The 57,671-nt window shown below is 70.7% G+C and carries 48 protein-coding genes and 2 tRNA genes (1 of these 50 cut by a window edge); 8 read left to right on the plus strand and 42 right to left on the minus strand.

Annotated elements, in window-relative coordinates; all coding sequences use genetic code 11:
- On the minus strand, nucleotides 1–422 hold the 5' end (the start) of the coding sequence (lepA, locus tag ABXJ52_RS12270) for a translation elongation factor 4 (protein ID WP_367041801.1). The gene continues 1,450 nt to the left of window position 1, outside the view; only the first 422 of its 1,872 coding nucleotides appear in the window; the start codon lies at nucleotides 420–422; its stop codon lies beyond the left edge, outside the window.
- Nucleotides 423–736: 314 nt separating this feature from the next.
- Here lepA and rpsT point away from each other — a divergent pair, with 314 nt between their 5' ends.
- Nucleotides 737–1,003: a 30S ribosomal protein S20 gene (rpsT, locus tag ABXJ52_RS12275; RefSeq protein WP_367041802.1), complete on the plus strand. Its 267-nt coding sequence runs from the start codon at nucleotides 737–739 to the stop codon at nucleotides 1,001–1,003.
- 371 nt (nucleotides 1,004–1,374) lie between these two features.
- Here rpsT and holA read toward each other — a convergent pair whose 3' ends face one another.
- Nucleotides 1,375–2,358, minus strand: coding sequence for a DNA polymerase III subunit delta (holA, locus tag ABXJ52_RS12280; RefSeq protein ID WP_367041803.1), 984 nt, complete (start codon nucleotides 2,356–2,358; stop codon nucleotides 1,375–1,377).
- A 78-nt stretch (nucleotides 2,359–2,436) separates the two neighbouring features.
- Between holA and ABXJ52_RS12285 the strand changes: the two genes are divergently transcribed.
- Entirely contained in the window at nucleotides 2,437–2,691 is a 255-nt protein-coding gene (locus ABXJ52_RS12285; protein ID WP_367041805.1) for a hypothetical protein, read from the plus strand.
- Between the two features lie 33 nt (nucleotides 2,692–2,724).
- Here the strand turns inward: ABXJ52_RS12285 and ABXJ52_RS12290 are convergent, their stop codons facing one another.
- The 6 genes from ABXJ52_RS12290 to leuS form a co-directional block, all read right to left on the minus strand.
- Nucleotides 2,725–3,543, minus strand: a complete 819-nt coding sequence (locus ABXJ52_RS12290; RefSeq protein WP_367041807.1) for a YceI family protein — start codon at nucleotides 3,541–3,543, stop codon at nucleotides 2,725–2,727.
- A 329-nt stretch (nucleotides 3,544–3,872) separates the two neighbouring features.
- Nucleotides 3,873–6,587, minus strand: coding sequence for a ComEC/Rec2 family competence protein (locus tag ABXJ52_RS12295; protein ID WP_367041809.1), 2,715 nt, complete (start codon nucleotides 6,585–6,587; stop codon nucleotides 3,873–3,875).
- The gene (locus ABXJ52_RS12300) at nucleotides 6,584–7,321 is read right to left on the minus strand and encodes a ComEA family DNA-binding protein (protein ID WP_367049008.1); all 738 of its coding nucleotides are present in this window, start codon (nucleotides 7,319–7,321) and stop codon (nucleotides 6,584–6,586) included. The genes ABXJ52_RS12295 and ABXJ52_RS12300 overlap by 4 nt, the downstream gene beginning before the upstream one ends.
- A 1,473-nt stretch (nucleotides 7,322–8,794) precedes the next feature.
- Entirely contained in the window at nucleotides 8,795–9,640 is an 846-nt protein-coding gene (locus tag ABXJ52_RS12305) for a DegV family protein (RefSeq protein WP_367041810.1), read from the minus strand.
- Nucleotides 9,641–9,739: 99 nt separating this feature from the next.
- Entirely contained in the window at nucleotides 9,740–10,531 is a 792-nt protein-coding gene (locus ABXJ52_RS12310; protein WP_367041811.1) for a hypothetical protein, read from the minus strand.
- Nucleotides 10,532–10,674: 143 nt separating this feature from the next.
- Nucleotides 10,675–13,578 carry a leucine--tRNA ligase gene (leuS, locus tag ABXJ52_RS12315; protein ID WP_367041813.1) on the minus strand — a complete coding sequence of 968 codons (2,904 nt, stop codon included), beginning with the start codon at nucleotides 13,576–13,578 and terminating at the stop codon, nucleotides 10,675–10,677.
- A 414-nt stretch (nucleotides 13,579–13,992) separates the two neighbouring features.
- On the opposite strand from leuS, the gene ABXJ52_RS12320 reads away from it, so the two are divergent.
- Both ABXJ52_RS12320 and ABXJ52_RS12325 read left to right on the plus strand, forming a co-directional pair.
- The gene (locus tag ABXJ52_RS12320) at nucleotides 13,993–15,186 is read left to right on the plus strand and encodes a hypothetical protein (RefSeq protein WP_367041815.1); all 1,194 of its coding nucleotides are present in this window, start codon (nucleotides 13,993–13,995) and stop codon (nucleotides 15,184–15,186) included.
- Entirely contained in the window at nucleotides 15,183–16,778 is a 1,596-nt protein-coding gene (locus ABXJ52_RS12325; protein WP_367041816.1) for an NADH-ubiquinone oxidoreductase-F iron-sulfur binding region domain-containing protein, read from the plus strand. The genes ABXJ52_RS12320 and ABXJ52_RS12325 overlap by 4 nt, the downstream gene beginning before the upstream one ends.
- A 90-nt stretch (nucleotides 16,779–16,868) precedes the next feature.
- Here ABXJ52_RS12325 and ABXJ52_RS12330 read toward each other — a convergent pair.
- Nucleotides 16,869–16,941, minus strand: a tRNA-Ala gene (locus tag ABXJ52_RS12330).
- A 110-nt stretch (nucleotides 16,942–17,051) separates the two neighbouring features.
- On the opposite strand from ABXJ52_RS12330, the gene ABXJ52_RS12335 reads away from it, so the two are divergent.
- Nucleotides 17,052–18,347 (plus strand): glycosyltransferase 87 family protein, encoded by a 1,296-nt coding sequence (locus tag ABXJ52_RS12335; RefSeq protein WP_367041818.1) that lies wholly within the window; start codon nucleotides 17,052–17,054, stop codon nucleotides 18,345–18,347.
- On the opposite strand, the gene ABXJ52_RS12340 is transcribed toward ABXJ52_RS12335, so the two are convergent.
- From ABXJ52_RS12340 to ABXJ52_RS12350, 3 genes are all read right to left on the minus strand, one after another.
- On the minus strand, nucleotides 18,326–18,559 hold the full coding sequence (locus ABXJ52_RS12340) for a hypothetical protein (protein WP_016643127.1): 234 nt from the start codon (nucleotides 18,557–18,559) through the stop codon (nucleotides 18,326–18,328). The genes ABXJ52_RS12335 and ABXJ52_RS12340 overlap by 22 nt on opposite strands.
- Before the next feature lie 3 nt (nucleotides 18,560–18,562).
- Nucleotides 18,563–18,754, minus strand: a complete 192-nt coding sequence (locus tag ABXJ52_RS12345; protein ID WP_367041820.1) for a hypothetical protein — start codon at nucleotides 18,752–18,754, stop codon at nucleotides 18,563–18,565.
- An 86-nt stretch (nucleotides 18,755–18,840) separates the two neighbouring features.
- On the minus strand, nucleotides 18,841–20,346 hold the full coding sequence (locus ABXJ52_RS12350; protein WP_367041821.1) for an MFS transporter: 1,506 nt from the start codon (nucleotides 20,344–20,346) through the stop codon (nucleotides 18,841–18,843).
- Nucleotides 20,347–20,440: 94 nt separating this feature from the next.
- Here ABXJ52_RS12350 and ABXJ52_RS12355 point away from each other — a divergent pair, with 94 nt between their 5' ends.
- Nucleotides 20,441–21,379 (plus strand): helix-turn-helix transcriptional regulator, encoded by a 939-nt coding sequence (locus ABXJ52_RS12355; RefSeq protein ID WP_367041823.1) that lies wholly within the window; start codon nucleotides 20,441–20,443, stop codon nucleotides 21,377–21,379.
- Here ABXJ52_RS12355 and ABXJ52_RS12360 read toward each other — a convergent pair.
- The 7 genes from ABXJ52_RS12360 to ABXJ52_RS12390 all read right to left on the minus strand — a co-directional run bounded on the left by ABXJ52_RS12360 (nucleotide 21,371) and on the right by ABXJ52_RS12390 (nucleotide 25,808).
- Nucleotides 21,371–21,443 (minus strand) — tRNA-Ala (locus tag ABXJ52_RS12360). The genes ABXJ52_RS12355 and ABXJ52_RS12360 overlap by 9 nt on opposite strands.
- 141 nt (nucleotides 21,444–21,584) lie before the next feature.
- Nucleotides 21,585–22,226, minus strand: coding sequence for a histidine phosphatase family protein (locus ABXJ52_RS12365; protein WP_367041824.1), 642 nt, complete (start codon nucleotides 22,224–22,226; stop codon nucleotides 21,585–21,587).
- Complete coding sequence (gene rsfS / locus ABXJ52_RS12370; RefSeq protein ID WP_190080469.1) at nucleotides 22,223–22,669, minus strand: ribosome silencing factor; 447 nt, start codon at nucleotides 22,667–22,669, stop codon at nucleotides 22,223–22,225. Before rsfS ends, ABXJ52_RS12365 begins: the two co-directional genes overlap by 4 nt.
- A 135-nt stretch (nucleotides 22,670–22,804) precedes the next feature.
- A complete protein-coding gene (locus ABXJ52_RS12375; RefSeq protein ID WP_367041827.1) occupies nucleotides 22,805–24,511 on the minus strand; it encodes an LCP family protein in 1,707 nt (568 codons plus the stop codon).
- 16 nt (nucleotides 24,512–24,527) lie between these two features.
- Nucleotides 24,528–25,166, minus strand: a complete 639-nt coding sequence (gene nadD / locus ABXJ52_RS12380; RefSeq protein WP_367041829.1) for a nicotinate-nucleotide adenylyltransferase — start codon at nucleotides 25,164–25,166, stop codon at nucleotides 24,528–24,530.
- Nucleotides 25,167–25,274: 108 nt separating this feature from the next.
- A complete protein-coding gene (locus tag ABXJ52_RS12385) occupies nucleotides 25,275–25,436 on the minus strand; it encodes a hypothetical protein (RefSeq protein WP_367041831.1) in 162 nt (53 codons plus the stop codon).
- Between the two features lie 84 nt (nucleotides 25,437–25,520).
- Entirely contained in the window at nucleotides 25,521–25,808 is a 288-nt protein-coding gene (locus tag ABXJ52_RS12390) for a hypothetical protein (protein WP_367049491.1), read from the minus strand.
- 99 nt (nucleotides 25,809–25,907) lie between these two features.
- On the opposite strand from ABXJ52_RS12390, the gene ABXJ52_RS12395 reads away from it, so the two are divergent.
- Nucleotides 25,908–26,999: a M48 family metallopeptidase gene (locus ABXJ52_RS12395; RefSeq protein ID WP_367041833.1), complete on the plus strand. Its 1,092-nt coding sequence runs from the start codon at nucleotides 25,908–25,910 to the stop codon at nucleotides 26,997–26,999.
- Nucleotides 27,000–27,047: 48 nt separating this feature from the next.
- Here ABXJ52_RS12395 and ABXJ52_RS12400 read toward each other — a convergent pair whose 3' ends face one another.
- The 5 genes from ABXJ52_RS12400 to proB form a co-directional block, all read right to left on the minus strand.
- The gene (locus tag ABXJ52_RS12400; RefSeq protein ID WP_367041838.1) at nucleotides 27,048–28,115 is read right to left on the minus strand and encodes a hypothetical protein; all 1,068 of its coding nucleotides are present in this window, start codon (nucleotides 28,113–28,115) and stop codon (nucleotides 27,048–27,050) included.
- 72 nt (nucleotides 28,116–28,187) lie between these two features.
- Nucleotides 28,188–28,760, minus strand: a complete 573-nt coding sequence (locus ABXJ52_RS12405; protein ID WP_367041840.1) for a hypothetical protein — start codon at nucleotides 28,758–28,760, stop codon at nucleotides 28,188–28,190.
- A gap of 67 nt (nucleotides 28,761–28,827) precedes the next feature.
- Nucleotides 28,828–30,129 carry a glutamate-5-semialdehyde dehydrogenase gene (locus ABXJ52_RS12410; protein WP_367041842.1) on the minus strand — a complete coding sequence of 434 codons (1,302 nt, stop codon included), beginning with the start codon at nucleotides 30,127–30,129 and terminating at the stop codon, nucleotides 28,828–28,830.
- A gap of 91 nt (nucleotides 30,130–30,220) precedes the next feature.
- Nucleotides 30,221–30,703 carry a hypothetical protein gene (locus tag ABXJ52_RS12415; RefSeq protein ID WP_367041844.1) on the minus strand — a complete coding sequence of 161 codons (483 nt, stop codon included), beginning with the start codon at nucleotides 30,701–30,703 and terminating at the stop codon, nucleotides 30,221–30,223.
- Between the two features lie 181 nt (nucleotides 30,704–30,884).
- On the minus strand, nucleotides 30,885–32,042 hold the full coding sequence (proB, locus tag ABXJ52_RS12420) for a glutamate 5-kinase (protein ID WP_367041846.1): 1,158 nt from the start codon (nucleotides 32,040–32,042) through the stop codon (nucleotides 30,885–30,887).
- A 253-nt stretch (nucleotides 32,043–32,295) separates the two neighbouring features.
- Between proB and ABXJ52_RS12425 the strand changes: the two genes are divergently transcribed.
- Nucleotides 32,296–34,392 carry a hypothetical protein gene (locus ABXJ52_RS12425; RefSeq protein ID WP_367041848.1) on the plus strand — a complete coding sequence of 699 codons (2,097 nt, stop codon included), beginning with the start codon at nucleotides 32,296–32,298 and terminating at the stop codon, nucleotides 34,390–34,392.
- 125 nt (nucleotides 34,393–34,517) lie between these two features.
- On the opposite strand, the gene obgE is transcribed toward ABXJ52_RS12425, so the two are convergent.
- The 18 genes from obgE to ABXJ52_RS12515 all read right to left on the minus strand — a co-directional run bounded on the left by obgE (nucleotide 34,518) and on the right by ABXJ52_RS12515 (nucleotide 57,634).
- Nucleotides 34,518–35,957, minus strand: a complete 1,440-nt coding sequence (gene obgE / locus ABXJ52_RS12430; RefSeq protein ID WP_367041849.1) for a GTPase ObgE — start codon at nucleotides 35,955–35,957, stop codon at nucleotides 34,518–34,520.
- Nucleotides 35,958–36,091: 134 nt separating this feature from the next.
- Nucleotides 36,092–36,346 (minus strand): 50S ribosomal protein L27, encoded by a 255-nt coding sequence (rpmA, locus tag ABXJ52_RS12435; RefSeq protein ID WP_160505003.1) that lies wholly within the window; start codon nucleotides 36,344–36,346, stop codon nucleotides 36,092–36,094.
- Nucleotides 36,347–36,360: 14 nt separating this feature from the next.
- Nucleotides 36,361–36,681: a 50S ribosomal protein L21 gene (gene rplU / locus ABXJ52_RS12440; protein WP_160505004.1), complete on the minus strand. Its 321-nt coding sequence runs from the start codon at nucleotides 36,679–36,681 to the stop codon at nucleotides 36,361–36,363.
- 169 nt (nucleotides 36,682–36,850) lie between these two features.
- On the minus strand, nucleotides 36,851–38,158 hold the full coding sequence (locus ABXJ52_RS12445; RefSeq protein ID WP_367041850.1) for a phospholipase D-like domain-containing protein: 1,308 nt from the start codon (nucleotides 38,156–38,158) through the stop codon (nucleotides 36,851–36,853).
- A 223-nt stretch (nucleotides 38,159–38,381) separates the two neighbouring features.
- Nucleotides 38,382–42,230, minus strand: a complete 3,849-nt coding sequence (locus ABXJ52_RS12450) for an Rne/Rng family ribonuclease (RefSeq protein WP_367041851.1) — start codon at nucleotides 42,228–42,230, stop codon at nucleotides 38,382–38,384.
- Between the two features lie 245 nt (nucleotides 42,231–42,475).
- Nucleotides 42,476–43,279, minus strand: coding sequence for a TIGR03936 family radical SAM-associated protein (locus tag ABXJ52_RS12455; protein ID WP_367041853.1), 804 nt, complete (start codon nucleotides 43,277–43,279; stop codon nucleotides 42,476–42,478).
- A gap of 46 nt (nucleotides 43,280–43,325) precedes the next feature.
- Nucleotides 43,326–44,381 (minus strand): hypothetical protein, encoded by a 1,056-nt coding sequence (locus ABXJ52_RS12460; RefSeq protein ID WP_367041855.1) that lies wholly within the window; start codon nucleotides 44,379–44,381, stop codon nucleotides 43,326–43,328.
- Nucleotides 44,382–44,418: 37 nt separating this feature from the next.
- Nucleotides 44,419–44,943, minus strand: a complete 525-nt coding sequence (locus ABXJ52_RS12465) for a GNAT family N-acetyltransferase (RefSeq protein WP_367041856.1) — start codon at nucleotides 44,941–44,943, stop codon at nucleotides 44,419–44,421.
- Nucleotides 44,944–44,985: 42 nt separating this feature from the next.
- On the minus strand, nucleotides 44,986–46,908 hold the full coding sequence (locus tag ABXJ52_RS12470; RefSeq protein ID WP_367041858.1) for a TIGR03960 family B12-binding radical SAM protein: 1,923 nt from the start codon (nucleotides 46,906–46,908) through the stop codon (nucleotides 44,986–44,988).
- A gap of 52 nt (nucleotides 46,909–46,960) precedes the next feature.
- Nucleotides 46,961–48,571 (minus strand): CYTH and CHAD domain-containing protein, encoded by a 1,611-nt coding sequence (locus ABXJ52_RS12475; RefSeq protein ID WP_367041859.1) that lies wholly within the window; start codon nucleotides 48,569–48,571, stop codon nucleotides 46,961–46,963.
- A gap of 60 nt (nucleotides 48,572–48,631) precedes the next feature.
- On the minus strand, nucleotides 48,632–49,834 hold the full coding sequence (rodA, locus tag ABXJ52_RS12480) for a rod shape-determining protein RodA (RefSeq protein WP_367041861.1): 1,203 nt from the start codon (nucleotides 49,832–49,834) through the stop codon (nucleotides 48,632–48,634).
- Nucleotides 49,834–52,008, minus strand: a complete 2,175-nt coding sequence (mrdA, locus tag ABXJ52_RS12485; protein ID WP_367041863.1) for a penicillin-binding protein 2 — start codon at nucleotides 52,006–52,008, stop codon at nucleotides 49,834–49,836. The genes rodA and mrdA overlap by 1 nt, the downstream gene beginning before the upstream one ends.
- Entirely contained in the window at nucleotides 52,005–52,679 is a 675-nt protein-coding gene (gene mreD, locus ABXJ52_RS12490) for a rod shape-determining protein MreD (protein ID WP_367041865.1), read from the minus strand. Before mreD ends, mrdA begins: the two co-directional genes overlap by 4 nt.
- A 13-nt stretch (nucleotides 52,680–52,692) precedes the next feature.
- Nucleotides 52,693–53,646: a rod shape-determining protein MreC gene (mreC, locus tag ABXJ52_RS12495; protein WP_367041866.1), complete on the minus strand. Its 954-nt coding sequence runs from the start codon at nucleotides 53,644–53,646 to the stop codon at nucleotides 52,693–52,695.
- Nucleotides 53,647–53,866: 220 nt separating this feature from the next.
- Nucleotides 53,867–54,886, minus strand: coding sequence for a rod shape-determining protein (locus tag ABXJ52_RS12500; RefSeq protein WP_160505014.1), 1,020 nt, complete (start codon nucleotides 54,884–54,886; stop codon nucleotides 53,867–53,869).
- A gap of 344 nt (nucleotides 54,887–55,230) precedes the next feature.
- Nucleotides 55,231–55,644, minus strand: a complete 414-nt coding sequence (ndk, locus tag ABXJ52_RS12505) for a nucleoside-diphosphate kinase (protein WP_249589932.1) — start codon at nucleotides 55,642–55,644, stop codon at nucleotides 55,231–55,233.
- 104 nt (nucleotides 55,645–55,748) lie between these two features.
- Nucleotides 55,749–56,093 carry a DUF4233 domain-containing protein gene (locus ABXJ52_RS12510; RefSeq protein WP_367041868.1) on the minus strand — a complete coding sequence of 115 codons (345 nt, stop codon included), beginning with the start codon at nucleotides 56,091–56,093 and terminating at the stop codon, nucleotides 55,749–55,751.
- Nucleotides 56,094–56,098: 5 nt separating this feature from the next.
- Entirely contained in the window at nucleotides 56,099–57,634 is a 1,536-nt protein-coding gene (locus ABXJ52_RS12515; RefSeq protein ID WP_367041870.1) for a folylpolyglutamate synthase/dihydrofolate synthase family protein, read from the minus strand.
- Nucleotides 57,635–57,671: the final 37 nt, after the last annotated feature.

The raw sequence follows: 57,671 nt of genomic DNA on the forward strand, positions 1-57,671 counted from the left end.
TTCTCCATCGCCAGGTAGAGGTTGGCGAGAGTCTGCGCCTCGATGCCCTGCGCCGCGTCCACGAGAAGGACCGTGCCCTCACAGGCCGCGAGCGAGCGGGACACCTCGTACGTGAAGTCCACGTGGCCCGGGGTGTCGATCATGTTGAGAACGTGGGTGCTGCCCTTGTCGGGCCCCTCCGTGGGGGCCCAGGGCAGACGCACCGCCTGGGACTTGATCGTGATGCCGCGCTCACGCTCGATGTCCATGCGGTCGAGGTACTGAGCACGCATCTGCCGCTGCTCGACCACGCCGGTCAGCTGGAGCATCCGGTCGGCGAGCGTGGACTTGCCGTGGTCGATGTGCGCGATGATGCAGAAATTACGGATCAGAGCCGGGTCGGTACGGCTCGGCTCGGGCACATTTTTAGGGGTCGCGGGCACGCAGGGTCCTGTCTCTTGAGGCGCCTGTCGCCTCGGGTCGGATCTATACGTAGGTTCCATGGTCCCATGGGTGAAGCACTGGGCCCGGCGTGGGCCGGTCCGGGTGAGGGGCGGGCCCGGATTGCGCCGGGTCCGGGTGGGGCGCGGGCCTGGATTGGGCCGGTCCGGGTTGAGCGCGGGCCCGGATTGGGCCGGCCGGAGGGCGGCTGGTAATCTGGGCAGCTGTGTCTCCTTGCCCTCTCGGTTCTGAGGCACGTGTCAAAGAAACTCATCTGCAGTACCTCTGCAGGACCTGAACCTGAAAAGGCTCTTTCGTGGCGAACATCAAGTCCCAGCTCAAGCGGATCAAGACCAACGAGAAGGCGCGTCAGCGCAACAAGGCAGTCAAGTCTTCCCTGAAGACCGCGATCCGCCGGGCCCGCGAGGCCGTTGCCGCTGGTGACACCCAGAAGGCCGTCGAGGCGACGCGCGAGGCTTCGCGCCAGCTCGACAAGGCCGTCTCCAAGGGCGTCATCCACAAGAACCAGGCCGCCAACAAGAAGTCGGCGCTTGCTTCGAAGGTCGCGACCCTCCAGGGCTGAAACCCTTGCCCCGGCTCGCCGGGGCGCTGATCAATCCTCCCGCGAGGGTAATTCGAGCCCTCTACCTCGAATCGCGGACAGACCCCGCAGTACGCCACGCTGCGACAATGCCCCCGGCCCACTCCGGGGGCATTGCTGTGTCCGGGGGCGTTAAGCCCCCGTAGGGGCGCGGGGAACGGCGCGAGCAACCACAACGGACCGGCGGCCGACGAACCTGCGGAGGCACCCCCAGGGGCGCGGGGAACTGCGCGACAAGCCACAACGGACCTGCGGCCGACGAACCGACGGAGCCACCCCAGGGGCGCGGGGAACTGCGCGAACTAGCACAACGCCCCCGCAGACACAGCACCCCGGGGGGCAACCGCACAACCTCAGCGGCGCGCCCGCGCAGCACGGGCAACAGAAACGACAGCCTTCTCCAACGCGTACTCGGGATCATCGCCCCCACCCTTGACCCCCGCATCAGCCTCCGCACAGGCCCTCAACGCCACCGCCACCCCATCCGGCGTCCACCCCCGACTCTGCTGCCGAACCCGATCAATCTTCCAGGGCGGCATACCAAGCTCCCGAGCAAGATCGGCCGGCCGCCCACCCCTCGCAGAGGACAGCTTGCCGATCGCCCGGACAGCCTGAGCGAGCGCACTGGTGATCAGGACGGGGGCGACCCCGGTCGACAAGGACCACCGCAACGCTTCGAGCGCCTCGGCGGCCCGCCCCTCCACCGCACGGTCGGCCACGGTGAAGCTGGAGGCCTCGGCCCGCCCCGTGTAATAGCGGCCGACGACAGCCTCGTCGATCGTGCCCTCGACGTCAGCCACCAGCTGGGACACCGCCGAAGCCAGCTCCCGCAGATCGCTGCCGATCGAGTCGACCAGGGCCTGGCACGCCTCGGGAGTGGCCGAACGGCCCAGGGCACGGAACTCACTCCGTACGAACGAGAGCCGGTCCGCGGCCTTGGTCATCTTGGGGCAGGCGACCTCACGCGCCCCGGCCTTGCGAGCCGCGTCGAGCAAGCCCTTGCCCTTGGCACCGCCCGCGTGCAGCAGGACGAGGGTGATCTCCTCGGCCGGCGCGGAGAGATACGCCTTCACGTCCTTGACCGTGTCGGCCGACAGATCCTGCGCGTTGCGTACGACCACGACCTTGCGCTCGGCGAAGAGCGAGGGACTGGTCAGCTCGGCGAGCGTGCCCGGCTGCAACTGGTCGGAGGTGAGGTCGCGCACGTCCGTGTCCGCGTCGGCGGCGCGGGCGGCCGCGACCACCTGCTGCACGGCGCGGTCGAGGAGGAGATCCTCCTGGCCCACGGCGAGCGTGAGAGGAGCGAGCGGGTCGGCGGTATCTGTCTTCCTGGCCATCGCGGTCAAGCATCCCACGCGGCACTGACAGCCCACCCCGCACAGCCGGTTCCGAAGCGCCCCGCCCCGTACCGGAGAATGGGCAGGGTGACCGACGTACGACATGTGCTGGTGCTGCCCGACCGCGACGCCGCGGAGGAAGTGGCCGAAGAACTCCCCGACCGTTTCGGCGTGCGCGAGCAGCCCCAGCTCGTCCGTGACGCCCTGGCGGGCGAGGACGACGCCGAGGACGCCCAGTGGCTGGTCGTGATCGAGGACCCCGAGCGGCGCCTGGACCGGACGGCACTGGACGATCTGGCGGCGGAACACGAGGGGTGGCTGGAAGCTCCCTAGACCCCGGCCCGCCGGGCAGCGGGCCGCCCGGTGTCAGGACTTGGGCAGGACCTGTATATCGAGGTCGATCGAGATGCTGGGGCCGATCGCCGCGATGCCTCGGGCCAGCATCGTCTGCCAGTTGATCGTGAAGTCGTCGCGGTGCAGCTCGGTGGAGGCGCGGCAGGCCACGCGGGTCTCCCCCTCCAGGCCGCGGCCCACTCCGAGATACTCCGTCTCCAGCGTCACCGTGCGCGTCACCCCGTGCAGCGTCAGACCACCCGTGATCGCCCAGCGGCTGCCGCCCTTGTGCACGAAGCGGTCGCTGTAGAACTCCATCGTCGGGAAGCGCTCCACGTCGAGGAAGTCCCCGGACCGCAGGTGGTCGTCGCGCATCTTCACCGCGGTGTCGATGGAGGAGGCGTCGATGACGACGTGCATGGCCGAGTCCTCCATGCGCTCCCCCAGCCGTATGGCGCCCGCGAAGCTGTTGAACCGCCCGTGGATACGGGCGAGACCGATGTGCCGCGCGGTGAAGGCGACCGAGGAGTGCAGGGGATCGATCTCCCAGTCACCGGGCTCGGGCAGCGCCGGAGGCGGGGCTATCTGGAGCATGACGTCACCGAGCGAGGCGTGCGCGCTCTCCCCGACCGTGGCGTTCGCCCGGTACGGAGTGAACCCCTCCGCCGAGACCGCCAGGCGGTAGTCACCGGCGGGAACGGTCGCGACGAACGAACCGAACGGATCAAGCCCCCCACCGACGACCTTGCGCCCCATGGCATCGCTCACCGCGAACTCCGCATGCCGCACCGGCTCGTTGACGGGGTCGAGCACCCGGCAGCTGAGCACCCCCGCGCTGGCCGGTACCGCCACAGCGGAAAGGGGACCGCCGCCCCGTCCGGCCCGACCCGCTCCTCCAGCCCGACCCACTCGCCCCACTCGCCCTGCCTGACCTGCCTGGCCGACTCGATTCGTTCGACCGGCTCGGTCCGTACGTTCTCCCAGCCAACGGCCGAACATTTGCGACACACCCCCGCGCACCTTGACAACTCCTGTCACGAAGAGACATTCGATCACCGTTGCGGCATTCGATGCAACACGAACCCACTTCACTGGAATCCTGCGATAGCACTTGAACTGTCCTGAGTAACCGAGTTGGTCACCTGTAGAGGCGTTTTGGTACCCAGGCTCCGGACGACGGGCTATGGCGGGCGCGTGGCGACCTGCAATGCCGGGGCTGCTCCCCCGACCACCGCCCGCCCGTCGGTCGGCCCGATGACCGCGATGGAGCCGTTCGTATCCGTCCGCAGCACCTCCGCGCCCCCGGCCCGCAACGCCGCGACCGTACGAGGCGCCGGGTGGCCGTATGAGTTGTCCCGTCCACAGGAGATGAGAGCCAGGCGAGGCGCGGCCCGCCGCAGGAGGCCGGGGTCCTGATAGGCCGAGCCGTGGTGGGCGACCTTGAGCACGTCCACTGGCGGCAGCGCCGCCACGGCAGGGGTACGCGCCAGGGCTCGCTGGGCGGGCGGCTCGAGATCACCGAGCAGGAGCAGGGTCACTCCTCCGGCCCTGACGAGCAGCGTGACGCTGGCGTCGTTCGGGCCGTCGGGGGTCGCTGCCGTGCCCGGACCGGCCGCCGCAGGCCAGAGCACCCGCCAGTCGAGGACCCCGCCGTCCGCGCGTCGCCGCTCCCCCGCCACGGCGTGGCTCACCGGGATCCCGCGGGCAGCCGCCTGCCCCCGTACGAACCGCGCCTGCTCGGGAGGCTCTTGATACCCCGTCGTCTGGATCGCCCCGACCGAACGCCCCCGCAGCACACCCGACAGGCCCGCCACATGGTCCGCGTGGAAATGCGTCAACAGCACCAGCGGCACACGCGTCACGCCGAGCGAACGCAGACAGCGGTCCACGAGCACCGGATCAGGCCCCGCGTCGACGACCACCCCCGCCCCGTCACCGGCAGCGAGCACGGTGGCGTCCCCCTGCCCCACGTCACACATCGCGAACCGCCAGCCCGGTGGCGGCCAGCCCGCGATCACCCGGGTGAGAGGCGGAGGCTGGACGACGGCGAGGACGAGCAGCACGGCGAAGGCGACGCTGACCCACGGATGCCTGACGAGCCTGCGGCCGAGCAGCACAACGCCCACCGTGGCGAGGGCGAGCAGCAGACCACCACGCCACCCACCTGGCCAGTCGACCCCGCTCCCGGGCAGGGCCGCCCCCGCGCGGGCGATGTCCGCGATCCACCCGGTCGGCCAACTCGCGCACCACGCCAGAGCCTTGGCGACCGGCATCGCCAACGGCGCCGTCGCCAGCGTGGCGAAACCCAGGACCGTGGCAGGCGCGACGGCCACCTCCGCGAGGAGGTTGCAGGGCACCGCCACCAGGCTCACCCGTGCCGCGAGGACGGCGACGACCGGCGCGCACACCGCCTGCGCGGCTGCCGCGGCGGCCAACGCCTCGGCCAGACGCGGAGGAACCCGGCGCCTTCGCAGGGCAGCACTCCACCTCGGAGCGAGGGTGAGCAGGGCTCCGGTGGCGAGGACGGAGAGCAGAAAGCCGGGACTGCGAGCCAGCCACGGGTCGTACAGGACGAGCAGCAGTACGGCGGCGGCCAGGGCCGGGATCAGCGATCTGCGCCGCCCTGTGCCGATGGCGAGCAGGGCGATCAGCCCGCAGGCCGCGGCCCGCAGCACACTCGGGTCCGGTCGACAGACGATGACGAAGCAGAGGGTGAGGACGCCGCCCAGCAACGCGGTCATCCGTAGTGAAATCCCCAACCGCGGTGCGATCCCCCGTCGTTCAGCACGCTGAGCCAGGCCGGGTGGGCCGATGAGCAGGGCGAGGACGATCGTGAGGTTGGCGCCGCTCACCGCCAGGAGGTGCGTCAGGTCGGTCGCCTTGAAGGCCTCTTCCAACTCGGGTGACACGCGCGAGGTGTCCCCGACCACCAGGCCGGGCAACAGCGCACGGGCGTCGGGCGGCAGACCGTCCGTGGCCTCCCTCAGCCCGCCCCGCAGTCTCCCCGCAAGCCGCTGCGGCCGTGACGCCGCCTCGATCACCTCCGGGGACGGCTCCCCGGACACCCGCAGCACGGCCGCCACGCGGTCGCTCCGCGGCAGGGGAGGCGAGAGGCTCGCCTGGACACGCAGCGTGGTGGAGGGCAGCAGTGCCAGCCAGCGAGCCTTGGGCCAGGGTCCGGCAGAATCCCCACGTCTGACCCCGCGGCCCCGCTCGTCCCCCTCCCCACCTCCACGCCCGTTCCCGCTCCCGCTCCCGCTCCCGGCGAAGACCAGGGCCGGGGTGCGGGTCACGGAGGTGTCGCCGTCCGCCGACGTGACCCGGACGATCTCCGCGTCGAACATGACGGAGGGCGGCACGGCATGGGCCCCCGTGACGCGGGGCCGGGTCAGCCGGGGGTCGCCGGTGACCTCCAACTCCACCTCTGCATCGGCGTATTGATTCGCCAGGGCAGGGACCGGTCCTCGGTGCAGGTCGGCCCCGTGCAACCCGCCGGAGGCAGCGCCCGCCGCGGCGCAGAGAAGCACGGCCGCCGCCGAGACCCGCCGCCATGGCTGCCCTCGCCACCAGCCGCCGGGCGGCCCGGTCACCGCGTCCTGCCGCCCTTCCTCCCCTTCGCCCGCCGACCGGCTCCTCACCGTCCAGGTCACCAGCAGGGCACCTGCCACCACCACACAGACCACCACCGCTGCGGTCACCCACTGATGCGGGGCATCCAGCGCCACGGCCGCGCTTCCCCACGCCGCGAGGGCGGGCGGCACGAGTCGCAGGTCCAGCGGGCCCTCCCGCCGAGGGTGGGCGCCCGCCGCCCCAGGCCCGGTCGGGGTGTGAGCGGTGGGATGCCCCGGTTCCGTCGGAGCCCCCGGCGCGACGGCCGCCCGGCTCGGCGCTCTCATGGCCGCACGAGATTCTGCAGGTCGGCGTAGCGTTTGTCGCCGATTCCGTTGACCTCGCGCAATTCGTCCACCGAGCGGAAACCGCCGTGTTCTGTGCGGTAGTCGATGATGTGCTGGGCCAGCACGGGGCCCACGCCCGGCAGTTCGTCGAGTTGCTCGGCAGTGGCCGTGTTGAGGCCGACCGGGGCGGCGGGGCCTCCTGCCGTCGGTCCCGCTGCCGCACCCGCGCCGGGTTCCGCCGGGGCTGCCGATGGTGGCACCGGGGCGCCGACGACCACTTGTTCGCCGTCGATGAGCAGACGGGCACGGTTGAGGCCGTCCGTGTCCGTGCCGGGGCGAACTCCGCCTGCGGCCTTCAGCGCGTCGGCGACACGGGAGCCCGCGGGCATCCGCAGAATTCCGGGGCTTCGGACTTTTCCGCTGACGTCCACGACGATCCTCGCGCCGGCGGCACCGGCCGCCGGCCTGCCGCCGCCTTCCGAGGGAGGCGGGGCTCCGGGCGACGGGGAGGGCGCCGCCCCGACCACGTCCGGCGCCCGCACCGGCTGCGTCCGCCCTGCCCAGAAGTGCTGGGCAGCGAAGACCGCCGCAACGACTAAGACCACCAGGAGCGCGACCAGACTCCGCCGCTCAAGCCCGCACCGCACCTGCAGCCACAACGGCAACCGCTCCCGCACAACAAGCCCCACCCGCCCCCGCAGGGGCGCCCCCACCTCCACCCGCCGAGCCGTCAGCTCCGGCTCCGGCTGCGGGTGGGCCGCCGCCTGCGGCCGGGGCTCCGGCCCCGGCTGCGGCTGCGGCTGCGGCTGCGGCTGCGGCTGCGGCTGCGGCTGCGCAGCATGAGCGCCCGCCACCGACTGCCGCCACCGCCGGTCCTGCACCTGCCCCCGCGCCGACACCGACAACGGCACCCGCACGGCCTGCGGCAACACCGCACCCTCCGGCGACGACGCCGACCGAGTCGACGACTCGGCCAGCGGCAATCCCACACCCTCCGACACCGACTGACGCCAACCCGCGCCACGCCGCTGCGCCTGCGGCACAAACTCACCATCAGCCGCGTCCGCCTGCGGAGCCCGAGGCACCGGCGCAACCGAAGACGGCCCCCGCACCGAAGGCAGCCGCTGCGACCCCCGCACGGCCTGTTGCAGGGTCATGCCCTCCGGCTCACCATCCGCCTGCTGAGCCCATGGCACCGGCGCTACCGAAGACCGAGCCCACACCGGCGCCTGCCGATGCGGACCCCGTCCCGGCCGTTGCAAAATTCCATCCTGCGGCTCACCATCGGCCGCGTCCGGCTGCTCAGCCCGCGGTACCGGCGCAACCCAAGACCGAGGCCACACCGGCGCCTGCCGCTGTGAACCCCGCCCGGCCTGTTGCAAAGTCGCGCCCTGCGCCTCCCCCACGTCCTCCGGCTCACCACGCTCACCATCGGCCGCGTCCACCTGCCGAGCCCAATACGGCACCGAAGGCTGCGTCCGCCCCGAAGCCTGCGGTTGCGCAGTAGCCCCGACCCCCGCCCCCGGAGTCTGCGACACCGCCCTCGATCGCCGCGCCACCCGCGGCTGAGACGGCGACTCCAGATCGGAATCCGGCTCCGACTCCGACCGCTCACGCCCCGCCTCCCCCAGCTCCGGCTGACGCCAACGCCTGACCGGCCCCGGCCCAAGCTCTGGCCTTGCCCCCAGCCCTGGCCCCAACCCAGGCCCCGGCCCCGGCCCCAAATCACCCCCAACCGCCAGCACACCCCCCGACCCCCGAACATCCGGCGGCGCACTCGACCTCAAGCCCCCTTCATCACCGCCCCGTTCACCACTCCCGCTACCGCCCCCTCCCTCAGGCCCGGTAGGGAAGAGCGCCTCCGCGCGCTGTCGCAACGCCCGTGACCGCGCTTCCGCCGAGGCGTGTCTGCGCCTGGTCGCTCGCCTGCGGGCGTGGCTGTATCGCGCGCGGTCGTCAGCGGCTCGGCCGTCGGACGCGGGGGCTCGCCCCGGTCCGCTCGTCGCGGCGGGTTTCCGTGAAAGTGATCGAAGTGCCATGCCAACGACGCTAGGCATCGCGGCAGAAATTAGTTGATCTTGGTCAATTCCCGTGGATTACCCGGAAGTTGTGGATAACTTCGTCACCCACACCCACACCCACACCCCGCTCCCCACACCCCGCGCCCCCGCACCACCCAACACCCCTCGCCCCTCGCCCCTCGCCCCTCACCAGGGCGAAACCACAGCCCCCAACAACCCCGGCCCCGTATGCGCCCCGATCACCGCGCCGACCTCGCTCACATGCAGTTCCGCCAGGGCCGGCAGCCGGGCCCTGAGGCGGTCCGCGAGGGTTGCTGCGCGGTCCGGGGCCGCCAGGTGATGTACCGCGATGTCGACGCGGTTCGACCCTGCCCGCTCGACCACGATCTCCTCGAGCCGGGCGATCGCCTTGGACGCCGTCCGCACCTTCTCCAGCATCTCGATGCGCCCACCGTCCAGCTGGAGCAGCGGCTTCACGGCCAGGGCCGAGCCCAACAGGGCCTGGGCCGCGCCGATGCGGCCACCACGGCGCAGATAGTCCAGCGTGTCGACGTAGAAGTACGCGGACGTGTTCGCGGCCCGTTTCTCCGCCGCCGTCACCGCCTCGTCCACCGAACCGCCCGACTCGGCGGTCTCCGCCGCCGCGAGCGCGCAGAAGCCCAGGGCCATCGCGACCATGCCGGTGTCCACCACCTGGACCGGCACCGGCGCGTCCTTCGCCGCGAGGACCGCCGCGTCGTACGTTCCCGAGAACTCGGCCGACAGGTGCAGAGAGACGATGGCCGTGGCGCCGGAATCGGCGACCTTGCGATACGTCTGCGCGAAGAGTTCCGGGCTCGGCCGTGAGGTGGTCACGGAACGCCGCTTCTGCAGCGCCAGGGCCAGGGAGCGGGCGGAGATCTCGGTGCCCTCTTCGAGCGCCTGGTCGCCGAGGACCACGGTCAGAGGTACCGACGTGATGCCGTGCCGCTCCATCGTCCGCTGCGGCAGATAGGCCGTTGAATCCGTGACGATCGCGACATGACGGGACATGCGGTGGAGATTACCTGCCTGGACCCGCAGGCGGCAGCCCGACCCCTGAGGCGGCAGTCTGCCAGCCGCACCCCCGGCCGTGCCACGTCACCCGCGCGGTCACGTCGTGCTCTCCGGCCTGGTCTGCTTCTCCCAGGAATAGACGGGCCGCGGCGTCGGCGGCGTGATGGCGGGCCGCGCCGACTCCTCCGCCGACGCGGACGGCTTCGACTGCCGCGCCCGCTCCGGCTGCTCCGGCCGCCCCGGCCGCCCCGAAGGCTCCGTCCACGTCTGCTCGGCGCCCTTGCCCGCGTCAGCCGCCGGCTCGGGCTCGGGCCACGCGGCGGGAGTCTGCGTGGGCGAGGGCTCCTTCGTCCAGTGCCGCAGCGCGCCGGTCTCCAGGTCGATCTGCGAGCTCAGGGAGTCCAGGTCGTCGCCCGCGAACCGCTGCGACCGGTCGCGCACCGCCCACCGCAGCGAGTCCGCCGACTTGGTGATCTGCGCCGTACGCTCCCGCAGCGCCGGGAGCCGCGCGGCCAGGGTCGTCCTGTCGGGGTCCCGCTCGAGGCGCCGCAGCTCGTCGTCCAGCTCGTGCCCGTGCGCGCTCAGCCGCTCGAAGAGCCCCAGGGACTCCTTCAGCGAGGCGTCTTCGACCACGCCCGCCTGCAGGGCGTCCTGCGTGGCCCGCATCGACGTACGCAACTTGAGCCGCAGCTGGGCCAGTTCACCGGCCGCGCCCACCTGCGCGAAGCTCTTCGCCCGGAGCGTCGTGTCCTCCACCGACCGGCGCGCCTGCGAGATCGTGCGGTCCACGCCACGCTTGGCGGCACCGACCGCCTTCACGGTCATGTACGCACCGAAGATCACGAACAGCAGTACCAGCAGCGCCACGATCACGCCCATGGCTTCCATGACGCTCCTCCCAGGTCCTGCGGCGGGTTCCGCACCGACTCTTCAACGGTAAACGCAAAGGGCAGGCCGAGGGTTCCAACGGAACCCCCAACCTGCCCGTAGGGGACTACCCTCATGCCCCCTCACACTGCCTGCGCCCGGTCTCAGGCCGGAACGATGTTCACCAGCTTCGGCGCCCGCACGATGACCTTGCGGATCCCGGCGCCGTCCAGCGCCGCCAGCACCCTCTCGTCACCCATGGCCACCTTCTCCAGCTCCTCGTCCGAGATCGACGGGGAGACCTCAAGGCGCGCCCTGACCTTGCCCTTGATCTGCACGACGCAGGTCACGGTCTCGTCCACGACGTACGCCGGGTCGGCCACGGGGAAGTCCTGGTGGACGACCGAGTCGGTGTGGCCCAGCTTGCGCCACAGCTCCTCACCGACGTGCGGGGCCAGCGGAGCGATCATCAGCACCAGGCGCTCGGCGACCGAGCGCGGCAGCGTGCCGCCCTCCTTGGTCAGGTAGTTGTTCAGCTCGGTGATCTTGGCGATGGCGGTGTTGAACCGCATGCCGTCCAGGTCCTGGCGCACACCGTCGATCGCCTTGTGCAGGGCGCGCAGCGTGCCCTCGGCGATCTCGGACTCCGCGGCGTCGGCGACCGTGACCTCGCCGGTCGACTCGTCGACGATCAGACGCCACATGCGCTGCAGCAGGCGGTACTGGCCGACCACCGCACGCGTGTCCCACGGGCGCGAGACGTCCAGCGGGCCCATCGCCATCTCGTACAGGCGCAGGGTGTCGGCGCCGTACTCCTCGCAGATCTCGTCCGGAGTGACCGCGTTCTTCAGGGACTTGCCCATCTTGCCCAGCTCGCGCTTGACCGGCTCGCCCTCGAAGAAGTACTTGCCGTCGCGCTCCTCGACCTCGGTGGCCTGGACCGGGAAGCCACGGCTGTCGCGGTACACGTAGGCCTGGATCATGCCCTGGTTGAACAGCTTGTGGAACGGCTCGGCGGACGAGATGTGCCCCAGGTCGAACAGCACCTTCGACCAGAAGCGGGCGTACAGCAGGTGCAGCACCGCGTGCTCGGCGCCGCCCACGTACAGGTCGACGCCGCCGGTCGGCTGTCCTTCGCGCGGGCCCATCCAGTACTGCTCGACTTCCGGGTCGACCAGCTGCTGGTCGTTGTGCGGGTCCAGGTAACGCAGCTCGTACCAGCACGAACCGGCCCAGTTGGGCATCGTGTTGGTCTCGCGGCGGTACTTCTTGGGCCCGTCGCCCAGGTCCAGGGTGACGTTGACCCAGTCCTCGTTGCGGGACAGCGGCGTCTCCGGAGAGGTGTCCGCGTCATCCGGGTCGAAGGTGCGCGGGGAGTAGTCGTCGACCTCCGGCAGCTCCAGGGGCAGCATCGACTCGGGCAGCGAGTGGGCGATGCCGTCCTCGTCGTAGACGATCGGGAAGGGCTCGCCCCAGTAGCGCTGGCGGCTGAACAGCCAGTCGCGCAGGCGGAAGTTGACGGTGCCCTCGCCGATGCCGCGGGTGGCCAGCCAGCCGGTGATCCGTGCCTTGGCGCCCGCGACGTCCAGGCCGTCCAGGGAGATCTCCGTGTTCGTGGAGTTGATCAGCTTCGCCTCGTAGGAGGAGAAGGCGTCGTCCCAGGTCGCCGTGTCGGTGCCGCGGCCGTCCGAGGGCTCGACCACGCAGTGCATCGGCAGGTGAAAGGCACGGGCGAAGGCGAAGTCGCGGCTGTCGTGCGCCGGGACGGCCATGATCGCGCCGGTGCCGTAGCCCATCAGTACGTAGTCGGCGATGAAGACGGGGACCTGCTCGCCGCTGACCGGGTTGGTGGCGTAGACACCGGTGAAGACACCGGTCTTCTCCTTGGCGTCGGCCTGGCGCTCCACGTCGGACTTGGAGGCGGCGAACGCGCGGTACTTGGCGACGGCCTCGGCCGGCGTGGCGTGCCCGCCGGTCCACGTCTCGTGGGTGCCCTCGGGCCAGGCGTCGGGGACGACCTTGTCGACCAGCTCGTGCTCGGGCGCCAGAACCATGTAGGTGGCGCCGAACAGCGTGTCCTGGCGGGTGGTGAAGACGGTGATCGCGTCGCCGTCCTCGGTGCCGACGGGGAAGGCGACGCGGGCGCCTTCGGAGCGGCCGATCCAGTTGCGCTGCTGCAGCTTGATGGCCTCGGGCCAGTCCAGGCCGTCCAGGTCGTCCAGCAGGCGGTCCGCGTAGGCGGTGATGCGCATGTTCCACTGGCGCAGCTTGGCCTTGAATACGGGGAAGTTGCCGCGCTCGGAGCGTCCGTCGGCGGTGACCTCCTCGTTCGCCAGGACGGTGCCCAGGCCGGGACACCAGTTGACGGGCGCGTCGGAGGCGTACGCCAGGCGGTACGCGCCCAGGACCTCGGCGCGCTCCGCGGCGTCCAGTTCGCTCCACGCGCGCGTGGTGCCCGGTACGGGGCGCTCACCGCTGTCGAACTGCGCGACCAGGTCGGCGATCGGACGCGCCTTCTTCGCCTCGTCGTCGTACCAGGAGTTGAAGATCTGTACGAAGATCCACTGGGTCCACTTGTAGTAGTCCGGGTCGATCGTCGCGAAGGAGCGTCGCTTGTCGTGGCCCAGGCCCAGACCGCGCAGCTGCGCCTTCATGTTCTCCATGTTGGCCTCGGTGGAGGCCCGCGGGTGGGTGCCCGTCTGCACGGCGTACTGCTCGGCGGGCAGGCCGAACGCGTCGAAGCCCAGGGTGTGCAGGACGTTGTGGCCGTTCATCCGCTGGAAGCGGGCGAAGACGTCCGTGGCGATGTACCCCAGCGGATGGCCGACGTGCAGGCCCGCTCCGGAGGGGTACGGGAACATGTCCATGATGAACTTCTTGGGCTTGGCGACCAGCGCGGCCTGGGCTTCACCCTTCGCCGCCAGGTCACCACTCGGGTTGGGCGCCTCGTACGTGCCGTCGGCGTCCCAGAAGTCCTGCCAGCGTGCCTCGATCTCGGCGGCCAGGGCGGCCGTGTAGCGGTGCGGTGCGGCCACCTCGGAGGCGGCAGCAGAATTCGTCTCGCTCATGATCCTCAAAGCTCCATCGATCGTCTCTGCCTGCGGAAATGACCGTCCTGGCCAAATGAAAAAGCCCCTCACACAGGAGGGGACGCCGCGCCGATGCCGACCGCGATTTTCCGGCGGTCGGGACTGATCAGCGCGGCCCGCTAAGCAGAAGGCGTACGGCACGCATGGCGTCAGGGTACCGCAGCGCCCGTGCGGCCCGCGACGAGGTTCCACGCCGCGACACCCGCACCGACCGGAGGCGCACGGCGGTCCGGAACCCAACCTTTGGCCAAGGGTTACTCCGCGTACCGACCACTAACGGGGCAACACCAAGATCGCATCGCGTTTGGATAACAACGCAATAACTCAAACCTCGTACTCACTGGTATGCGGCCACTTAGCATGCGGCGATCGAGCCATTTCGGAGTCGCCCCCATGAACCCTCTGAATCCGCATCGCAAAAGCCGCCCGAGCCGCGCAAGCCGCGCGAGCGGCGCGGGCCGCACCAACCGCAGGAACACTTCGTTCGCAGCCTTCCCCGAACCGAGCAGAAGCACGCGCGGAGTACTGACCACCGCCGCACTCCTGCTGATACCCCTGCTCGTGATAGTCGGGAGCGACGCCTTCCGCGCCGCACTCGACTTCACCACCGGCGTGCTGTCCCTGGTCTCCCTGACCGCAGCCGTCGTCTGGGGCCTGGTCGCCACCGACCGGCTCTTCCTGCACTCCCGTCAGCGACTGCTCGCCCAGGCCGTGCACCGGGCCACCGCCGTCGCCTCCATCGGGTTCCTCCTGCTCCACGTCACCGTCAAGCTCACGCTCGACCACGTGTCGCCGGTCGGCGCCCTCATCCCCTTCGGGCTCGGCTTCTCCGGAACCGACGGGCTCATCGGCCTCGGGTCGCTCGCCGGGCTCCTCATGGTCGTCACAGGCGTCACCGGAGCCCTGCGCAGCGCCTTCGCCTCACCGGCCCAGGTGGCGTCCCGCTGGCGCGCGCTGCACATGCTCGCCTACCCGGCCTGGTGTTCGGCGCTGATCCACGGCCTGTACGCGGGACGCCCGCCGAGTCCGTGGGTGACCACCCTGTACTGCCTCTGTCTGGTCGCCGTCGCGGGCGCGGTCGCGCTGCGCGCTTCCCCGCTCCCGCTCAAGCGGAAGGTGGCCGCCCGGATCCTGGCCCTCCTCGAACCCGAGAGCAGGGCCCGCAACAGAGAGCCCGTCCGCAGGGACACCACCGAGTCCCCGCTCCCCGGCACGGCCGCCGCTCCCGGCCGTGCCCCCGAACCCGAGTCCGACCCCACCCCGGTGGTCGGCATCGCGGCGGCCTACCGCGTCCTCGCCTCCACCAACCTGCCCACAGAGGTCGTGTCCAGCACCGATCCCCCGCCGCCCCGCTGGCCGGCGCCCTCCCCGCCGCCCCCGGCCGAGGCGCCCCACATCCCGTACGACACCACCCTGTACGACACCGCGTACGACCCACCGCCCTACGGCGCGGCCCCCGACCCCCCGTACGAGGCCCCGTACCAGGCCCCGTACGACAACGGCCCCGCCACTGAACCGCTGCCCCACACCTTCCAGGCGCCGAGTTCGGGCGAGCCCTGGAACGCCGCCACCGGAGGCCCCAAGTGAACGCGTCGCTGCCCGACGTCCCCGAAGTCCGCGTCGTCGGGCTTCCGCTCCTGACCTCGGGCTTCGATCTGGTCGAGCGCCTCGATCTGGCGATGCACCTGAAGGTGCACGGCCCGCTCGAGCCCATGGCGGGCGAGTCCCTCGCCACCCTCTCCGAGGCCATCTCGCTGCGCGGCAGGGGCGGCGCCGGCTTCCCCTTCGCCCGGAAGCTGCGCTCGGTCGCCGACGCGGCGATACGTCGCGGGGTGCGCCCCGTGGTGGTCATCAACGGCAGCGAGGACGAACCCGCCTGCCGCAAGGACACCGTCCTGATCAACCGCGCCCCGCACCTCATCCTCGACGGCGCTCTCCTTGCCGCCGAGGCCCTCGGAGCGCGCACGCTCATCGTGGGCGTGACCCGGGACTCCACCGAGTCCTCGATGCTCGCGGCGCTCGCCGAGCGCGGCCTGACCAACCGGCGCGGATCGACCATCCGCGCGCGCGTGCAGCGCAATCCGGTGCGCATGGTGACGGGTGAATCCTCCGCCCTGGTGCGTTCCGCGGACGGCGGCCCGCCCATGCCCCCGGGGCGCAAGGTGCGAACCTCCGACTCCGGAGTGGGCGGCGCGCCCACGCTGCTGTCCAACGCGGAGACCTTCGCCCAACTCGCCGTCGCCGCCCGGATCGGCCCCGACCGATACGGCCGCACCGGCCTGCGGGAGGAGCCGGGCACGGTCCTGCTCACCGTCTCCGGAGCCGTCGCGAGGCCCATGGTGGTCGAGGTCCCCACGGGAGTGCCCTTGCGGTACGTCCTGCAGCTGGCCGGCGCCCCGCCGCTCCCCCAGGGCGTCCTGACGGGCGGCTATCACGGCAAGTGGCTCGACGCGGTCACCGCTCATGACGCGGTCGTCTCACGCGCCTCCCTGGAGGCCTGCGGCGGCGCCCTCGGCGCGGGCGCGATCCTGCCGATCGGCGCCGGCACCTGTCCGCTCGGGGAGGCGCTGCTGGTGGCGAACTGGCTGGCGTCCGAGAGCGCGGGTCAGTGCGGCCCCTGCTATCTGGGCCTGCCCGCGGCGGCCCGCGGCCTCGCGGACGTCCTGGACGGCGGCGGTCCCACCGCCCTGGAGGCGCTGCGCGAGGTGACGCGGGCCGTGAAGCGGCGCGGTGCCTGCAAGCACCCCGACGGCACGGCGGCGTTCATCGAGTCCACGATCTCGGCGTTCACCGACGACCTCGCCGCGCACGTCCTGGGCGGCGGCTGCGGCCGCCCCGTGCAGGGCGTCCTGCCCCTCCAGGCGGAAACCCCGCAGGCCGAGGCGCCCAGCGGTCGCAGGCTGGCCGTCGACTGGACGCTCTGCCAGGGCCACGGGCTCTGCGCGGACATCGTCCCCGAGCTGATCCAGCTGGGCCCCGACGGCTTCCCCGGTGTGGCGGAAGCCTCCGTACCGCGGTACTCCGAAGCGCGTGCCGAACGTGCCGTACGCCGCTGCCCGGCGCTCGCCCTGCGCATCGAGGAGGACCCGTCCCTCCCCTCGCCGCGCACGGCTCTGCCGCTCGCCCTGCCGCCGGGCAGAAGCCGTGGCCGCAGGGCGCTCGGCAGCGGACGGCAGTGACCAGCCCGTACGGACGGCAGTGACCAGCCCGTAGAGGCCGGACACACGAAAGCGGGCCACCCGATCCGGGTGGCCCGCTCTCATCTGCTGTGGAGCTAAGGAGAATTGAACTCCTGACCTCCTGCATGCCATGCAGGCGCTCTACCAACTGAGCTATAGCCCCTTGCTTGTCCGCCCGGTTCCCCCGGCGACCTCGTAAACATTAGCGGTCCTCCCCGTGCTCCACCAAATCGTTTCCGGTCTGTACGGATACGGCCGGTACTGTCAGCCTTCGTGACCGTGATCGCGCTTGTCGGCGCCCGCCACCGCGTGCCCCTCGCCGCAGGGGCATGCCTGCTCTCCTTCACGGCCTTCTGGCTCGCGCAGCGCGCCCTGGACGTCTCGATGATCGACTTGATGGTCTACCGCGCCGAGGGCGAGACCGTGCGCGCGGGCGGCGACCTCTACGCGCTGCGCACCACCGAGGCCCATCTGCCCACCACCTACCCGCCGTTCGCCGCCCTGCTGTTCACGCCGCTGACGCTCCTGGACACGGCGGACATGCGGGCGCTGGCGACGCTGGGGAACCTGCTCCTCCTGGTGATCTTCACGTACCTCGCCATCCGTCTCATCGGCCCCCCGCCCAACATCGGGCACGCGCGCGTGGCGGCCGCCCCGCGTCTGGAGACCGCCCTGTGGGTGTCCGCGCTCGCGGTCTGGGCCGAGCCGGTGTGGACGACCCTGCGGTACGGCCAGATCAATCTGCTGCTCGCCGTCCTGGTCCTGTGGGATCTGTCCCGGCACCCCACCCACCGCTGGACGGGCCTCGGCATCGGTATCGCGGCCGCGATCAAGCTCACTCCCGCGCTCTTCGCGGTGTTCCTGCTACTCACCGGCGCCGCGCAGGCCGTGCGGCGCGGGCAGTGGCGCCCGCCCGTCCGCCACGCGTGCGTGGCGGCCGTCTCGTTCACCGGCGCGACACTGCTCGCGGCCGCCCTCCTGCCGTACGACTCCCGGCGCTTCTGGACCCGGATGGTCTTCGAGGCGAGCCGCGTCGGGCTCCCCGAGGACACCGCGAACCAGTCACTGCGCGGGGTCCTCTCGCGCCTCCTGCACACCGAGGAGCCCGGCATCTGGTGGGCGGTGGCCGCGGCGGCGGCAGGCGCGCTCGGGCTCGCGGTCGCGGTGGGCGCTGCGCTGCGCGGGGAGCGCGCCAGGGCGGCGGTCAGCTGCGCGGTGACGGCGCTCCTGGTCAGCCCGGTGTCGTGGTCGCACCACTGGGTGTGGTGCGTGCCGATGGCCTTGCTGGTGTGGACGGAGTCGGTGGGCCGGGGCGGCCGGGCCCGGTGGGCGGCCACCGGAGCGTTGGTCCTCGTCTTCTGTTCGTACGCCCTGTGGTGGGTTCCGCACGGTGTGGGGCGGCTCGAACTAGGCCAGAATTATGGCGAGATGACGTTGTCCGCCCTCTACGTAGGGGCCGCTTTCGCGTTCCTGCTGCAAGGAGTCGGCCGCCGGACCCGCTCGAGGATCAGGCAGGATCAGGCGGGGCCTCGCGTGATCGAGCGGGATCAGGCCGTGGCGAATGAATAGAAGCGCTTGAGCGTGCAGTGTTCGTCGAGCAGCCGGCCGTAGATCGGCTCCCCTTCGAGTTCGCGGTACGTCTCGATGGGGTCGCCCTTTATGATCAGCGCCCGCGCGCACTCCTCGCACCAGTACTGGTAGTCCGGGTTGACGGGTTCCATGTCGCGGACGATCGGCGTACCACTGCCGCACCAGTCGCACTTCCGCCTGTGTGCACCCATCAATCAGCTCCAGCTGTGGCCGCAGGCCGTGCACACGTACGAGACACCGCCGTTGTCACCCAGGACTTGGGCGACGTGGGACGAACCGCAGGACGGACAGATGAGGAGGGCGATCGCCGCGAAGGGAGAGGCAGCGCGTCGCGGCGCGGCCACTGCGACGGGGCGCTCGGCCCCGTCGAGGATGCTCGCAGGCATCGCTCTCCCTCCCGTCGGGTCACATTCGGTGGTCTGGCGCGGTCCCCTTCCGGCTGTCCGATTCTGCCACGGCCCGAGCGGCCCGGTCAGCGACGCAGTCGTACCAGTCCGGACACGGCACCCAGCGCGGCCGCCCCGGCCAGGGCATACGCGCACACCAACAGCGCGTCCGCCGATGAATACGCCCCCGGAACCCCTTGTGACTCAAGCCGGTTGAGGAAAAGTGCGCCGTAACACGCGACGCCGATCAGCTGGCCGAGCTGAGCGACCGTCGAGAGGAGACCACTGGCGTCCGCCGCGTCCTTCGGCCGCACCGTGGAGAGTGCCAGGGTCAGCGTCGGGCTGAACCCCAGGGAGAGACCCGCGCCGATCCCCACGAAGGCCGCATACAGCCACGGTCCGCCCTCCCCGCCGTCCCGCAGCAGCAACCCCATGGCGACCGCAGAGACCGAGGTGAGCGCGAACCCACCCGGGATCAGTGCCCGTTGGAGCGGCGCGGGCCAGTGGCGCCACGTCAGGCCGACCGCCCCGAAGACCACCGCGGTCGGCGCGAACGTCAGACCCGCCCGCAGCGCGCTGTAGCCGAGCCCACCCTGGATGTGCAGGGTGAGCACGAACAGGAAGCCCACGTTGACCCCCATCGCCGCGGCGATCCGGAAGACCGCGAGGCCCATGCCGGGGCTGCGCAGGACCCTCGGCGCGATCAGCGGCGCACCGCCGCCGCGGGCGAGCCGGGCCTCGTACGCGCAGAAGACGGCGAAGATCACCGCGGCCGAGCCCATCGAGAGCCAGGACCACAGCGGCCAGCCCTCCTCCTGGCCGAGCACCAGCGGCACGGTGAACAGCGAGACGGCGGCGCCGAGGAGCACGAGCCCCGGCAGATCGAGCCCACGCGCCCGCGGCGCCTCCCCCTGCTCCCTGACGACGTCACGCGGCAGCACACGCCCCGCCGTGATCAGCAGGACCACGCCGACCGGCACGTTCACCAGGAAGACCGGACGCCATCCCGTGCCGAAGAGGTCGGCGCTGACCAGGACCCCGCCGAGCACCTGCCCCGCGGCGGCCCCGACGGCGAGCACGGCCGAGTACGCCCCGAGCGCCCTCGTCCGCGCCTCGCCGGTGAAGTGGCGCTGGATCAGGCTGAGCACCTGCGGGATGAGCAAGGCGGAGCCCGCGCCCTGCAGCAGCCGGAAGGCGATCAACTCGCCCGTGCCCCTGCTGAGTCCACAGGCCAGCGAGGCGACAGTGAAGACCGCGAGGCCCACGAGGTAGACGCGACGGTGTCCGAGACGGTCACCGAGCCGCGCACCGGTGATCAGGAGCACGGCGTACGTGATGGTGTAGCCGGCGATCACCAGCTGCAACCCGGCGCCCGACGCGCCCAGTTCGGTGCGGATGGTGGGCGCCGCGACATTGACGATGAAGACGTCGAGCAGCGCCATGAACTGCGCGGCGATGACGACGGCGAGCAGCCGCCCGGGGCGATTGTCAGTGCCGGGGGCTTTACTGGATGCAGGGTCCGGATCAGGGGGGTTCGGACCAACGGGATCCGCCGCGCCGGGCGGGGTGGTGGACGGGGTGGTCGTTGTCATGGCACCGAGCGTGGCGGCGAGTTGGTACGGGTAACGAGAGCCCACCGATGCTGGTACTGGCAGCACCTGGCAAGGCCCGTGGCGAGGACGGACGATGGGGGACGTGACGACGATGGGGACCACTCAGCGACGCAGGCCGGAGCTCGCCGCCTTCCTGCGCGGCCGCAGGGCTCGGGTGACACCGGCCGACGTGGGGATGCCGCCGGGCCTGCGCCGCCGCACGCCAGGGCTGCGCCGCGAGGAGGTCGCCCAGCTCTCCGGAGTCGGCGTCACCTGGTACACGTGGCTGGAGCAGGGCCGCCCGATCAACGCTTCGGGGCACGTCCTCGACGCCGTGGCGCGCACGCTCCGGCTCGACAAGGCGGAGCGGGAGCACCTGTACCACCTGGCCGAGGTGCCGTACGAGCCCGACCGCAGGGCCGCGTCCCCCGCGGCCGTCGGTCCGGAGATCCAGGGCATCATCGACGCGCTCGACCCGCACCCGGCGGTGGTCTACAACGAGCGGTACGACATCCTCGCCACCAACCCCGCCTACCGGGACCTGTTCTTCGTCCCGCAGCTGGAGGCCTTCGGGGTGCCGAACGTGCTGTGGACGCTGTTCATCGCGCCCGATCCCGTCTGCCCGCTGGTCTTCCGCGACGAGGAGCTGCCGGTGATGGTGGCGACGCTGCGCAGTTCGTACGGACGGCATGTGGGCGAGCCCGCCTGGGAGGAGTTCATACGCCGCCTGTCGGCCGCGAGCGCGCACTTCGCCGAGCTGTGGGAGAGCGGCGATGTGGCGCCGCCGGGTCCGCGCGTGAAGACGTTCCGGCACGAGGCGGTCGGCGAGCTGCGGATGACGTCGGTCTCGCTGTCCATCAACGGCATGCCGGAGTGCAGGATCGTCGCGTACACCCCGGACGACGAGGAGAGCCGCCGCCGGGCGGCCGAGCTGCGTGCGCTCAGACCGCCGGAAGGGGAAGGAACGGAAGGGCCCCCGGGAACGCAAGGATCCCGCCCTCTGACGAGGACGGGATCCGGATTGTGGAGCTAAGGAGAATTGAACTCCTGACCTCCTGCATGCCATGCAGGCGCTCTACCAACTGAGCTATAGCCCCTTGCGTTCTTCCCGCTCAGCGGGCGAACAAGAAGAACTTTAGCCTGCGACGAGCCGGAATGTGAAATCCGGGTGACGGGCCCTCCCGGGCCCTGTGACCAGCGGCTCTGGCACCCACCCCCGCACCCGCCCCGGCGCAGGGCTAGTCGTCGTCGCCGAGCACCGGCTCCGGCAGCGTGCCGGCGTTGTGCTCGAGCAGGCGCCAGCCCCGCGCGCCCTGGCCGAGCACGGACCAGCAGCAGTTGGAGAGCCCGCCGAGGCCCTCCCAGTGGTGGGACTCCAGGCCGAGGAGGCGGCCGATGGTGGTACGGATCGTGCCGCCGTGGCTGACCACCACGAGCGTGCCGTCCTCCGGCAGCTTCTCGGCATGGCGCAGCACGATCGGCGCGGCACGGTCGGCGACCTCGGTCTCCAGCTCGCCGCCACCGCGGCGCACCGATTCGCCACGCTTCCACGCGGCGTACTGGTCGCCGAAGCGCGCGATGATCTCGTCGTGCGTCAGGCCCTGCCACTCACCGGCGTACGTCTCCTGGAGGCCCTGCTCGTACGTGACGGGAAGGCCGGTGAGGGCCGCGAGCTCGCTCGCCGTGGCGGCCGCCCGATTCAGATCGGACGCCACGATGGCGTCCGGCTTCAGCGAGGCGAGCAGCCGGGCGGCGCGCCTGGCCTGCGAGACTCCGGTGTCGGTCAGCTCGATGTCCGTGGAGCCCTGGAAGCGGCGCTCCAGATTCCAGGCCGTCTGGCCGTGCCGCCACAGGATGATCCGGCAGCCGCGGTTGGTCACCGAAGCTCACCGTCCAGGTCGGCAGCCTCCTCCGCCGCGCGCTGCTCGGCGTGCTCGGCGGCCTTGCCGCGGGTCGCGACGGCGTCCGCGGGGAGCTCGATCTCGGGGCAGTCCTTCCACAGGCGCTCGAGGGCGTAGAAGACACGCTCCTCGCTGTGCTGGACGTGCACCACGATGTCCACGTAGTCCAGGAGGACCCAGCGGGCTTCGCGGTCGCCCTCGCGGCGCACCGGCTTGACGCCGAGGTCCTTGTTGAGCCGCTCCTCGATCTCGTCGACGATCGACTTGACCTGGCGGTCGTTGGGCGCGGAGGCGAGCAGGAACGCGTCCGTGATCGACAGCACGTCGCTGACGTCGTACGCGATGATGTCGTGCGCGAGCTTGTCGGCGGCCGACTGAGCGGCGACCTTGATGAGCTCGATGGAGCGGTCCGTGGCGGTCACAGTGAGCTTTCCTTCAGGTGGTCAAGACACCCCAAGGGTCTCACGGACCGCCGAGAGACCTCCCGCCGATGACGCGACGGCCCTGTCTGCTGCGTCACCCCGGCCGGGCAGAGTGCCCGGCCGGGGCCGCTGCCGTCATCCCGCGTCGTAGTCCCGGCCGAGGACGACCGACACATCCGCGTTCGGCGCGGTCCTGCCCTTGCTGACGGCGCTGTCCGGCAGGCCGAGGGTCTTGGCGACCTCGGTTGCCTGCGTCTTCTTGTCCGCCTCGGCGTACGTGACCTGCGAAGACGCCTGGGCCGTCGAACCCGCGCCGCCGTCCACGAAGGTGTAGCCGCCGTTGACCAGCGAGATCCGCGCTTCCTGGCCCGCGCCCTTGCTGCCGGACGCGTTCTTCACGCCGACCCGTACGGACGCGTCCTTGTCCGGGTTCTTGACCGCGCCGCCCAGGACGTCCTTGACGACGCTCGCGCCGGCCTTCTCCGAGAGCGTCCCGTCCTGCTGCACCGGGAGCAGCCGCGTGGAGTAGTCGCCGCCCTTCGCACGGTCGGCGAGCTTGGCGAGGAAGGCGCCGAGGTCCTTCTCCTCGAGGGACGGGTCCAGGATCTGGGCGAGCGACTGGACGGTGGTCGTCGCGGCCTGCGGGTCGGAGGACAACTTGCGCAGGACGCCCTGCATGACCTGCCCGAACCGGTCCAGCTGCGCGGTCTCGGTCTCGCCGGACGCGCGGTAGGTGGCGTACGCGACGGCCATCGGGCCGCTCAGGGTCTGCTGCTCGCCCTTCTTCACGAGGGGCGCCTGGCCCTTCTTGGCCTTGGGGTCCGGCACGTTCGCGTCCGTGTCGATGTCGATGTTGCCGACCAGTTCGACGAGGTTGTTCAGGTACGGGGTGTCGAGGCGCCAGGTGCCCTCGACCTGGGTGCCGAGGAGGCTGTCGATCGCCTCGCGGGTGCCGGTCGAACCGTCGTCGTCGACCGATTTGCCGAGCGTCGTCCCCGCGCCCTCGTCGTCCGTCACGGAGAGGGAGTTGGGCAGCAGGACGGTGGTGCCGCGCTCGGTGGTGGTGTTGTTCACCAGGAGCGCGGTCGAGGTGCCGCCGCCCTTGGTGTTGTGCAGGTGGACGACGATCACGTCACGGTTCTGCGGGCCTGCCGCCGCGGCGCCGTCACCGGACGCGTCGTCCGAGAGACCGGGCAGCTTGCCCGCGTACCAGAGATAGCCGACACCGCCCGCGATCACGAGCGCGAGCACCACGACGAGGGCGACGACCCGGGACCGCCCGCGCCGCTTGGCCTCCTCGCGCCGCTCGGTGCGGCTCTCGGTGAACTTCAGCCAGTCGATGACGTCTTCGGACTCTTCGTCCGGCTCCTCGATGAAGGAGAACTGCTGGGTCTCGTACGCGGGATCGCGATCCGGCGCACGCCGAGGCTCGGGTTCCGGCATCGGTTGCGGCTCAGGCTCCGGCTGGGGCTCCGCCTGCCGCGACTGCTGCGGGATCCAGCCGGTCTGCGTCTGGTGGACGGCCTGCTGCTGGGTCTGCTGGTACGCCTGCTGCTGGTCGTACGTGCCGTACGAACCGGAGTCGTACGAAGAGTCGTACGAAGGCACGGGAGCCTGCTGCCCTGTCGCGTACGGGTCGTACCCGTAACCCTGGGGCTGTTGCTCTTGCTGCCGTTGTTGCTGCTGCTGCTGCGCAGCGTGAGGCACCTGCTGATACACCGGCTGCCCATACTCGTCGTACCCGACGACCTGGTACTGATCAGCCGCGTACTCGCCCGCGTACGGGTCGCCGCCCGCGTACGGATCGCCGCCCGCGTACGGGTCGTACTGTCGGTCGTTCACCGGTGCCCCTCTCGGCTCAATCGCCGCGGTACAGCTCACGCTTGTCGATATAACGCACCACACCGTCCGGCACCAGATACCAGACGGGGTCACCCTTGGCGACCCGCGCCCGGCAGTCCGTGGACGAGATGGCGAGGGCCGGGACCTCCACGAGGGAGACGCCGCCTTCGGGAAGCCCGGGGTCGGCCAGCGTATGGCCGGGCCGGGTCACCCCGATGAAGTGCGCAAGGGAGAACAGCTCATCGGTGTAGCGCCAGGTGAGGATCTGGCCGAGGGCGTCGGCGCCCGTGATGAAGAAGAGGTCCGTGTCGGGATTGAGCGTGCGCAGATCGCGCAGCGTGTCCGTCGTGTAGGTCGGGCCGCCGCGGTCGATGTCGATGCGGCTCACCGAGAACTGGGGGTTCTCGGCCGTCGCGATGACCGTCATCAGATAACGGTCCTCGGCCGGGGACACCGCCTTGTCGCTCTTCTGCCACGGCTGCCCGGTCGGCACGAACACCACCTCGTCGAGGTGGAACTGCGCGGCGACCTCCTGGGCCGCCACCAGGTGTCCGTGGTGGATCGGGTCGAACGTTCCGCCCATGACGCCCAGGCGGCGTTTGCCCTTGCTGGCCGGGCCGGTACCGGGACCGGTAGGCATGTCCTGCTCTCCCATGCGTGCAGACCCTACCGGCCCGGTCGACGGGCTCCGGCCCAGCCGTCCGTTCCGTGAGACCGCTCAGCGGTCGCGCTCAGCGGTTGGAGCTCAGCCGGCGGTCGGAGCTCAGCGGTCGCGGTTGAAGCGCGTGGTGATCCACAGGAGCAGCATCAGCGCGACGAACGCGCCACCGCCGGTGACGAGAGGGCTGAGGCTTGCGTGCTCGTCGACGTGCTTGCCCTCGGAGGCGAGGGTGACCAGCTGGGAGGCGGTGCTGTGGAGGCTCATCGTCGGCAGGACCTATCCGGAGGTGGGCGGGACAAAGACTTCCGGGCCATCGTATGCGGGGACACCGGCCGAGCTCACGCCGACTCAGCTGTTGCGGTCCGCGCGGTGGTCCGCGCGGTCGCCCTCATCCGCCCCGCCGGGACGGTCCTCGCCCCCGCCCGGACGGTCCTCACCACGCTCGGCGGCCCTTCGCTCGGCGTCGGCCCCCTGGCGGTAGCCCCGCAGCAGGAACCACGCCACGAGCACACAGCCGACGACCATGACGATCAGGACGACGCGCAGCAGATTGCCCGCACCCTGCTCCTTCGCGGCCAGGGCGGCCGCCTCCGTGACCCAGGGGTGGGCTGCGGCGCTGTGCTCCATGACGGCCATGACGGGCGACTCCATTCGCTGTGCTGCCCTGTCACGGTATCTCCGCCTAGGCTGGGACCCACCTCGGGGGCATGACTGGACGAGCATGGGGGATGGGGCATGACCGACGACAACGACCGCGGCCGGCAGGACGGTGGCTACGAGAGCGGTGGCCACGAGCACGTGCCGAGCAGGCAGCGCCGGCGCTTTCCCGGCATCTCGTCACGGGCGTACGAGCACCCGGCGGACCGTTCGGCCCTGGTGGCCCTGCGCAAGCTCACCGGCTTCGACACCGTCTTCAAGGCGCTCAGCGCGCTGCTTCCCGAGCGGAGCCTGCGGCTGCTGTTCCTCTCGGACTCCGTACGGGTCTCCGACGCGCAGTTCGCCCACCTGAACACGATGCTGCGGGACGCCTGTTACATCCTGGACCTGGAGGAGGTCCCGCCGATGTACGTGAACCAGGACCCGAACCCGAACGCGATGTGCATCGGTCTCGACGAGCCGATCATCGTGGTGACCACGGGCCTCGTCGAGCTGCTCGACGAGGAGGAGATGCGGGCGGTCGTCGGTCACGAGGTGGGCCACGCGCTCTCCGGACACTCGGTGTACCGGACGATACTGCTCTTCCTCACCAACCTCGCGCTCAAGGTCGCCTGGATCCCGCTCGGCAACGTGGCGATCATGGCGATCGTGACCGCCCTGCGCGAGTGGTTCCGCAAGTCCGAGCTGTCGGCGGACCGCGCCGGGCTCCTGGTGGGCCAGGATCTCAAGGCGTCGATGCGCGGCCTGATGAAGATCGCGGGCGGCAACCACCTGCACGAGATGAACGTGGACGCGTTCCTGGAGCAGGCGAAGGAGTACGAGGCCGGGGGCGACCTGCGCGACTCGGTCCTGAAGATCCTGAACGTACTGCCGCGCACGCACCCCTTCACCACCGTGCGCGCCGCCGAGCTGAAGAAGTGGGCCGAGTCCCGCGACTACCAGCGGATCATGGACGGCCACTACCCCCGCCGCGACGAGGACAGGGACACCTCGGTGTCGGACTCCTTCCGCCAGTCCGCTTCCAGCTACGCCGACGACGTACGCCACAGCAAGGACCCGCTGATGAAGCTGGTCAACGACATCGCGGGCGGCGCGGGCGACCTGGGCGGCAAGCTGCGCGGGAAGTTCACCGGCGGCCAGGGCCCACAGGGCCCCACCGAGGAGAAGTAGTACTCACAACCCGCGGAACCCTCAGAACCCTCAGAACCCTCAGAACCCTCAGAGCGAAGGCTGGGCGGTGGCCGAGAGCGAGCCGCACAGCGCCGTGGCATCACCCGTGGCGTACGGGTCGGTGCCCGCGGGGCCGCCCGCCTTCGCCTTCTGCCCGGCGAGCAGCGGCCGCAGCTGGTTGGCGGAGTCGGCCGAGCAGGTGAGCGGTCCTGCCTGCGTGTACGACACGAGCAGCTCGGCCTGGCGCATCCGCAGGTCGTCGCGGTCGAAGCGGAACTGCAGCTCACGGCGGACCGTGAACAGCGAGGCCTTGACGTGCTCCCCCTTGCCGGCCGGACGCAGCGCGTAGACGAAGGTGTGGTCCGAGGTCACCTCGAGGGTGTTCTTGTCCGTCTCGGTGGCGTGCAGCGTGCCGTGGACGCGGATGCCGGGCGTCGCGAGGGCCGTCTTCGTCGGGTCGAACCGCACCAGCCAGCCGGTGGGCGCGTGCCGCCCGTCCGCCGCCGGGTGCGCGAAGCTCTTGTCGAACTGGTCTAGCTGCTGGGGGTCGAGGAGGATGCGCGCGGAGCGCACGGCGCCGCCGGTGAGGACGTCCGGGTCGAGCGAGGACTCGACGAGATAGTCCTTGGCGGTGGTCAGCGCGGTCATCACCTGACCGTCCGAGAAGTGTGAAGTGCGCCGCGCCGCAGGGAGGTTGATGCCCGACGCGCCCACCCGGAACTGCGCCGCGGGGCTGTGCTCGTACAGCTCGGCGGGCTTCTCGGCGCCGGGCACCGGTCCCGGCGGGGCGAGCGGGATGACCGTCATCCGCAGCGGCTCGGGGTGCTGGGCGACGGGGTTCTGGTACGGGTGGCGTACGCCCATGTAGATCGCGGTGCCGAAGGCGACGGCGATCAGCAGGACGAGGATCACGGCCTGTTTGGAGAGGTGCCGGTGGCGGCCGGGGAGGCGACGCACCGCATGCGTGTGGTCACTCATGCGCTCCTGCGCGGAGTACTCCTGGAGCCGTGCGGCGCGGACGAACGATTCATCGAAGACGACGGATCGGTACTCGTCATCGCCACCGGCGGGAGCGCCCCCGGGTGTCCCCTGAGGTGGTTCTCCTGGCCCGCCCATACCTTCAGGTTAGGTCTCCGCGCGGTCAGGTAAACGCCCTGCTACACGACAAGTTCCGACAACCGCCGCTCCTCACGGAAGGCGGGGCGACGCCGACACCGGCGGCGGGCCGTACTCCGCGGAGGCGGAGGGCTCCGTGGACACCGGCGGCGGGGCGGGGTCCTGGCGGCCCGTCGAGGCGCCGCGATAGACCGCGGTGAAGGCGAGCGCGACCATGCCGATACCCATCAGGAGGGCGAGCATCCAGGCCACGGGGCGGTGCCAGCGGTTGTGGCCCCCGTAGCCCTGCCGGCCGTACCCGTCCTCGGTGAACTCCCGGTCGTACACGTCGTCGAGGTCCGCGTCGTGGCCGAAGTCGCCGCCGTCCGGGCCGAACTGCTCGTCGTAGAGGTCGTCCTCCGGCGAGTCACGGCCCGAGCCCCGGGTGCGGGCCCGGCGGCTCTCGGCCTCGGAGGCCTCGGCGCGCGCCTGGGCGGCGGCCAACAGCCTTTCCACCGCGGTGGGTTCATGAACCTCGGCAGCCTTGACGAAGGCCTCGTCGAAGACCACGGAGGCGAACTCTTCGTCCGCACCCCCGCGGTCGTGGTCGTCGTCGGGCTCCCAGCCGTCGGGAAACGACGGCGTGCCCCCCACGTCCTCCGGCACCCTTCCAGCGTAGCCCCGGAAGGGGCAATCTGGGCAGACGGTACGGGAATTGGACCCGTGCGGGAATTCAGCGGGTGTGGCCGTCGCCGGTGACGATGTACTTGGTCGAGGTCAGCTCGGGAAGCCCCATCGGGCCGCGGGCGTGCAGCTTCTGCGTGGAGATGCCGATCTCGGCGCCGAAGCCGAACTGGCCGCCGTCCGTGAAGCGCGTGGAGGCGTTCACGGCGACCGTCGTGGAGTCCACGAGCTGGGTGAAGCGGCGCGCGGCCTGCTGCGAGGTGGTGACGATCGCCTCGGTGTGCCCGGAGGTCCACAGGCGGATGTGCTCGACGGCCTGCTCCAGGGAGTCGACGATGCCCGCCGCGATGTCGTACGAGAGGTACTCGGTCTCCCAGTCCTCCGTGGTCGCGGGCACGACGGTGGCCTTCGACCCATCGGCGTACGGGACGACCCGCTCGTCGGCGTGCACGGTGACCCCGGCCTCGGCCAGGGCGTCCAGGGCGCGCGGCAGGAAGGCGTCGGCGATGTCGGCGTGCACCAGGAGCGTCTCGGCGGCGTTGCAGACGCTGGGGCGCTGGGCCTTGGAGTTGATGAGGATGTCGACGGCCATGTCCAGGTCGGCGTCGGCGTCCACGTACACGTGGCAGTTCCCGGTGCCGGTCTCGATGACCGGGACGGTGGACTCCTCGACGACGGTCTTGATCAGCGAGGCGCCGCCGCGCGGGATGAGGACGTCGACGAGGCCGCGGGCGCGCATCAGCTCGCGTACGGAGTCGCGGTTCTCGCCCGGCACGAGCTGGACGGCGTCGGCGGGCAGGCCCGCTCCGTGGACGGCGTCGCGAAGGACGCGGACGAGCGCGGTGTTGGACTCGTACGCCGACGACGAGCCCCGCAGGAGCACGGCGTTGCCGGACTTCAGGCAGAGGGCGGCGGCGTCCACGGTGACGTTCGGGCGGGCCTCGTAGATGATGCCGACGACGCCGAGCGGGACGCGGACCTGGCGCAGGTCGATGCCGTTCGGCAGGGTCGAGCCGCGGACGACCTCGCCGACGGGGTCGGGCAGGGCGGCCACGTCACGCACGTCGGCGGCGATGGCGCGGACCCGCTCCGGGGTGAGGGTCAGCCGGTCCACGACGGACTCGCTGGTCCCGGCCTCGCGGGCGCGGGCGGTGTCCTTGCCGTTGGCCTCGATGATCTCGGCCGTACGCACCTCGAGGGCGTCGGCGATCGCCAGGAGCGCGTCGTCCTTGGCGGCGCGCGGCAGCGGCGCGAGCGTCGCGGCGGCGCCACGGGCGCGGTAGGCGGCCTGGGCGACGGGCGAGAGGTTGTCGTACGGCAAGCCCGAGAACGGAGGCGTGAGGGACGTCATGCCCGCAGCGTAATGGGGACCGGCCGGAGTCCACCCGCTGTTTCAGCAGCCGAGACCACGGTGCTCACGACGGGTCGGAAGGCAAGACGGCTCAAAAAGGGTGCACGCCCACCGGGGTCGCGGGCAGCGGGCCGTACCCCTCCGCGATGCGCTGGTGGTACGTGTCGCGGTCGATGACCTCAAGACCGACGATCTCCCAGGGCGGGAGCTGCGCGCTCTGCCGGTGCTCGCCCCAGAGGCGGAGCGCGACCGCGGCGGCGTCGTGCAGGTCGCGGGCCTCTTCCCAGTAGCGGATCTCCGCGTGGTCGGGCGCATACCTGCTGGTCAGCAGGAAGGGGTGGTCGTGGGCGAGCTGTTCGAGGCCCCGCCTGACCTCCTTGAGCGGGGCTTCGCCCCCCGAGACGCTCAGGGTGACGTGCCACAGACGGGGCGCGTCCACCGTCTCGCCCTCCTGCCTCTCGTCCTTCTCCCCCGCCGCTCGCGTGTCACCGGTATACGTCGCCCCCGCTGCGACGCTGGTCAGGGACCGCTCAGCCGGCGCGCGGGACGACGCTCCCGGGCGCACTCGTCTCACGACGGCCTCCTCTACGCAATGGTGGTGCGGATACGCAATGGTCGTGCGGAAGTGTCTGGAACAAAGTTGAGCAGGCCAAGCGCCCCCGCGGGGCGGTTTTGGGGAGTTTCACCTCGCGGTGGCCAGTCGTCGCACGGCGTTCGCGCCTGTTTTCGGCCGAGGGCCCGAGCCCGCCAAGAGCTCAGTCGTGCAGCAGGACCAGGTCGTCGCGGTGCACGACTTCCCGCTCGTACGCCGGTCCGAGCTCCCGCGCGAGATCCCGCGTGGAGCGGCCGAGGAGCTGGGGCAGCTCCTTGGCGTCGAAGTTCACCAGGCCGCGCGCCACGGCCCGCCCCGCGGCGTCCCGCAGCTCGACCGGGTCGCCCGCGGCGAAGTCTCCCTCGACCGCCGCGATCCCGGCGGGCAGCAGCGATTTGCGCCCCTCGACGACCGCGCGCACGGCCCCGTCGTCGAGCGTCAGCGCGCCCCGCGGCTCGGAGGCGTGCTGGAGCCACAGGAGCCGGTCCCCGGAGCGGCGGCCCGTGCGGTGGAAGTACGTGCCGGTGTCGCGGCCCGCGAGGGCGTCGGCGGCCTGGCTCGCGGAGGTCAGGACCACCGGGATACCGGCCGCCGCGGCGATCCGCGCGGCCTCGACCTTGGTGACCATGCCGCCGGTGCCGACGCCCGCCTTGCCCGCGCTGCCGATCTGGACGTGCGCTATGTCGGCGGGGCCGGTGACCTCGGAGATCCGGGAGGTGCCCGGCCTGGCGGGGTCGCCGTCGTAGAGGCCGTCCACGTCGGAGAGCAGGACGAGGAGGTCGGCGTGGACGAGGTGGGCGACGAGGGCGGCGAGCCGGTCGTTGTCGCCGAAGCGGATCTCGTCCGTCGCCACGGTGTCGTTCTCGTTCACGACCGGCAGCGCGCCCATCGCCAGGAGCTGGTCGAAGGTGCGCGAGGCGTTGCGGTGGTGGGCGCGCCGCGCCATGTCGTCGGAGGTGAGGAGCACCTGCCCGACGCGTACGCCGTACCGGGCGAAGGAAGCGGTGTAGCGGGCCATGAGAAGGCCTTGGCCAACGCTGGCGGCCGCCTGCTGCCTCGCCAGGTCCTTGGGCCGCCTACGCAGCCCCAACGGCGAGAGCCCGGCGGCGATGGAGCCGGACGACACGAGCACGATCTCGCGCTCGCCGCCGCTGCGGCTCTTGGCGAGCACGTCAACGAGGGCGTCAACGCGATCGGCGTCCAGGCCCCCCGACGCGGTGGTCAGGGACGAGGACCCGACCTTGACGACAACCCTGTGGGCCTCTGCGACGCCCTGCCTTGCCCCAGCCACGACTTCCCCAATTGATCCCGAAGATCCCATTCCCTGCCGGACCAGCAATCTACGCGAGGTGGCGCGTGGGACGCCCATCCATTTCGCGGAGCGGACCGGCCAGGGGCCGAAGGCTCGTCCGAGGCGAATCCCGGCCCCGGGGCTCAGTACCTTTGCCCCTTTATCCGGTGATTGTCGTCACGGAAGATTGCTACAGAGCCACGGCACGTCATACGGTCAGTGGTCGTCTTCCCTGACTTCCCCCCATCCGATCCCCCCGATCCCCCGCCAGGAGCCCAAGCCCGTGCCCTCTGCCGGACTCGCACCCCGCCGCATCGTGCAGCTCTCCGCGCTGTTCGCGATGTTCGCGCTCTTCACGGCCCAGCTCGTCAGCGCGCTGGTCCCGTATGTACCGGTGTTCATCGCCGCGTCGGCGGCGAACCTCGCGCTCGATGTCTACCTGCAGTACAAACAGCCGGGCCTCCTCTCCCTCCTGGGCAAGATCCGCTTCGATGTCACGGTCAGGCAGCTCCTGCGCGACATGCTGATCCTGGTCGGCCTGCTGCGCATCGACGGCATCGAGCCGCTCTCCGAGCAGTCGCCGCTGACGATCTCGCTGCTCGCGTTCTACTTCCTGCACTTCGGCTGCCAGGCCACCGCCATACTGGTGCGCCGCGCCCGCCAGCTGCCGATCGTCACCCGCAACATCGACGCGTCCGCGCTGCACCTGACCGCGGCCCCGCCGCGGATCCTCGCGCGCCGCCAGGCCCACCGCCTGCTGACGTTCTCGGTCCCCGCCACGGCAGGTCTGATGGTCACCGCGGCCACCACCGAGGCGTATTGGGGCGGCATCGGCCTCGGGATCTCCATCGCCCTGATGGGCATCGGCGCGATCTACCTCGCCACGTGGCTGCTCCCCAAGAAGCGCGCGAAGAACGACGAGAAGGTCATGGAGTGGCTGGACAACTGGCTGGCCGACTACCAGCCGTCCGTCGCGATGTACTTCTCGGGCGGCTCCACGTCCGCGTACCAGGCGAACATGTGGCTCTCCACGCTCTCCGAGCTCGACGGCAAGCCGCTGATCGTGCTGCGTGAGCGGTTCATGGTGCAGAAGATCGACGCGACCGACGTCCCGATCATCTGCTTCCCGAAGGTCGCGACGATGTTCTCCCTGGAGACGTCGACGCTGAAGATGATGCTGCACCCGGCGAACGCCGCGAAGACCTCGCAGGTGCTGCGCATCCCCACGATCAAGCACGCCTTCATCAACCACGGCGAGAGCGACAAGCTGTCCTCCTGCAACCCGTACGCGAAGGCGTACGACGAGGTGTGGGTGGCGGGCCCCGCCGCGCGCGACCGCTACCAGGCCGCGGACGTCGGCGTCGAGGACAAGGACGTGGTCGAGGTCGGCCGCCCCCAGCTGTCCCCGATCCTGCGGTCGACGGGCGCCCCCACGGGCCCCTTCACGACCGTGCTGTACGCCCCCACCTGGGAGGGCTGGGACGGCAACCCCGGCAACACGTCGGTGACCCTCGCGGGCGAGAACATCGTCCGGCAGCTGCTCGCCGACCCCGGCGTCCGGCTCATCTACAAGCCGCACCCGATGACCGGCTCGCAGGACCCGCGCGCCGGCGCCGCCGACGAGCGCATCAAGACGATGATCCGCGAGGCCGCCGCCAAGCGTTCCGGCGAGCGTCCCGGCCAGGACTCCCTGGCCGAACTGGCACGCCGCACCGGCGAGTTGGACCGGCTGACCTCGACCGCGTTCCGCAAGAGCGTGGACGAGATGGAGCGGATGATGCTCCAGGGCACGCCCGACGGCGACCAGCAGGCCGCGGTCGCCGAGGCGACGGCGGCGTGGGAGGCGGCGTACTGGGCGTCGTTCCCCGAGTGGGAGCACCAGATCATCACCACCGCGCGCCCCGCGATCTTCTCCTGCTTCAACCAGGCGGACCTGCTGATCAGCGACGTCTCCTCGGTCGTCTCCGACTGGCTGACGAGCGAGAAGCCGTACGCGGTCGCCAACACCTCCGGCATGTCCGAGGCGGACTTCCGCTCGGGCTTCCCGACGGTGAGCGCCGCGGCGATCCTCTCCCCGACCGCCGAGGGTGTCCCCGACCTCCTTGAGGCCGTCCGCTCCCCGGAGAAGGACACGCACGCCGAGGCCCGCGCGGCGCTCAAGGAGCACCTCCTCGGCCCCTCGGACCCGCCCTCGCTGGCCCGCTTCAACGACGCGGCCCTCGCGCTCGCGGCCAGGGCCGACGAGCGCCGTCTTCGCATGGCCACCCGCATCGACGCGGAGATCCCCGGCCAGCGTGCGGCGCAGGACGCGGCGGAGGAGATGGAATCCGACCCGACGGAACCGAACCCGAACGGCGCGGAAGACTCCGTCACGGCGTAGTAGGGCGCCCCCAGGCGCGGAGAAGGGCCCCGGAGCTTCGGCTCCGGGGCCCTTCTCTTCATGCGTCACTGCGGGCGCTTCGTGGCTGGTCGCGCAGTTCCCCGCGCCCCTTACGGGGCCAGGGACTAGAACGGATCGAAGTCGTCGTACGCCTTCTCCGCCTCGTCCCGCTCCGCGTCCCGGTCCCTGCGGCGCTGAGCAGCGGGACGGGGCGCCTCCAGGCGGTGGTCCTCGCCGCGGCGGCCGAGCATCTCCGCGCCGGCCATCACCGTGGGCTCCCAGTCGAAGACGACCGCGTTGTCCTCGGGGCCGATGGCGACGCCGTCACCCGTGCGGGCGCCCGCCTTCATCAGCTCTTCCTCGACGCCGAGGCGGTTGAGCCGGTCCGCGAGGTAGCCGACGGCCTCGTCGTTGTTGAAGTCGGTCTGGCGCACCCAGCGCTCCGGCTTCTCGCCGCGCACGCGGTAGATGCCGTCGTCGCCGAGCTTGACGGTGAAGCCCGCGTCGTCCACGGCCTTGGGGCGGATGACGATACGGGTCGCCTCCTCCTTCGGCTTCGCGGCACGCCCCGCGGCCACGATCTCGGCGAGCGCGAAGGAGAGCTCCTTGAGCCCCTTGTGCGCCACGGCCGACACCTCGAAGACGCGGTAGCCGCGGGCCTCCAGGTCGGGGCGGACCAGGTCGGCGAGGTCCTGGCCGTCCGGTACGTCGATCTTGTTGAGGACGACGACACGCGGGCGGTTCTCCAGGCCCGCGCCGTACTCACGCAGCTCGGCCTCGATGATGTCGAGGTCGGAGACGGGGTCACGGTCGGACTCGAGGGTCGCCGTGTCCAGGACGTGCACCAGGACGCTGCACCGCTCGACGTGCCGCAGGAACTCCAGGCCAAGGCCCTTGCCCTGGCTCGCGCCCGGGATCAGGCCCGGTACGTCGGCGATGGTGTAGACGGTCGAACCGGCCGTCACCACACCGAGGTTGGGGACCAGCGTCGTGAACGGGTAGTCCGCGATCTTCGGCTTGGCCGCGCTCAGGACCGAGATCAGCGAGGACTTGCCCGCGCTCGGGTAACCCACGAGCGCGACGTCCGCGACGGTCTTGAGCTCCAGGACGACGTCGCCCTCGTCGCCCGGCTCGCCGAGCAGCGCGAAGCCGGGCGCCTTGCGGCGGGCCGAGGCGAGCGCGGCGTTGCCGAGGCCGCCGCGACCGCCCTGCGACGCGACGTACGTGGTGCCCTGGCCGACCAGGTCGGCGAGGACGTTGCCCTGCTTGTCGAGGATGACGGTGCCGTCCGGCACGGGCAGGACCAGGTCCTGGCCGTCCTTGCCGGAGCGGTTGTCACCGGCGCCGGGGGCGCCGTTGGTGGCCTTGCGGTGCGGGGAGTGGTGGTAGTCGAGCAGCGTCGTGACCGACTGGTCGACGACCAGGATCACGTCACCGCCACGGCCGCCGTTACCGCCGTCGGGACCGCCGAGCGGCTTGAACTTCTCACGGTGGACGGAGGCACAGCCGTGGCCCCCGCTACCCGCGGCGACATGCAGCTCGACGCGGTCCACGAAGGTGGTCATGGGATGTGCCTCCAGAAACTTACGGAATGTCAGGGGCGAAATGCACCTAGGTGTAACACGCGAAGGGCGGACCCGCTTCCCGAAAGGGAAGTGAGGTCCGCCCTCGCAAAGAACCCGTTCTACAGAAGCCTGGTTCAGGCGACCGGAACGATGTTCACGACCTTGCGGCCACGGTGGGTGCCGAACTCGACCGCACCGGCGGCCAGCGCGAACAGCGTGTCGTCCTTGCCACGGCCGACGCTCGAGCCGGGGTGGAAGTGGGTGCCACGCTGGCGGACCAGGATCTCACCGGCGTTGACGGTCTGACCGCCGAAGCGCTTCACGCCGAGCCGCTGAGCATTGGAATCGCGCCCGTTCCGAGTGGACGATGCGCCCTTCTTGTGTGCCATGTGTTCTCAGTCCCTTACTTCGCAGCCGTGGGGATACCGGTGACCTTGATCGCCGTGTACTGCTGGCGGTGACCCTGGCGACGGCGGTAGCCGGTCTTGTTCTTGTAGCGAAGGATGTCGATCTTCGCGCCCTTGTGGTGGTCCACGACCTCGGCCGTGACCTTGATACCGGCAAGCACCCACGGGTCACTCGTCACGGCGTCGCCGTCGACAACGAGCAGCGTAGAGAGCTCTACGGTGTCGCCAACCTTGGCGGTGGGAAGCTTGTCAACCTCAACGATGTCGTCGACAGCAACCTTGTGCTGGCGACCACCGCTGCGCACGATGGCGTACACGGATCTCTCTCTCGCTCGGAACGGGACCCCCGCAGTCCAGCCGCCCGTCCAGATGCACGGTCGGCCTCTCCCGAGCGCCGGGGGCGCCGGAAGGGAAATCAGGTTTACAGGGGTAGGACGTGCCTAGTAACACGCCGACGGTCAAGATTACGGGGCTGGGCCGGACGGGTCAAACCGGCTTCTCACCGTCCGGCGGCAGCGGCTTGACACCCTTGCACAGGTCGGTGCTGTCGGCCTTGCCCGGCCAGGCGACGGCCCCTACCCGGTCGAAGTGGCCGCGGTACGCGTCGTGCACGGAATCGTCGTCGACCTTCACGATCGCCTCGTCGTTCTCACGCAGCGCCGGAGCCGTGTAGTTCTGCGAGCCGGTGAAGGAGAGCTTGTTCCGCTTGCCGTCGTACATGCCGTCGATGAGCAGGTACTTCGAGTGGATGATGTAGGGCGTTGTCAGCTTGGTGCCGGGGTGCAGCGGGTCCCGGTCGTCGTTGAAGCAGCGCACGGTCGGCCCGCCGGCCTTGTGCAGGGCCTCCCAGGTGCCAGGGGTGCCGCCCTGGCTCTTGGCGCTGTCGGTCTCGGCGTAGACGATGCTGACCGTGCAGCCCGCCTTCTTGAGCGAGACGAGCTTGTCGGCGATCTGCTTGCGGGTGATCTTGAAGATCGAGGCACGGATGTTGGTGTGCCTGGCCACCCCGGCCGCGTCCTTGTAGTTGCACTGCACGTTGTTCAGGACCGAGTACATGGTGTCGGTCTCGTTGACCGTGCCGGAGCGCGGGAAGAAGTACGCCTTGTAGAGGCCGTCGCTCACCGTGCGGTAGTCCCAGTTCCGCCAGTCCTTGCGGATCATCTCGGCGAAGTAGTCGGCGTAGGCCTCGTACATCGTCGGGTTGTTCGGGAGCTGCAGCGCGTCGTTGTAGAACTTCGTGTGCGCGGAGGGCGTCGAGTTCGACGTGGTCTGTACGACGACGTCCCTGGCGCCCTCGACCTGCGAGAACAGCCAGAACTTGTTGTGCATGATCGACTTGCCGTACTTGGGGTCACCCAGGCAGGACTTGTCGGCCGGGCAGAGCGTCACGAAGGACGGCTTGTCGCGGTCGGTGCCGAGCTCCGTCGCCAGCCTGGCGTACGAGGTGTTCGTGGGGCGGTCGCTCCTGCTGGTCTCGTCGAGCACCATCTGCACGTTCACGCCCCGGTGCTTGGCCGCCACGAGCGCGTCGACGACCGAGGCCTCCCACACGTGGTAGACCGCGACCTTGATGGTCGAGCCGGGCACCGCGGCGTTCGTCAGGTCGATCAGCCTGGTCCGGATCGCGTGCTGCTGCTCCGGTGTGCCCTTCGGGTCGTTGAAGAGCGGTGCCTCCACCAGCGGCGGCTCCCCGTCGGCCGCCGCCGTCCCCACGGCGCTGACGGACTGGATCCCCGCCGCCGACAGGACGGTGGCCAGCGCGACCGCCTGGCGTCCGCCCTTGATCTGTTTCACGGCACGGTGACGTCCCGTGCCTTTCAGGCGACCCTGCGCCATCGTGCGTCCCCTCCCTGACACGAGCGCGACGTCTCCCCGGACGCCACGCGCGTGTGTTCTTTCACCAACCGCATGAGTTTTACAGGTACTTCACCACGTGCCAACAGACGGGCGCCCCCGGCGTGGCCACATCACCACACCGGGGGCGCCCGGTCACCTGTACGAACGGCGAAGGACCAGGTCAGCCCTCGTCGGCCGCGGCGGCCTTGACACCGGACGGTGCCTGCTCCGCAGCGGCGGTCTTCTTCGTCGTCTTCGACGCCTTCTTGGCCGTCGTCTTCTTGGCGGCCGTCTTCTTGGCCGCGGTCTTCTTGGCGGCGGCCTTCTTCGCGGGCGCCTTCTTGGCGGCGGTCTTACGCGCCGTCTTCTTGGCCGGAGCGGCTTCCTCGGCCTCGGTCTCGGCCTTGTCCGAAGCGGTCTCCGGGGCCTGAGCGGCCTTCTCCGCCGACGGGACGACCAGGACGGCCGCCTCATCGGACGCGGTCGGCGCGGTGGCCTTGCGGACCGCACGACGGCGCGGGCGGGCCGGGGCGGCGTCCGCGACCGGCTCGGCGGCGACAGGCTCGGCGACCGGCTCCGCGACGGGCTCGGCCTTCGGCGCCTCGGCCACGATCACCTCGGCGGCCTCGGGCTCGGCGCTCCCCGCGGACTTCGGCGAACCGGCGGGCGACGTCGCCTTGCGGGTCGCACGACGGCGCGTACGCCCCTTGGGGGCCGCGTCGTCCGCGGGCGCCTCGGGGGCCACCTCGACGACCGGGTCCTCGGCGGCGGCCGGAGTCTCGACCACGGGGGCCTCGACCACCGGAGCCTCGTCCTCGGCCGTGGCGGCCTTGCGGGACCTGGACCGCTTCTCCGCCTTGGGCGCGCTCTCCGCCCTGGGCGCGGTGTCCGCCTTCGGGGCGCCGGCCGGAGCCGAGGCCCGACGGGTCGCCCTGCGGCGCGAACGGCCGCCGCGGGACGCCGCGGCCTCGGCCTCGGACGCGCTGCTGTACAGCTCCTCGTCCGGGACGAAGTCGGGCTCCGGAAGCGCCACCGGGGCGGCTGCTTCCGCGGCGACCTCGGCCTCGGTCTCGGTCTCGACCTCGTCCGTGGCCTCGTGCTCGTGCGTGTGCTCCTGGCCCTGCTCCGAGCCGCCGCGGCCGCGCTTCTTGCGCTTGCCGCCGCCACCGGCGGAGGTCGGCTGCTCCATGTGCACGATCACGCCACGGCCGTTGCAGTGGACGCAGGTCTCGGAGAAGGACTCCAGGAGGCCCTGGCCGACCCGCTTACGGGTCATCTGCACGAGGCCCAGCGAGGTGACCTCGGCCACCTGGTGCTTCGTACGGTCGCGGCCCAGGCATTCGAGCAGCCTGCGCAGGACCAGGTCGCGGTTGGACTCCAGGACCATGTCGATGAAGTCGATGACGACGATGCCGCCGAGGTCACGCAGGCGCAGCTGGCGCACGATCTCCTCGGCCGCCTCGAGGTTGTTCCTCGTGACGGTCTCTTCGAGGTTGCCGCCCTGGCCGGTGAACTTTCCGGTGTTGACGTCGACGACGATCATCGCCTCGGTCTTGTCGATCACCAGCGAGCCGCCGCTGGGCAGCCAGACCTTGCGGTCGAGCGCCTTCATCAGCTGCTCGTCGATGCGGTACGTCGCGAAGACGTCGACCTCGGAGGTCCAGCGCTGCAGGCGGTCGGCCAGGTCGGGGGCGACATGGGAGACGTATCCGTGGATGGTCTCCCAGGCGTCGTCACCGCTGACGATGACCTTCGAGAAGTCCTCGTTGAAGATGTCGCGGACGACACGGACGGTCATGTCCGGCTCGCCGTACAGCAGGCCGGGCGCGCTCGTCGAGGCCGCCTTCGACTTCTTCTGGATGTCCTCCCACTGCTGCTGCAGACGCTCGACGTCACGGCGCAGCTCGTCCTCGCTCGCGCCCTCGGCGGCGGTGCGCACGATGACGCCCGCGTCCTCGGGGACGATCTTCTTGAGGATGGTCTTCAGACGCGCGCGCTCGGTGTCGGGCAGCTTGCGGCTGATGCCGGTCATCGAGCCCTCGGGCACGTAGACCAGGTAGCGGCCGGGCAGCGAGACCTGGCTGGTGAGGCGGGCGCCCTTGTGGCCGATCGGGTCCTTCGTGACCTGCACGAGGACCGACTGGCCCGACTTGAGGGCGGACTCGATGCGGCGGGGGCCGTTGGCCATCCCGAGCGCCTCGAAGTTGACCTCGCCGGCGTACAGGACCGCGTTGCGGCCCTTGCCGATGTCGATGAAGGCGGCCTCCATGGACGGCAGCACGTTCTGGACCTTGCCCAGGTAGACGTTGCCGACGTAACTGGTGGCCTGCTCCTTGTTGACGTAGTGCTCGACGAGCACGTTGTCCTCGAGGACGCCGATCTGGGTGCGCTCGCCGTTCTGGCGGACGACCATCACGCGCTCGACGGCCTCGCGGCGGGCCAGGAACTCGGCCTCGGTGATGATCGGGACGCGACGGCGGCCCTGCTCACGGCCTTCGCGGCGGCGCTGCTTCTTGGCTTCGAGGCGGGTCGAGCCCTTGATGGACGTGACCTCGTCGACGCCGGTGCCGAGCTCGCGCTCCTCCTTCTTACGCGGCTCACGGACCTTGACGACCGTACGCTCCGGGTCGCCGTCCGACGCGCTCTCCGCCTCACCGGAGTCACCGGCGCGGCGACGGCGGCGACGGCGACGGCGGCTGCTGCTGGAGCCGGAACCCGAGCCGTTGTCGTCGGAGTCGTCGTCGGACTCCTCGGCGGCGGCCGGCTCGGTGTCCTGCTCGGCGGCGTCCGTGTCGGAGTCCGCTTCGGCGTCCGCGTCCTGCTCGCCGGAGTCGTCGGCGGACTCACCGCGGCGGCGGCGACGGCCACCACGACGGCGACGGCGGCCGTGCCGCTCGCCGGAGTCGTCGGACTCGTCGTTGTCGGTGTCACTGTCCGCGGCGGTGTCCTCGGCCTCTTCGGGCTCGGCGGGCTCCTCCACAGCCTGGGGAGCGGCCTTCGCGGGCTGCTCGGCGGCGGGCTGCTCGTCGGAGGCGCGGCCTCGGCGACGGCGACGGCGCGGAGCCGTCTCCTCCTCCGCCACGGGGGCGGCGGCCACGGGCTCGGCCTCGACCTCTTCGGCGGGCTCGTCGGCCGCTTCGGCGGCGGCAGCGGCGGCAGCGCTCTCGGGGGTCTGGAACATCGGCGCGGCGAACACCGGCGCCTGGAAGACGGCGACGGCCGGCCGCGGCTTCCTTCCGGAACCCTCCTCGCCGTCACCGGCACGCGCCTTGCGGGCACGGGCAGGGGCGGGCGCCGAGAATCCGGCGGCGGCCTTGCGGGTGGCACGGCGGGGACGGCGGCCACTGGGCGCGTCCTCTTCGGCGGCCTCCGGCTCGGGGGCCTGCTTGGCCTCGGCGGGCGCGGCGTCGGCCGTCGGCTCGGCGGGGGCCTGCTCGGCAGCCTGCGTCTGGGCGGCGGGCGCGGACGAGCCACGGGTCGCGCGGCGGCGGCCACGGCGCGGGGCGGCGTCGCCGGCCTCCGGCTGGGCCTCGGGCGCGACCTCGGCGGCGGGCTCCTCGACGGCGGGCTCGGCGGCCACCGGCGTCTCGGCGGGCGTCTGGGCACCCTGCGGCGCACCGGCGGGAGCCGAGGCGCGGCGGGTGGCACGGCGACGGCGCGGGGCGGGAGCGGACTCCTCGGGCTCGGCATCGGCCGCGGCAGCGGCGGGCTCGGCGGCCGGAGTCTCGGCGGGCGTCTCGGCACCCTGCGGCGCACCGGCGGGAGCCGAGGCACGGCGGGTGGCACGGCGGCGCGGGCGCGGGGCGGGGGCTGCTTCCTCGGCCGCTGCGGGCTCCGGAGTCACGGCCTTGGCGGGCTCCTCGGCGGCGGGGGTGGCCGGTATGGCCGGAGCTGTGCTCTCGGCGCCCTCCGTGGCTCCCACGGGCGGACCCGCGGGCCGCGACGCCGCACGGCGCCTGCGGCGCGGCGGCAGGGTGTCGCTGGGGCTGTTGTTGTCCGAGCCCTCAGTGGGTTCGTTCGGCTCATGCATGCGGGCGGTTCTCCCGTCACGCTCCCGGGCGCCGCGCCTGGTCCGGTGATGTCCGCGGCCCTCGCTCACCTACGCGGGGCCGCCATCCGGGGGCGTGGGCGCCGCACGGGAGCTCTATGTGTCTGTCTCGCCGGTTCCGTACGCCCAAATGCGGACGGCCTGGCGAAAGTCTCGGTCAGTGCGCTGCCCGACCCAGGTGGCTCCCGAGTACCAGGGCGGCGCTTCTGTTCTGCCGACGGGCCTCCCTACACGGGACCTTCCGTCGCCGGCACCTTCGCGGCGGCTGCGTCGGCCCCGTCGTGCTCAAGTGGGGTCGTGGCTGCCTCGCGGTCGGGCGCGAGCGGGTCGGTCACCGTGCCGGTCTCGTCGTCAAGAAGCCCCTGCGCCAGCCTGGTCACCGCTGCGGGGACCGGCGGCGCCAGGTCGGCCACAGCTCGGAGACCGGACAGGACGTCGTCGGGTCGTACGGCAGGTGTCACGTGCCGAACAACCAGCCGCAGTATCGCACAGGGCTGGTCGGTCGGCCTATCAGCGTCGGGACCGAGCGCCTCGTCGGCGGCGAGCGCCTCAAGGCTCACGACGGCCTCGCGGGCGTCGAAGGTCCGCATGCCGTTCTTCGCACGGCGCTGGACCTCGACGCTCGTAGCGGCCCGGAAGGCCTCGGCGGCACGCTCCGCGTCCGCGGGCTCGACGCCGGTCAGGCGCAGCTCCCAGACGGACGCGGTGAGCCGGTCGGCGAGGCCCGAGGTGCGGGACTCGACGGCGTCGATGATGTCGAGGCCGCTGGGCATCGACTCGTCGAGCAGCTCGCGCAGCTTGTCGGGGTCACGCGGCTCGGTGAGCGCGATCTCCAGGTACTCGGCCTCGCTGCCGGTGCCGGTGGGTGCGGCATTGGCGTACGACACCTTCGGGTGCGGGGTGAACCCCGCCGAGTACGCCATGGGCACCTCGGCGCGGCGCAGCGCCCGCTCGAAGGCGCGCTGGAAGTCACGGTGGCTGGTGAACCGGAGGCGGCCGCGCTTGGTGTAGCGCAGGCGGATGCGCTGCACCGCGGGAGCGGGCGGCGGGCCTTCGGGCTGTCGCTTGCCCAGTGTTCTAGTCCTTCGTGAGTGCGGTCGTACTGCTACCTAGAGTACGTGTCCCGGGCGTGTCCGGTTCCCGCCGGGCCACCGGCACCGGCGCGGGCTCCATCGGGACGGCCCCCACCGGGACCCGCTCCTTCGGCGCCCCGAACAGCATGCGCCGTACGTCGGCGCGGGCCTCGCGCATGCTGCGGCGGGCGGCGGCGACGGCCTGCCGGGTGGCGCGGCCCGCGCCCCTCACCGCCTTGGCCGTGGGCCGCCAGATGCCGTCGCGTACCGCATACCCCACGGGAGTGAGGACCGCGCGGTACACCCAGCGCGCCGGGTCGACGAAGAGCCACCGCAGGAGCCTGCCGAGGAAGCGGCCCACGGCGAGCGAGACGTACCCGGCGACACGCCAGGCGTGTCCGAACGCGGCGCCGATCTCGCGCGCGACGACCGCGATACCCCGCCCGATGGGCGCGAGCACCCAGCGCCACAGGGCGACGGCGGGTACGACGAAGATCCAGCGCCCCAGGGCGCCGAGCACCGTCCCGATGCCCCGCAGCAGCCACCCGACGCCGGCCCCGATCCCGCGGACGCTCCAGTCGATGCCCGCCCACAATCCCTTGGCCAGCCAGGCGAGTCCGTGCCCGATAGGCGTCAGCACGGATGCGTACAGCCACATGGCGGGAATCACGAACAGCACCCGCCCGAGCCACCCGAGCGCCTTACCGACCGGCACCACCACGTACCGCCACAGACCCACCCACGGCCACACGAACACGGCCTTGAGCAGCCACACCGTGGCCTGGGCGACGCCGAGCGCGACCGGCGTGATGACGTGCTCCATCAGCCAGGCCAGCGGCGTCACGATCAGCGTCCGCCCCAGCCACGCCAGAGCGCGCCCCACCGGCCGCAGGCCCCTGAAGTACAGGAAGCGGCCGCACACGGCGAGGGCGTCCCACACCAGGCGCACCGGCACGACGAGTACGAGCACCACGATCCGCACCGGGATGCGGATCGCGACGGCGAGGCAGCCATCGGCTTGCGGTTGTGGTGCGGTGAGCGGCCGCTTTTCCAGGTCCATGCCGTCCTAGACGCGTCAGTTGTGGGTGCTGGTTCGGTCAGGCGCCGGTCGGGATCCAGTACCGCAGCTTTCCGCCGCGTTCGTCCTCGAAGGCGCCGCCCGCGCCCTCGATCACCTTGCGCGAACCGGTGTTGTCGGTGTCGCAGGTGACCAGGACCGATGGGATGTCAAGCGCGCGTGCGTACGGCAGTGCGCCGATCAGCATCGCCGTGGCGTGGCCGCGGCGGCGGGCGGTGGGCCGTACGTCGTAGCCGATGTGGCCGCCGTACTCGCGCAGGAAGCGCGTGTTGACGTTGTGCCGGATGGCGAGGCGGCCGAAGTAGTCGGCCCCCTGCGCGTACCAGAGGGTCGTCACGGGGACGGCGAGCGGCTCGGCGGGGTGCGTGGCCGCGCGGACCTCGGTCACGTAGCGCTCGAAGACCACCGGGTCGTGCCACTTGTCGCCGTAGTCGCGCAAGGTGCGGCCGAGCGTCGTGTCGTCGTCATCGCCGCCGCGCCCCTCGGCGCGGAACTCCTCCATCGCGGCGATGAAGGAGAGATGCACGAGGCCGGTGGGCGGCACGAGTCGGGGACCCGCTCCGGCCACCGGCCCCGGCCGCGCCATCTACTTCACGACCGACAGCGGGAGGAGCTTCTTGCCGGTCGGGCCGATCTGGATCTCGGTCTGCATCTGCGGGCAGACGCCGCAGTCGAAGCACGGGGTCCAGCGGCAGTCCTCGACCTCGGTCTCGTCGAGCGAGTCCTGCCAGTCGTCCCAGAGCCAGTCCTTGTCGAGACCGGAGTCCAGGTGGTCCCAGGGCAGGACCTCCTCGTACGTGCGCTCACGCGTGGTGTACCAGTCGACGTCCACGCCGAACTCGGGCAGCGTCTTCTCGGCACAGGCCATCCAGCGGTCGTAGCTGAAGTGCTCGCGCCAGCCGTCGAAGCGGCCGCCGTCCTCGTACACCGCGCGGATGACCGAACCGATACGGCGGTCGCCGCGCGAGAGCAGGCCCTCGACGATGCCGGGCTTGCCGTCGTGGTAGCGGAAGCCGATCGAGCGGCCGTACTTCTTGTCGCCGCGGATCTTGTCGCGCAGCTTCGCGAGGCGGGCGTCCGTCTCCTCGGCCGACAGCTGCGGGGCCCACTGGAAGGGCGTGTGCGGCTTGGGCACGAAGCCGCCGATGGAGACAGTGCAGCGGATGTCGTTGCCCGCGACCTCGCGGCCCTTGGCGATGACGTTCGCCGCCATGTCCGCGATCTGCAGGACGTCCTCGTCGGTCTCGGTGGGCAGGCCGAGCATGAAGTACAGCTTGACCTGACGCCAGCCGTTGCCGTACGCGGTCGCGACGGTGCGGATCAGGTCCTCTTCGGAGACCATCTTGTTGATGACCTTCCGCATCCGCTCGCTGCCGCCCTCGGGGGCGAAGGTGAGGCCTGAACGGCGGCCGTTCCTCGTCAGCTCGTTCGCCAGGTCGATGTTGAAGGCGTCGACGCGGGTCGAGGGCAGCGAGAGGCCGATCTTGTCTTCCTCGTACCGGTCCGCGAGGCCCTTGGCGACATCCGCGATCTCCGTGTGGTCCGCGGAGGACAGGGACAGCAGGCCGACCTCTTCGAAGCCGGTCGCCTTGAGGCCCTTCTCCACCATGTCGCCGATGCCGGTGATGCTTCGCTCCCGCACGGGGCGCGTGATCATGCCGGCCTGGCAGAAGCGGCAGCCGCGGGTGCAGCCGCGGAAGATCTCCACGGACATGCGCTCGTGGACGGTCTCCGCGAGCGGCACGAGGGGCTGCTTGGGGTAGGGCCACTCGTCCAGGTCCATGACGGTGTGCTTGGACACGCGCCACGGGACACCGGACTTGTTCGGTACGACGCGGCCGATCCGCCCGTCCGGGAGGTACTCGACGTCGTAGAACCCGGGGACGTAGACGGAGCCGGTCCGCGCGAGGCGGAACAGGACTTCCTCGCGGCCGCCGGGGCGGCCCTCGGCCTTCCACTCGCGGATGATCGCGGTCATGTCGAGCACGGCCTGCTCGCCGTCGCCGATGACCGCGCAGTCGATGAACTCCGCGATCGGCTCGGGGTTGAAGGCCGCGTGGCCTCCGGCGAGGACGATGGGGTGGTCGACCGTGCGGTCCTTGGCCGACAGCGGGATGCCCGCCAGGTCCAGGGCCGTGAGCATGTTCGTGTACCCGAGCTCCGTGGAGAAGCTGAGCCCGAAGACGTCGAACGCGCTGACCGGGCGGTGGCTGTCCACGGTGAACTGCGGGACCTTGTGCTCCCGCATCAGCTCTTCGAGGTCCGGCCAGACGCTGTACGTGCGCTCGGCGAGGACGCCCTCGCGCTCGTTCAGTACCTCGTAGAGGATCATGACGCCCTGGTTGGGCAGCCCCACCTCGTAGGCGTCCGGGTACATGAGCGCCCAGCGGACGTCACATTCGTCCCAGTCCTTGACGGTGGAGTTGAGCTCTCCGCCGACGTACTGGATGGGCTTCTGGACGTGCGGGAGAAGCGCTTCCAGGCGTGGGAAGACGGACTCGACAGGCATCTCGGCGTCTCTCATGAGCTGGCAGGGGTGACCATCCAGCGTACCCCGCCACTCAGCCACCCAATGACGACCTCAGTTTCGGCCGGGACGCCCGGTGCCATACCGCCGGCAGCTCGTGCTCGCGCTCGGCGGCCCTGGCCTCCTCCTGGCCGTACAGAAGACCCCAGGTGAAGGCGGTCTCGCCCGCCGCGTGGGCCTGGATCGCGAGGTTCCGCAGGGCCTCGCGCGCGACCACGCTGTCCTGGTGATCGCCGAGCACCTTCTGGACGGCCTTCATCCGCTTCGCGAACCGCTTGGCGGGCTTGCCGAGCGCGGGCTTCGCCGCCTCACCCGCGTACCGGGCGCGCTTGGCGGCCTTGCGGGCGCGGTGCATCGCCACGTCACGCTCCTCCCCCGGAGCGAGCGCGAGGGCGTGTTCGATGCGGGCCTCCAGGCGGGCGAAGTCCTTACGGGCGGCCTTGGGCAGCGCCTTGCCGGGAGCCGCGGTGGCGGCCTTGCGCAGCGGCGGGTCGGCGAGCAGCGCGTCCACGGAGTCGAGGAGCTGCACGTACCGGCTGCTTTCGAGCGCGGCGACGGTCCTGCTCCGGGCGTCGACGGAGCCGGCGACGTTCCAGATGCTCAGGCGGGCCCGCACGGGGCCCAGGAGCAGCGTCCCCGGCACGGCGTCGATGCGGCCGGTGAGCCGCTCGGCCAGGACCTCCTGGTCGCGGTCGACGCCGAGTTCCCCCGCGAGCCACTTCAGTTCGTCGCCGATCGGGTCGGTGACGGAGCGGTCGAGCAGCTTCCGGTACGAGCGGAACGCGCTGCGCATGCGCCGCGTGGCGACCCGCATCTGGTGCACGGAGTCCGGCAGGTCGCGGCGGACGTCGGGGTCGAGGGCGACGAGGGCGTCGCGCTGGGTGCGGATGTAGGCGAGGACGTGGTCGGCAGCGGTGACGGGGTCAGGTTGCACGGCGGAGTCCTTCGGCTGGATGACGGTGTACCGCTCACCCTTCTGCCCCTTCTTGCCCTTGGCAGGCTTCAATGTGCCCTCCGCGACCAGCTGCCTGGCCGCGCTCAGTGCCGTCCCCGCTTGGGCCTTGGCCAGTTTCGACGCGGCCGCCGACCGCTCGACGCCGAGCTTCTTGAGCTTCTTCTCGATCGCGTCGAGCAGCGCGGGGTCCACGTCGTCCGCGAGCTCCACCTCGATCTCGGCCCACTCGGCGGTGCCGCCGCCCTCCGTGAGCCGTTCGGCCCTGACCCGGTCGATGCTCAGCTCGGCCAGGAGCGCGCCCTTGCCGTCGAGGAGGTGGCGCAGGTCCCGCGCGGTCAACAGCCGCATGACGGGTACGAGTTCGGCGCCGCGCACCCGGGAGCGCACCAGCGCGGACAGCTCGGAAGGCACCGAGTCCGCCAGGGGTGCCTGGATCTCGTCCCGCGCGCCTTCTATGCGGGACACCGGCAGTTTCAGGTGCCAGCCCTCGTCGTCGCCGCCCGTGCGGCGGCGGAGCGTGATCGAGTCCGAGAGCAGGAGGTGGTCGGTCGTGTCGTGATAGACGGCGTCCAGTTCGACTACACCTTGGTCGACGACCTTCGCCACTGAGGCGACACCGGTCAGGTCAGGCAGCTCTGCGGCCGCTTCGACGTCGTACTTCCGCTCGATTTCCCGCTTTGTCTCCGCCATGAACCGAATCTAGACGGGATCCGGGGCGCTGGGCAGTCCCCCAGCCGCCCCGGAGCCGGGCTAGGCCGACATCGGCCGCTGCACCTTGATCGACTGGAGCAGCCCGACGGCCACCCAGACCGCGAACATCGATGACCCTCCGTACGAGACGAAGGGCAGCGGCAGACCGGCCACCGGCATGATGCCGAGCGTCATCCCGATGTTCTCGAAGGACTGGAAGGCGAACCAGGCGATGATCCCGGCGGCGACGATCGTGCCGTACAGCTCGGTCGTCTCGCGCGCGATGCGGCAGGCGCGCCAGAGGAAGACGCCGAGCAGGACGAGGATGAGTCCCGCGCCCGCGAAGCCGAGTTCCTCGCCCGCGACGGTGAACACGAAGTCCGTCTGCTGCTCGGGCACGAACTGTCCGGTGGTCTGCGAGCCCTTGAAGAGGCCGGTGCCCGTCAGGCCGCCGGAGCCGATCGCGATGCGCGCCTGGTTGGTGTTGTAGCCGACGCCCGCCGGGTCGAGCGCGGGGTTGGCGAAGGCCGCGAAGCGGGCGATCTGGTAGTCGTCCAGGACGCCGAGCTGCCAGACGGCGATCGCGCCGGCGGCGCCCGTGCCGAGGAGTCCGAAGACCCAGCGGTTGGAGGCGCCCGACGCGAGCAGCACGCCGAGCACGATCATCGCCATCACCATGACCGACCCGAGGTCGGGCATGAGGAGCACGATCACTATCGGTACGGCGGCCAGGCCGAGGGCCTGCACGACCGTGCGGTGGTCGGGGTGGTCGCGGTCGCCCGCGTCCACCCGGGCCGCGAGCAGCATCGCCATGCCCAGGATGATCGTGATCTTCACGAACTCGGAGGGCTGCAGCGAGAAGCCGCCGCCGAGGACGATCCAGGCGTGCGCGCCGTTGATCGTCGCACCGAGCGGGGTGAGGACGAGCAGGACGAGCAGGACGGAGATGCCGTAGAGGATCGGCACGGCCGTCCGCAGCGTCCGGTGGCCGAGCCACACCGTGCCCGCCATCAGGGCGATGCCGATGCCGGTGTTCAGGAGGTGCTTGAGCAGGAAGGAGTACGGGTCGTCGCCGACCAGCTCGGTGCGGTTGCGCGTCGCGGAGTAGACGAGCGCGGAGCCGATCGCGGAGAGCGCGATCGCCGAGAGCAGTATCGGCCAGTCCATCCTGCGCACCAGCGAGTCGCGGGCGAACAGGCGGGCCGAGAGCGAGGAGCGCTCGGGCCCGTAACCGGAGACGGAGAAGCCATTGTTGCCGGCCACTAGTCGCGCCTCCCGTTCGCGGGCGCGCCCGCCAGTTCCTGCGGCGCCTCGGACGGCTTGGGGGCCTCCGGCTTGTACGGCTTGATCTTCGGGGACTTGATCGAACCGTCGGTCTCGATCTTCGGCAGGTCCTTCTGCGGCTCGGGGAGCAGGGCCTTCTTGGGGTCCTGCTTGCCCTCGTCGTCGAGGCCGTAGATGCCGTCGTAGATCTTGCGGACGGCGGGGCCCGAAGCGCCGGAACCCGTACCACCCTGGGAGATCGTCATCACGATCGAGTAGTCCTTGGTGTACGTCGCGAACCACGAGGTGGTCTGCTTGCCGTGGACCTCCGCCGTACCCGTCTTGGCGTGCATCGGGATCTTGTCCTGCGGCCAGCCCTGGAACCGCCAGGCCGCCGTTCCCTTGGTCGCCACGTCGGCGAGCGCACCGTCTATGTCCTTGCGCGTCTCCTCGCTCATGGGCAGCTTGCCGTGCGACTTCGGCTTGATCTCCTGGACCTGCTTGCCGTCGGCGCTGACGATCGCCTTGCCGACGGTGGGGTTGTACAGGGTGCCGCCGTTGGCGATGGCGGAGTAGATCGAGGCCATCTGTATCGGCGTGACGAGGGTGTCGCCCTGTCCGATGGAGTAGTTGACGGAGTCACCGGCGCGCATCTTCATGCCTTCGAGGCAGTTCTCGTACGCGATCTTCTCGACGTAGTCCCCGCCCTTCTTGCCCTGCTTGCACCAGCCGTCCTTGTTGGCCTTCCAGTAGTCCTTCTTCCACTGGCGGTCCGGGACGCGTCCGGTGACCTCGTTCGGCAGGTCGATGCCGGTCTCCTTGCCGAGGCCGAACTGGTGGGCGGTCTTGTAGAACCAGTCCTTGGCGTCCTTCTTCGGCTTGTTGCCGCCGTCCTTGGCCCACTGGTCGTGCGAGAGCTTGTAGAAGACGGTGTCGCAGGAGACCTCCAGGGCCTGGCCGAGGGTGATGCTGCCGTGGCCCTGCGACTCGAAGTTCTTGAAGACCTGGCCCCCGATGGAGTACGAGCTGGGGCAGGGGTAGCTGCCGTTGAAGTCGTAGCCCGCGTTGACCGCCGCCGTGGTCGGGATGACCTTGAAGATGGAGCCGGGGGCCGCCTGGCCCTGGATGGCGCGGTTCAGGAGCGGGTAGTTGGACTTCTTGCCGGTGAGCTGCGCGTAGTCCTTGCCGGAGATGCCGCCGACCCAGGCGTTCGGGTCGTAGGTCGGGTTGGACGCCATCGAGACGATGCGGCCGGTCTTGTTCTCCATGACGACGACGGCGCCCGCGTCGGCCTTGTAGTTCTCGTTGGTGTTCTTGTCGAACTCCTGGCGGGCCTTCTTCATCGCGTCGTTCAGCCAGTACTCGGACAGGGCCTGTACGCGCGCGTCGATGCTGGTGACGACGTTCGCGCCGGGCTGGGCCGGGTCGTCCTTGGCCTTGCCGATGACGCGGCCGAGGTTGTCGACCTCGTAGCGGGTGACGCCCGCCTTGCCGCGCAGCTGCGCGTCGTAGGTCCGCTCGAGACCGGAGCGGCCGACCTGGTCGGAGCGCAGGAACGGCGAGTTGGTGTGCTCGGCCTTCTTGATCTCCTCGTCGGTGACGGGCGAGAGATAGCCGAGCACCTGGGCGGTGTTGGACTTGCCGGGCGCGGCATAGCGGCGGACGGCGGTGGGCTCGGCGGTGATGCCGGGGAAGTCCTCGGCGCGCTCACGGATCTGGAGCGCCTGCTTGGGCGAGGCCTCGTCCGTGATCGGGATCGGCTGGTAGGGCGAGCCGTTCCAGCAGGGCTGCGGGGTCTTGGAGTCGCAGAGGCGGACCTTGTCGGAGACTTCCTTGGGCGTCATGCCGAGGACGTCGGCGAGCTTGGCGAGGGCCGCCTTGCCGTCGTCCTTCATCTTCATCAGGTCCGTGCGGGACGCGGAGACGACCAGGCGGGTCTCGTTGTCGGCGATCGGCACGCCGCGGGCGTCGAGGATCGAGCCGCGTACGGCCGGGTCGACGACCTGCTGGACGTGGTTGCCGGAGGCCTCCTCGGCGTACTCCTCGCCGTTGCGGATCTGGAGGTACCAGAGGCGGCCGCCGAGGGTCAGGAGGAGGGAGAGGACGAGGATCTGGATGACGATGAGACGGATCTGGACCCGCGGGGTCCGGCCGGTCTCGGGAATGTTGGTCACAGGCGCTTGACCCCCTTGATGCGTCCGGCGCGCGCGACGCGGGCCTTGGCCGCCTTCATCCGCAGGCCGCCGCGCTGGTTGCCGATGCGCAGGCCGGTGCCGGACGAGAGCCAGCCGGAGGCGACGTCCGTGGCGGCCTTGTTGGCGGGTGAGGTCTCCCCCAGGGGGTCGTTCTCGGCTCTGCGGGCGAGCGCGATGATCAGGGGCACCGTGAACGGCGCGAGCAGCAGGTCGTACAGGGCGGCCGTGAAGAGGAGCTTGACCATGCCCACGTGTCGGGCCGCGGTGTCGCCGACGAGGGCGCCCACGCCCGCGTAGAGCAGGGTCGATCCGATGGCCGCCCCCACGACCACGACGAGCGGCGCGGTGGCCGACCTGAGCCGCCCGGTATCCGGCTTGGCCAGGCCCGCGAGGTAGCCGACGACGCACAGGACCAGGGCGTAGCGCCCGGCCGCGTGGTCGGCCGGCGGTGCCAGGTCCGCGAGGAGTCCGGCGCCGAAGCCGATGAGGGCGCCGCCCACATGGCCGTAGACCAGGGCGAGGCCGAGCACCGTGAGCAGCACCAGGTCGGGGACCGCGCCCGGCAGTTGCAGCCGGGCGAGGACGCTGACCTGGATGACCAGGGCGACGACGATGAGGGTGGTGGAGAGCAGGATTCGGTTGAAGCGCATGGGTCCGGGGCTCCTACTGCTCGTTGCCGTTGTCGGCGCCGTCGACCGGGGGCTGTCCTGACGGGGTGGCCGTGACGGTCACCGTCGGGGTCGGCTTCGGCTTGGCGGGCTTCTTCGGCAGGACCGTGTCGCGCGGGTCCTCGCGGGGCGCTTCGACGACGACTCCGACGATGTCCAGCTTGGTGAAGCCGACGTACGGCTTGATGAAGATGTTGCGCGTCAGGTCACCGCCCGACGGGTCGACGCGGACGACCTCACCGACGGGTACGCCCGGCACGAACGGCTTGTCCTTCTGCGAGCCGAAGGTGACCAGGCGGTCGCCCTTCTTGATCTCGGCCTTGCCGTTGAGCATCTGCACCGACAGCGGGCGGTCGCCCTGTCCGGTGGCGAAGCCGAGCTCGTCGGTCTTCTCCATGCGGGTGCCGACGGTGAAGTCGGGGTCGTTGGCGAGCAGGACGGTCGCGGTGCCCGGGCCGACCGTGGTGACGCGGCCGACCAGGCCGTCGCCGTTCAGGACGGTCATGTCCCGCTTGAGTCCGTCGTTGGCACCGGCGTCGATGGTGACGGTCCAGGAGAAGCCCTGGGCCGCTCCTATGCCGATGACTTCGGCGCCCTTGATGCCGTACTGCCCTGCGCCGGCGCTCTTGAGCATGCTGTCCAGCTGTCTGACGCGACTGCGGTTGCGGTCGTCGCTGCCGAGCTTCGCCTTCAACGCGGCGTTCTGCCGCGTGAGTTCCGCGATCCGGTCATGCCGGTCGCCGGAGTCCCGTACCGCGCCGATGGCGTTGCCGATCGGGTCGACGGCGGACGACACGCCGTTCTCGACCGGGCCGAAGACCGTGGCGGCGGCCTGGCGGGCACCGTCGACCGGCGAGTCCTCGCCACCACGGATGTCCACCGTGATCAAAGCGAACGCGATGGCGATCAGCAGCACCAGGAGCAGCCGGCTCTCTCGTGTGTCCCTCACGTGCGGCGGCCGTGCCTTCCTCAGTTGGAAATCCTTGGAATTCTGAGCAACTGTGCGTATGTAGGAGCAAATCTAAACAATCCGATTCCGCGGCGTCTGCGGACGCCGCGGAATTGTTATGCCTTGTCCTTGTTCTGCCTTGCCTCTATATCAACGATCCGCCGCACGAGGTGACAGGCACTCGTACGGCGGACACCCTTTCAGCGGGTTCGCGCCACCCTCAACGGCGCGGCGACGCGTCGAGCACTTGCTGGAGCGCCTCGAACTCCTCGACGCACTTGCCGGAACCGAGCGCCACGCTGTCCAGCGGGTCCTCGGCGATGTGGATCGGCATGCCCGTCTCGCGGCGGAGACGCTCGTCGAGGCCGCGCAGCAGGGCGCCACCTCCTGTGAGAACGATGCCGCGGTCCATCACGTCACCGGAAAGCTCCGGCGGGCACTTGTCGAGGGTCGTCTTGACCGCGTCGACGATCGCGTTCACCGGCTCCTCGATGGCCTTGCGGACCTCTGCGGCGGAGATGACGACGGTCTTGGGCAGCCCGGAGACCAGGTCACGGCCGCGGATCTCGGTGTGCTCGTCGGCGTCCATGTCGTACGCCGAACCGATGGTGATCTTGATCTGCTCGGCCGTGCGCTCACCGAGGAGGAGGGAGTACTCCTTCTTGATGTGCTGGATGATCGCGTTGTCCAGCTCGTCGCCCGCGACGCGGATCGACTGTGCCGTGACGATTCCGCCGAGCGAGATGACGGCGACCTCGGTGGTGCCGCCGCCGATGTCGACCACCATGTTGCCGGTGGCCTCGTGGACCGGCAGGCCGGAACCGATGGCCGCGGCCATGGGCTCCTCGATGATGTGCACCTGGCGGGCGCCGGCCTGCGAGGAGGCCTCGATGACGGCGCGGCGCTCGACTCCGGTGATACCGGAGGGCACACAGACGACGACCCGCGGGCGGGCGAGGTAGCGCCGCTTGTGGATCTTCAGGATGAAGTAGCGGAGCATCCGCTCGGTGATCTCGAAGTCGGCGATGACGCCGTCCTTCAGCGGTCGCACGGCAACGATGTTGCCCGGCGTGCGACCGATCATCTTCTTGGCTTCGGCGCCGACAGCGAGGATGCCACCGGTGTTGGTGTTGATCGCGACGACGGACGGTTCGTTGAGAACGATCCCGCGACCCCTGACGTACACCAGCGTGTTGGCGGTCCCGAGGTCGACAGCCATGTCACGGCCGATGAACGACATGTTGTTCCCCATGAGGATGCGTCTGGCCTTCCCTGGAGCTTCTGATGGCTTTTTAGGTAGGCGAGGTGGGTGCTGTGTGGCGTGGAGGCTTCCATCGTAGTCTCGCCTGCACGAACACGGCGCTAGGGTCTTCGCCATTGTCAGCAGATGATGCGCCGCCTCGCTCTTGGAGACGTGCCATCGGAGGCATGGGTTCCCCCAATTGGGGCGCATATGCCAAGGGGCGGCCGGTTTTCTCGGCCACCCCTGGTCAGGGCCGTGCCCTGCTGACTGGGCGTCAGAAGTCTTTACGGAACTCTTTACCTGTATCCCTCAGGTGTCCGTCAGGCGAGACGCGCCCGGCGTCAGACGACACCCGGGAAGAAGATCTTCAGCTCGCGCTCGGCGGACTCCTCGGAGTCCGACGCGTGGATGAGGTTCTCCCGGACGATGCTGCCGAAGTCGCCACGGATGGAGCCGGGCGCGGCGGCGATCGGGTCGGTCGGACCCGCGAGGGCGCGCACGCCCTCGATGACGCGCTCACCCTCGACGACGAGCGCGACGACCGGACCGGAGGACATGAAGGCGACCAGCGGCTCGTAGAAGGGCTTGCCCTTGTGCTCGCCGTAGTGCTGCTCCAGCGTCTCCTGGTCGAGCGAGCGCAGTTCGAGAGCGGAGATCGTCCAGCCCGCCTTGCGCTCGATGCGGCCGATGATCTCGCCGATCAGGCCACGACGGACGGTGTCGGGCTTGAGCAGGACGAGAGTGCGCTGGGTCATGTGCGGCTCCAAGCATTTCTTCTACGAGCATGTGGGTTGCCCGGCAGAATACCGGCACCCACTACACCGCGTTACCTCCGGCCCCGGAAGCGGCCCGCCCGGGGCTAGGCCTCGGCTTCCGCCTGTGCCGCGAACCTGGCCTTCGCCTCGTCGATCTTCCGGCCGAAGTGGATCGAGGCCCACCACAGCGCGGCGAACACCGCCCCCATGAAGAACATGATCGGTACGACGAAGCCGCTCGCGATGAGCGCGATCTGCAGCGCCCAGCCGAGCTGCACCCCACCGGGCCTGGTGATCACTCCGCACAGCAGGACGCACAGCAGCATCGTGATGCCGCAGACCGTCCAGACCGTGCTCATCGTCAGATCCGGGTCCTTCATGGCGACCAGACCGGCGAAACCGACGACGAAGAACTCGCCGATCAACGTCGAAGCGCAGAGCGTACGCACAGGAGTCAGCCCCTCCCCAGGAGCAGTCGGGCCTCGCCGACGGTGATGACGGAGCCGGTGACGAGCACACCGCCGCCCGCGTACTCGCCCTCTTCCTCGGCGAGGGTGATCGCTGCTTCCAGCGCGTCCGGCAGCCGCGGCTCGACCTGGACGCGGTCGTCACCGAAGACCTCGACGGCGAGACCGGCCAGCGTGTCCGCGTCCATCGCGCGGTGGCTGGAGTTCTGCGTGATGACGACCTCGGCGAAGATCGGCTCGAAGGCTTCGAGCAGCCCCTTCATGTCCTTGCCGTCGCTCGCCCCGACCACGCCGATCAGCCGGCTGAAGTCGAAGACCTCGCTGATGGCCTCGGCGGTGGCGCGGGCGCCCGCCGGATTGTGCGCGGCGTCCAGGACGACGGTCGGCGAGGTCCGCACGACCTCCAGGCGGCCCGGCGACGACACCGAGGCGAAGGCCTTGCGGATGGTGTCGATGTCCAGGACGCGCGTGTGCTGCGAGCCGATACCGAAGAACGCCTCCACCGCGGCGAGCGCGACGGCGGCGTTGTGCGCCTGGTACGCGCCGTGCAGGGGCAGGAAGATCTCCTCGTACTCCCCGCCGAGGCCGCGCAGGGTCAGGAGCTGGCCGCCGACCGCGACCGTGCGGGAGACGACGCCGAACTCCAGGCCCTCTCGGGCTACCGTCGCGTCGACCTCCACGGCCTTCTTCAGGAGCACCTGCGCCGCGTCCACGGGCTGCTGGGCGAGGATCACCGTGGCGTCCGGCTTGATGATCCCGGCCTTCTCGGCGGCGATCTCGCCCGGCGTGTTGCCCAGGCGGTCGGTGTGGTCCAGGTCGATGGGCGTGACGACCGCGACCGAGCCGTCGATCACGTTCGTCGCGTCCCAGCTGCCGCCCATGCCGACCTCGACGACGGCGACGTCCACGGGGGCGTCCGCGAAGGACGCGTACGCCATGCCCGTCAGCACCTCGAAGAAGGAGAGCCTGTACTCCTGTTGGGCGTCGACCATCTCGACGTACGGCTTGATGTCGTTGTACGTCTCCACGAAGCGCTCGGCCTCGATGGGGGCGCCGTCCAGGCTGATCCGCTCGGTGATCGACTGGACGTGCGGAGAGGTGTAACGCCCGGTGCGCAGCTCGAAGGCGCTGAACAGGGCCTCGATCATGCGGGCCGTGGACGTCTTGCCGTTCGTGCCGGTGATGTGGATCGAGGGGTACGCCCGCTGGGGTTCGCCCAGGACGTCCATCAGCGCGGCGATCCGGCTGACGGAGGGCTCCAGCTTCGTCTCTCCCCAGCGGCTCGCGAGCTCGGTCTCGACCTCGCGCAGCGCCTTGTCGATCTCCGGATCGGTGGGGCGCGATGGGATGTCGCCCTGGGGCGGGCCCGCCTGGGTGCGCAGGGTGCGGCTGCCCGCCTCGATGACGGCGAGGTCGGGGTCGCGGTCGGTCTCGGCGCCGACGATCTCGTCGAAACGGTCGCCGCTGTCGTCGTGGTCGTCGTGGTCGGGGTGCGCGCTGTCAGGCGGGGGGAGGTCACTCACGCAGGCCAGTCTACGGAGGGGGTATGACAGCCGCCGC

It is taken from the genome of Streptomyces sp. Je 1-332 (genome assembly GCF_040730185.1).
Lineage (GTDB): Bacteria > Actinomycetota > Actinomycetes > Streptomycetales > Streptomycetaceae > Streptomyces.

Bases quoted from the DNA above. Each gene is read 5' to 3' on its own strand.
- ABXJ52_RS12310 (WP_367041811.1), bottom strand. From the start codon at position 10,531: ATGGAAGCCATGGGCGTGATCGTGGCGCTGCTGGTACTGCTGTTCGTG.
- ABXJ52_RS12355 (WP_367041823.1), top strand. From the start codon at position 20,441: ATGGGGGACGTGACGACGATGGGGACCACTCAGCGACGCAGGCCGGAG.
- ABXJ52_RS12340 (WP_016643127.1), bottom strand. From the start codon at position 18,559: ATGGGTGCACACAGGCGGAAGTGCGACTGGTGCGGCAGTGGTACGCCG.
- proB (WP_367041846.1), bottom strand. From the start codon at position 32,042: ATGGGATCTTCGGGATCAATTGGGGAAGTCGTGGCTGGGGCAAGGCAG.
- mreD (WP_367041865.1), bottom strand. From the start codon at position 52,679: ATGCGCTTCAACCGAATCCTGCTCTCCACCACCCTCATCGTCGTCGCC.
- ABXJ52_RS12285 (WP_367041805.1), top strand. From the start codon at position 2,437: ATGGGCAGGGTGACCGACGTACGACATGTGCTGGTGCTGCCCGACCGC.
- ABXJ52_RS12385 (WP_367041831.1), bottom strand. From the start codon at position 25,436: ATGAGCCTCCACAGCACCGCCTCCCAGCTGGTCACCCTCGCCTCCGAG.
- ABXJ52_RS12475 (WP_367041859.1), bottom strand. From the start codon at position 48,571: ATGGCGGAGACAAAGCGGGAAATCGAGCGGAAGTACGACGTCGAAGCG.
- nadD (WP_367041829.1), bottom strand. From the start codon at position 25,166: ATGGGAGAGCAGGACATGCCTACCGGTCCCGGTACCGGCCCGGCCAGC.
- ABXJ52_RS12345 (WP_367041820.1), bottom strand. From the start codon at position 18,754: ATGCCTGCGAGCATCCTCGACGGGGCCGAGCGCCCCGTCGCAGTGGCC.
- ndk (WP_249589932.1), bottom strand. From the start codon at position 55,644: ATGACCCAGCGCACTCTCGTCCTGCTCAAGCCCGACACCGTCCGTCGT.
- ABXJ52_RS12460 (WP_367041855.1), bottom strand. From the start codon at position 44,381: ATGGACCTGGAAAAGCGGCCGCTCACCGCACCACAACCGCAAGCCGAT.
- ABXJ52_RS12320 (WP_367041815.1), top strand. From the start codon at position 13,993: ATGAACCCTCTGAATCCGCATCGCAAAAGCCGCCCGAGCCGCGCAAGC.
- ABXJ52_RS12350 (WP_367041821.1), bottom strand. From the start codon at position 20,346: ATGACAACGACCACCCCGTCCACCACCCCGCCCGGCGCGGCGGATCCC.
- obgE (WP_367041849.1), bottom strand. From the start codon at position 35,957: ATGACCACCTTCGTGGACCGCGTCGAGCTGCATGTCGCCGCGGGTAGC.
- ABXJ52_RS12395 (WP_367041833.1), top strand. From the start codon at position 25,908: ATGACCGACGACAACGACCGCGGCCGGCAGGACGGTGGCTACGAGAGC.
- rpmA (WP_160505003.1), bottom strand. From the start codon at position 36,346: ATGGCACACAAGAAGGGCGCATCGTCCACTCGGAACGGGCGCGATTCC.
- leuS (WP_367041813.1), bottom strand. From the start codon at position 13,578: ATGAGCGAGACGAATTCTGCTGCCGCCTCCGAGGTGGCCGCACCGCAC.
- ABXJ52_RS12450 (WP_367041851.1), bottom strand. From the start codon at position 42,230: ATGCATGAGCCGAACGAACCCACTGAGGGCTCGGACAACAACAGCCCC.
- ABXJ52_RS12305 (WP_367041810.1), bottom strand. From the start codon at position 9,640: ATGTCCCGTCATGTCGCGATCGTCACGGATTCAACGGCCTATCTGCCG.
- ABXJ52_RS12390 (WP_367049491.1), bottom strand. From the start codon at position 25,808: ATGGCCGTCATGGAGCACAGCGCCGCAGCCCACCCCTGGGTCACGGAG.
- holA (WP_367041803.1), bottom strand. From the start codon at position 2,358: ATGGCCAGGAAGACAGATACCGCCGACCCGCTCGCTCCTCTCACGCTC.
- ABXJ52_RS12400 (WP_367041838.1), bottom strand. From the start codon at position 28,115: ATGGGCGGGCCAGGAGAACCACCTCAGGGGACACCCGGGGGCGCTCCC.
- ABXJ52_RS12470 (WP_367041858.1), bottom strand. From the start codon at position 46,908: ATGCCTGTCGAGTCCGTCTTCCCACGCCTGGAAGCGCTTCTCCCGCAC.
- ABXJ52_RS12500 (WP_160505014.1), bottom strand. From the start codon at position 54,886: ATGTCGTTCATCGGCCGTGACATGGCTGTCGACCTCGGGACCGCCAAC.
- ABXJ52_RS12295 (WP_367041809.1), bottom strand. From the start codon at position 6,587: ATGAGAGCGCCGAGCCGGGCGGCCGTCGCGCCGGGGGCTCCGACGGAA.
- ABXJ52_RS12410 (WP_367041842.1), bottom strand. From the start codon at position 30,129: ATGACGTCCCTCACGCCTCCGTTCTCGGGCTTGCCGTACGACAACCTC.